Here is a 50,624-nt window from a genome sequence, read left to right on the forward strand (position 1 = left end):
ATAACTTATCCGCTTTTGAGCCTGCAAACATAATACTCTTTTAGCTTTACACAACACCTTTTTAAACCTTTTTTTTAACAATACAATATCCACCTCACTAACTGCCTATCTATGCGGTGGTTATACCTAAAAAAATCCCACAGGCTCATATAGCTCAACTAAAATTGAACCCTATTTGATACAACCCTTCATATTTAGAGTATCATATCCTTTGATTAAATGTTACATATATATATTATATATTGTATGTGTTTGGTTATACTCTTATCTTTGCTGCCAAATTTTAATTTCATTTAATGATAAACATAACTTTACCCGATGGAAGTGTAAAATCCTTTGATACAGGCGTTACACCAATGGATGTTGCAAAAAGCATTAGCGAAGGGCTTGCAAGAAATGTGATATCAGCAAGTTTTAACGGTACAAAAGTAGAAACGGTTACTCCATTGTCCGAAGACGGCGCATTGGTTCTGTTTACTTGGAGAGATGATGAAGGTAAACAGGCCTTTTGGCATTCCTCAGCTCACGTTATGGCGCAGGCCATTGAAGAATTGTATCCCGGGGTAAATCTCACGATTGGACCCGCCATTGAAAATGGGTTTTATTATGATGTGGATTTCGGTGATCATTCAATATCCGAAAAAGATTTCAAGACGCTTGAAATGAAAATGCTTGAGATTGCACGTGGTAAACACAATTTTAAAATGCATCCTGTACCCAAGGCCGAAGCTTTAGATTTCTATAAGGACAATCCTTTTAAAACGGAACTTATAGAAAATCTTGAAGATGGCACGATTACATTTTGCGATCACTCGACATTTACAGATTTGTGTCGTGGAGGCCATATTCCCAATACAGGCCTCATTAAAGCGGTTAAAATTTTAAGTGTTGCCGGTGCCTATTGGAGAGGAGACGAGAACAATCCTCAGCTCACACGTGTATATGGCATTTCGTTTCCTAAGCAAAAGGAACTTACTGCTTATCTGGAACTTCTTGAAGAAGCGAAAAAAAGGGATCACAGAAAATTAGGTAAAGAACTGGAACTTTTTACCTTTTCTCAAAAGGTTGGTCAGGGTCTGCCACTTTGGCTGCCCAAAGGTGCCGCCTTACGGGAACGCTTGGAAAACTTCCTAAAGGCTGCTCAGAAAAAAGCAGGGTACGAAATGGTGGTTACACCACATATTGGTCAGAAAGAATTGTATATCACATCCGGGCATTATGCAAAATATGGTGAAGACAGTTTTCAACCCATACATACGCCCAAAGAAGATGAAGCCTTTTTATTAAAACCCATGAACTGCCCGCACCACTGTGAAATTTATAAATCGTCACAATGGAGTTACAAGGATTTACCCAAACGCTTTGCCGAATTTGGCACCGTTTACAGATACGAACAGAGTGGTGAGTTACATGGTTTAACTCGTGTTAGAGGATTTACTCAAGATGACGCCCATTTGTTCTGTACTCCGGAACAATTGGACAAAGAATTTAAGGATGTCATTGATCTGGTCCTCTATGTCTTTGGTTCCTTAGGTTTCGATAACTTTACGGCACAGGTTTCTGTAAGGGATCCAGAGAATCCCGACAAATATATTGGTGATGTCGCTAATTGGGAAAAAGCGGAGCAAGCTATTATTAACGCTGCGAATGACAAAGGATTAGATTATGTCATCGAAACCGGAGAGGCGGCATTTTATGGCCCCAAACTGGACTTTATGGTCAAGGATGCCCTCGGAAGACGCTGGCAATTAGGAACCATACAGGTGGATTATAACCTTCCTGAACGATTCGATCTAACCTACAAGGGCAGTGATAATGAGTTGCACCGACCGGTCATGATTCATCGCGCCCCTTTTGGCAGCATGGAACGCTTTGTAGCCCTGCTCTTAGAGCATACCGGGGGGAATTTCCCAATTTGGCTGATGCCGACACAGGCTAAAATACTCTCACTGAGCGAGAAATATGAAAAATACTCTGAAAAAGTTTTAAATTTGTTAGAAAATCACGAAATTCGCGCCCTCGTAGATCACAGAAATGAAACTATAGGGAAGAAAATCCGTGAAGCGGAAATGCAGAAATATCCCTATATGCTCATTATTGGCGAACAGGAAGCGCATGAAAACAAGGTAACCGTCCGTAAACACGGTGGTGAGGATCTGGGAATGATGGGTCTTGAAGATTTTGCTGAGATCATAAAAGATGACATTACTAAAACGTTAAAATCGTTTTGATAACAGAAGTTTAATTAAAAATTATAAGCCATAGCAATTAGAAGAAGAAGACAACCCCAGAGGGTTTCACAAGAGGATAAGCATCGAATTAACTCTAAAATCACTGCACCCAAGGTGAGAGTCGTGGGTGATAATGTTGAAGTAGGTATCTACAGTATTAGAGAAGCACTGAGTATAGCCGATGACCAAGGCTTAGACTTAGTTGAGATTTCACCAAAGGCAGATCCTCCTGTATGTAAAGTTATGGATTATAAAAAGTTTCTTTATGAGCAAAAGAAACGAGAGAAGGCGCTCAAGGCAAAAGCGAGTAAAGTAGTTATCAAGGAAATTCGATTTGGACCTCAAACGGATGACCATGATTATGAATTTAAAAAGAAACATGCCGAAAAATTCCTCAAAGAAGGAGCCAAGCTTAAGGCGTTCGTATTTTTTAAAGGACGTTCAATTATATTTAAGGAACAAGGACAGATCTTGTTATTACGACTGGCACAGGATTTAGAGGAATATGGCAAGGTGGAGCAAATGCCTAAATTGGAGGGTAAGCGAATGACCATGTTTATAGCCCCCAAAAAATAAAGCTGCGGAGCACGATATTCCCAGACTGAAATATGGTTCTGGACCTGTTAGCGAAGCCATTGGATGTAAAAAATAACTATTTGATCCCGAAACAATTTGGGACCATAGTTTAAAAATAATTAAGCGAAGTAATTAAAAACTAGGAGAAGACAATGCCTAAAATGAAAACAAAATCTAGTGCCAAAAAACGTTTTAAGTTAACGGGTACTGGTAAGATTAAAAGGAAGCACGCTTTTAAGAGTCACATCTTAACCAAGAAGTCTAAAAAGCGTAAGCTCGCGTTGACTCATGCCACTACGGTTGATGAGGCCGACGAGAACAATGTTAAATTAATGTTGCGCTTAAAGTAACAGTATTTAACCGGTTAAATTAATTTATAAACCCTGGAGTTGGGCCAAAAAGTGTTATCAGATTAAAATAACCGCCCACTACAAAAAACAATTAAAATTATGCCAAGATCAGTAAATTCTGTAGCAAAGAGAGCCAGAAGAAAAAAGGTTCTCAAGCAAGCAAAAGGTTACTTTGGAAGACGTAAAAATGTTTGGACAGTAGCCAAAAATGCGGTTGAGAAGGCGATGCAATATTCGTACAGAGACCGCAGAAACAAAAAAAGAACATTTCGTGCCTTATGGATTCAGCGTATCAACGCAGGAGCCAGAGAGCACGGTTTATCTTATTCGCAATTCATGGGGAAATTAAAGGCGAACCATATCGAACTCAACCGTAAGGTTTTGGCCGATCTCGCCATGAATAACCCTGAGGCTTTCAAAGCCATTGTAGATAAGGTTAAATAAGGCGTATCGCCTCAATGTAAAAATATACTATTCGCTTAAGTAAAAATCCGATCTTCTTTGAGATCGGATTTTTTTATGTCTTAACTAAACACCAAAGGCAGTGATTACAAGATGTCTGCCTCGTGCATGGTCTCGGTGTTCACACAAATAAATACCCTGCCAGATCCCTAAATTTAATTGTCCGTTGGTAATTGGTATTTGGACGGAGGCGCCTAACAAGGAGGATTTAATATGAGCCGGCATATCGTCAGAACCCTCGTACGTATGCTCATAATGCGGTTCGTTCTCAGGGACCATGACATTAAAATGACTTTCAAAATCGGATCTCACGCTGTGGTCTGCATTTTCATTGATGGTTAAACTGGCTGAGGTATGATTAATAAATACTTGTAACTGCCCAATTTTTATCGTCTTGATCTCCGGGAGCGCCGCTCTAACACTATCTGTGATAATGTGAAATCCTCTTGGATAGGCCCTTAACTGTATTTTCTTCTGGAAAAAATGCATATTAAAAATCTAAATCCGGGACCTCATATTGCTCCTGTAATGGCTTTATGGCCCCTTTCATTTGCTTTATAATTTCAGCATTTAAAGAATCATTAATCGCATTTTTGAGTTCCTTAGGGTCTTTTTCCAAATCGTAAAACTCCCAGGTGGGTGGCGTATCTTCTTTAGAGGCACCATGCATATCTAAACCTTTTCCATAAAAATAGGCTAATTTATACCTGTGATTTCGTATTCCAAAATGCGCCGGCCTATTGGGATGATGCAACCAGTATTGATAATACATCTGTTGTCTCCAATCATCCGGTGTATTGCCCTTAAGGTTCTCCCTGAAACTTTCCCCCTGCATATACTGCGGTTTTTCAATTCCGGCAAAATCGGCCAACAGCGCGGGGAAATCAATATTTAAAATAATATCATCTATCCGCGTCCCCCCTTTTAGTTCTTTAGGATATCGGATCACGAAGGGCATTCTTAGGGATTCTTCATATATTAACCGCTTGTCAAAAAATCCATGCTCACCCAAAAAATAGCCCTGGTCTGCTGTATAGATAACAATTGTATTCTCTGCTATTCCAGATTCTTCCAGATAATCGAGCAACTTCCCGATATTATCATTGATCGCCGCACCACAACGCATAAAATCCTTAACAAATTTCTGATATATTTTTTTCCTCAAGGCAATACTGTCCAAGCCTTCCTTAATAAATGGCAACCCCGGGTAACTCGTCCAAAATTCATCCGGATGTAAATAGGCCTTCTCCCATCTTATCGCCATGTTTTCAAGTTTCTGCCCCAAAAAGGTACGTCCCCCATTTCCCAGTCCAAAATCAAGAAGAGATTCGGGTTCAGGAATGTCGACGCCTTCATACAAGGTCTTAAAGCGTTCGGGATACTCAAAGGGTTCATGCGTCGCTTTGAAGTTACACATCATGAAAAATGGTGCAGAGGTATCGCGTTGTTTTAAGTGCGCAATAGTCAAATCGGTGATGACATCTGTAGAGAAACCGTCATAAACCTTTCCCATTGTACCATCAGGCCCGTCTTGCCAGTTCGCTTTGTTTTTCAATATCGGATTCCAATACCGTCCCTGTCCTGGAAGCACATTAAAATACTGAAATCCTTCAGGTTGCTCAACCAAGTGCCATTTGCCAATAAGTGCGGTCTGATAGCCATGTTCTCCCAGGGTTTTAGCAATGTTTGGATGCCCCTTGGGTAAGGGTTCACTTAGGGTATAGACCTGATTTTTATGACTGTATTGTCCTGTTAACATACTGGCTCGACTGGGTGAGCAAATCGAATTGGTGCAAAACGCATTATTCAATACGACACCTTCGCCTGCCAATCGCTTTAAATTATCATTCTGGACGTATTCCTGTAATATTCCACCGTATATACCCCATGCCTGTGATGTGTGATCATCAGAGAGTATAAAAAGAATATTGGGTTTTTCGTCTGAATCCTTTCTGTTGTCATACTGCTTGCAGTTTAAGAGCAGTAAGATAAATAGGTAACATCCTAATCTTATCATTATATTTGCCATATGATTGTAGTAATTTCTAAATGTACAATTTTAGTCATACATTTTGTCATTGTTTTTGCAATTTAAAGCGCAACCATTTAACACATTTTTCATCCTAATAAAAAACACAGAATAAAATGAAGTATCATATTATTTATTTTTTATGTCTCGCCTTATGTCTGTCAAGTTGCTCATTGGATACTGATACGAATAACAATCAGCAATCCTATAAAAGCCTCTGGCACCTTGTAAATGTCGCCGGAGGGATTTCCGGTGTAGATGATGATTTCGATCTCGAAACCATAATTTGGTCATTCAACGACGAGGATGGCATCCTCACTGTAGAGAACAATAATACGGATATCACAAAAGCAGATGGACTGGACTCAGGAACCTACAGTTATTTGATCAGTGTGGTTGATTCTGAAAATTTTATTCGTATTGATGATGCAGAAATGGGACAATTATATTTCGAATCCCAGAATGTTCTTGTTATCGATGAAAATGAAACCTCTACAGGTCCCGCTGCCGATGGATTCATTTATACCTTCGAGCGTGAATTGGTAGCCGATTAAACCTTATCAGGTTTTTTGTTTTTTCTTTCGTGCCGCAGGAAATAACACATTATTTAATATGAGGCGATATCCCGGGGATGTAGGGTGTAAATCTAACTCTGTTTTGGAATCCCCTACTCTATGCTGATAATCTTCGGGATCGTGCCCGCCATAAAAAGTAAAGAAGCCTTTTCCTCTTATGCCATGTATATATTTGGCTTCTCCATTGGCCTTGTTTTCACCCAACACCAGAACATTTGGTTTTATTTCATCTCTTGTAAATGAAGTCGTTTGCCCCATAAATCCTTTTACCAATGCTGTATGGTTCTGACATAACATCGTTGGTATAGGATCCCATTTAGCCGAAAACTCCATCAGGGAAAAATAATCTGTGGCTTTTGGAATTAATCGCTTACGCGTCATATCTATGGAAGAGAATTCGTAGATTAACGGGTTTTGTTCCAAAATAAAATTGGTAAAAGCAAAGGATTTACTATAATCTATTTTGTTTTGATAGGCCGGATCGCTCCCATCACCATCAAACATAGGCTCACATATATCGACACCTTCCGCTGCCAGGGCAATGTCGAAACTGTCCGTGGCACTGCACATGGCAAACATAAAACCACCTCCAATGACGTAATCGCGAATTTTTTTTGCAACCTCTAATTTTTCATTAGAAACTTTACTAAAACCCAACTTTAAAGCCAAGGCCTCTGCAGTTCTTTTTTCTTCAATATACCATGAGTGTGCGCGGTAGGCTCCATAAAATTTTCCATACTGCCCCGTAAAGTCCTCGTGATGCAGATGTAACCAATCGAATACGAGTAGTCCATCATTAAGGACTTCTTCATCATAAATAGTTTCGTAGGGAATCTCGGCATAGGACAATACCATGGTCACAGCGTCATCCCAGGGTTGATTTGAGGGTGGTGAATACACAGCTATTTTAGGTGCTTTTTCCAGGACAACAGCTTCCATATTCTGACTGGGACTATCGATCTCCGTTAATATCTGTTCCGCCTGTGCATTGGATATCACCTCAAAGGATATGCCCCTAATCTGACATTCCTTCTGAATGACTTCAGTATCTGGTAATAGAAATGAACCTCCCCTGTAATTAAGGAGCCATTTTACCTTCAATTGTTTACTGAGTGTCCAATAGGTAATGCCATATGCCTTTAGATGATTTTTTTGACTTTCGGCATCCATAGGTATGAGAATATAGGACGCGAAGGACTTTATGGAAATACTCAAAACTAAAATGAAAACACCAATTGTTTTTAACATGGATACTCGTCTATACGGTATTTAATTCCCTGTTTTCAGGGATAAAAATGACACTTAATTCTTGTGGAAAGATACTCAAAAATTATTCCGAGTAGACCTATTTAAGAACATTTATTGCATTTTAGAATGGCACATCGTCCTCGTCGTCATTAGCCGAACTTCCAAATGCCTGATCCGGATTTGTTCGGAAATCGTCCGGTCTGAAGGTATCATCGTTCGCCGCCGCATTCATCTTACTGTGAAATTCGAATGGGGAGTCAAAAGTATCCAAATTATCGAACTTACCTAAATGACCAATGAATTTTAATCGGATGCTGTCCAAACCTCCGTTTCGGTGCTTGGCCACAATAAATTCGGCCTGTCCTTCTGTTGGCGATCGCTCTTCATCATCCCATTCATCAATTTTATAATATTCCGGCCGGTAAATAAAACTAACAATGTCGGCATCCTGCTCAATGGCCCCAGATTCACGTAAATCGGATAGTAAAGGTCGCTTACTTCCTCCACGCGTCTCAACAGCTCGGGACAATTGGGATAAGGCTATTACAGGAACATCCAGCTCTTTGGCCAGGGCCTTCAGGTTTCTTGAGATCATTGAAATTTCCTGCTCCCTGTTACCCGAGTTATTCCCACCAGCCGTCATTAATTGCAAATAGTCAATCATAATGAGTTTTACGCCATATTGTGAAGACAGTCGTCGTGCCTTGGCACGTAAATCGAAAATGGACAAGGAAGGCGTATCATCGATATACAAAGGCGCTTTTTCAAGTCCCTTTACCTTTACATTAAGTTGCTCCCACTCATGCTTTTCTAATTTACCTGTTCTCAATTTCTCCGATGACAAACCCGTTTCACTTGAAATTAAGCGGGTTATAAGCTGAACCGAAGCCATCTCCAGGGAAAAAAATGCTACGGGAATGTTTTGGTTAACTGCAATATTTCTGGCCATGGACAAGGTAAGGGCCGTTTTACCCATACCCGGACGTGCTGCAACAATAATTAAATCGGACGGCTGCCAACCGGAAGTCAATTTATCCACTTTCGTAAAGCCTGAAGGAATACCACTTAAGCCTTCTTTATTTGAAATCTCCTCAATTTTCTTTTTTGCCTGAATAACGAGGTCCAGGGCAGATTCACTTGATTTCTTTATATTCCCCTGAGTTACTTCATATAACCTGGCCTCAGCTTTATCTAACAGATCAAAAACATCCTTGGTTTCATCGTAAGCATCCTCAATAATTTCACTGGAAATCTTGATTAAGCTCCTTTGGATAAACTTTTGTAAAATGATTCGTGCATGAAACTCGATATGAGCTGAAGATGACACCTTTTGCGTAAGAGAAATCAGATAAAAATCACCACCACACAATTCCAATTTCGAATTTTTCTTTAACTGACTCGATACGGTTAATAAGTCAATAGGTTCACTGTTTTCGAATAATTGAAATATGGCCTCAAAAATATGCTGATGCGCTTCTTTATAAAATGCCTCAGGACTAAGAATATCGATAACTTCATCGACTCCTTTTTTATCGATCATCATAGCCCCTAACACAACTTCCTCTAAATCAAGGGCTTGAGGGGGTAATTTCCCCTTTTCTAAATTGATAAGTGTTCCCTTATCGACCTTATAGCCTTGAATTTGATTTGGTTGTTTCATAAATGCGAAAGTAATTAAAAAGAAAGAGTCCTGCCGATTTTCAACTTTTCTGTTGTTAACCACTAATTAACAATTGAACTGTTGACAATTCAAAATTATTGTGAATAAGCATAAAAAAAACTGAAGCTATAACTTCAGATTTTTTTTAAAGTATGATTTTAAATGGGTTATCCTTTAAAGACACCCATGTTAGAATATTTTTCCATACGCTGTGCAACCAATTCTTTTGGTGATAAGTTTTTAAACTCATCGTATGATTTGACAATGGCGTTGCTCACCAATTTAAAGGTCTTTTCTCGATCTCTATGAGCTCCTCCTAAAGGTTCTTTTATAATGTCATCCACTAACTTCAGTTTTTTCATATCAGATGCCGTGAGTTTGAGTGCTGCCGCCGCCTGTTCCTTATATTCCCAACTGCGCCATAAAATAGATGAGCATGACTCCGGTGATATTACGGAGTACCAGGTATTTTCCAACATCAGAACCTTATCTCCCACACCTATACCCAATGCCCCTCCGGAGGCTCCTTCTCCAATTATAACAGTGATAATTGGCACCTTCAATCGGGTCATCTCCAATATATTTCTCGCGATAGCCTCTCCTTGCCCACGCTCTTCAGCTTCCAGTCCGGGATAGGCCCCCGGTGTATCCAAAATGGTCACTACGGGAATACCAAATTTTTCAGCCGACTTCATTAAACGTAAGGCTTTACGATACCCTTCAGGATTGGCCATACCAAAGTTCCTGTATTGCCTTGTTTTGGTATTATACCCTTTTTGTTGTCCGATAAACATGAAACTCTGATCCCCAATTTTTCCTAAACCTCCAATCATGGCCTTGTCGTCCTTAAAACTTCTATCGCCATGCAACTCTAAAAAAGTACTTCCGCAAATGGCCCTTATGTAATCTAAAGTATATGGCCTATCCGGGTGACGTGACAATTGAACGCGTTGCCATGGGGTTAGTTTTTTATAAATATCTTTTCTTGCCTGCTGTAACTTTTTTTCTATTTGTTTGCAGGTTTCTGTAACATCCACTTCACTTTCTTCTCCAATGATCTTACATTTCTGCAGTTGCTCCTCTAGCTCTTTTATGGGAAGTTCAAACTCTAAATATTCCATGAAAATTTTAGTTTTAGTTAGCCTACAAATATAAAAACTTTAATTGTCTTAAATCGTCAAGTCGCTTTTCTTTTTAAGCGCTTTGAATTTTTAATAATACCATTTAACAGGACGGTGGCAATTATTATTGCTGCTCCAAAATAAAAGGAATTACTCATTTTTTCCTTTTCAGGAAACAGAATAACCGCCATTATTATTCCGTATACGGGTTCTAAATTATAGGTCAAAACTACGGTAAACGGACTAATAAGTTTCATCACATGAACAGCGGCAATAAAGGCATATGCCGTACATATTGACGCCAAAATAAACAAATACCAAAAATCCGAACTACTCAATGAAAAGAAACTTGAGGTAAATCCTCCCTTAAAGATCAGGATAAATACGCTAATAAATAATACCCCACTAACGAATTCATAAAACGAGATAACGGTGGCTGTGTGTTGTTGCAGAAACTTGCCATTTAAAACAGCGAATAATGAGGACAGAAACGCAGATATAATACCGAGAACAATGCCCGACAGATAGCGCATCTCACTTTGCGTAATGATGTATACCCCAATGACTACGGAAATGCCAAACAGGATTTCATACCATATGACCTTACGCTTGTATATGATGGGTTCTATGAATGATGCAAAGAAGGCCCCTGTTGAAAACATGGCTAAAGCAATAGACACATTGGCTACATCTATGGCACCAAAAAATGTAATCCAATGCAAGGCAATAATGATTCCGGCAATGGACAATCTCAACATGGCTTTTGGCCGTATTTTAAGTCGTATTCGTGCCAGCTTTACATAGGCCAATATCAAAATGGAAGCCATTACCATTCGATACCAAACCAATGGTATGGCAGTGATTGAAATTACCTCACCTAATATCGCTGTGAATCCGGCGACAAAAACTAAAAAATGAAGATGTAAATAATTTTTTAATTTATCGCTTGGCATTTTTTAAGAGATATAAGGCTAAAATACCAAAAATGACATTAGGAAACCATACTGCAATGACCGGAGGAAAATCTGATTGTTCGGCCATGACACCGAAGATCTTATCAAAAAATACAAATACCATGGCAATACAAATACCTACGGCCAAATTAACCCCCATACCTCCCCGACGCTTTATGGAAGATACCGCCACGGCAATTATAGTTAGAATAAATACCGAAACAGGAAGACTCCATTTTCTATATTTAACCAATTTATAACGTCCGATATTGGAAGAGCCTCTTAACTCTTCCTTTCTAATAAATTCATTCAGTTCAGGATAACTCAGGGTTTCCGCTATATAAATTACGGGAGTAAGATCATCGACATCGAAAGAAAAAACGGTATCCTTACGTCTCACATCCTCTATAATGTCTTCAACTTCACCCACTTTTCGTTTCACATAATTCGTGAGCCTGTAAACAGAGTCTTTTTCAAGGTATTTAATACTACTGGCATTAATCTTATAGACCAACTTGTTGTTTTCGAAGTGTTCGAATGTGAAATCGTAACCCTGTTTGTTCTTAACATCAAAACGGCTTACGTATATAATATCGTTGTCATTAATCTGTCTGAACACATTGGTATTAACGACCGCGCTTCTTCCCTTTTTTAAGTATTTATAACTAAAATCATTGAATCCCTCACTCGCCTTTGGTGCAAGGTATAATCCAAGAACAATGGCCAATATGGCCACGATAAAGGCTCCAATTAAATAGGGTCTTAGAAATCGGGTAAACGAAACCCCGGAGCTCAAAAAGGCAATAACCTCGGTGTTATTGGCTAATTTCGAGGTAAACCAAATGACTGATAGAAATAAAAATAACGGAAATAATAGATGTGCAAAATAAATGGTAAAATCCAAAAAGTAAAGCATGACCTCACCAAAAGGGACCTCATTTTCCAGTATTCGGCCAATCTTTTCCGCAAGATGCACTGTAATTCCAATTGGAATGAACAACAAGAGCATCATGAAAAATGTGAACAGATAGCGTTTTAATATGTACCAGTCGAGTATCTTCATACTAATCCTCCAGAGGAGAGAGGCAACTTTAGGTCTTCAAATTTCTTTAAAATATACTACAATATTAAGGCCTGCGGGTGGTGTTGCTACAATCGTTTATCCATTTGCTTCACCATTTTATCTTTCCACACCCTAAAATCTCCAGCTAATATATGTTTTCTAGCTTCTCTAACCAACCACAAATAAAAACCTAAATTATGAATTGTGGCAATTTGTTTTCCCAATAATTCATTTACCGAAAAGAGGTGTTTCAAATAAGCCTTGCTGTATTCGGTATCTACAAAGGTCATGCCCATATCGTCAATTAGGCTAAAATCTGACTCCCACTTTTTATTTTTTATATTGATCGTGCCATGTGCTGTGAATAACATCCCGTTCCTGCCATTTCTGGTCGGCATCACACAGTCAAACATATCGATACCCAAAGCAATATTCTCTAAAATATTAATTGGTGTACCTACACCCATGAGATATCGTGGCTTGTCTTCAGGTAAAATAGCGCATACCACATCGGTCATGGCATACATCTCTTCCGCAGGCTCACCAACCGATAATCCACCAATGGCATTACCAAAAGCATCTGTATTCGCAATGTACTCGGCGGATTGTTGCCTTAAATCACTATAGGTACTTCCCTGAACGATTGGAAAAAAGGCTTGATCATAATCGTACTTTAATGGGGTTTTCTCTAAATGGGCCAAACATCTGTCCAACCAACGATGCGTCATGAGCATGGACCCCTTCGCATACCGGTAATCGCAGGGATATGGCGTACATTCATCGAAAGCCATTATAATATCGGCTCCAATACTGCGCTGAATTTCCATAACATTTTCGGGCGTAAACACATGATAACTCCCGTCGATGTGAGACTTGAATTTTACACCTTCTTCCTTGATCTTTCGGTTAGCAGATAAAGAGTACACCTGATACCCTCCAGAATCGGTCAATATGCTCCTGTCCCAGTTCATGAATTTATGGAGTCCACCGGCCTTTTCTAAAATATCGATTTGGGGTCTTAAATAAAGATGGTAGGTATTGCCTAAAATAATATCCGGATTAATATCGTCTCTCAGCTCCCTTTGATGCACCCCTTTTACGGAACCTACGGTACCAACAGGCATAAAAATTGGTGTTTCAATTCTCCCGTGATCCGTTATAATCGTACCCGCTCTTGCCTTACTCTTAGGATCTGTAGTATGTAATTCAAATTTCATATGCACCGTTCTACCAGGTCGACAAACCTACATATTTTATCCCGAAAAAAATAAACATATTCGCACTACTTAAAACTTATGGTAAAATAGGGTATAATTACTTTGCAAAACATTGATAATACTCTATTTTTGTCCGGACAAAAAATTAAAACATGCCAAACACACAAGATTTAGAGAATATCTGTACACAGGTACGAAGGGATATTTTAAGAATGGTTCATAAGGTAAATTCCGGTCATCCCGGAGGATCCCTAGGATGCACGGAATTTTTAGTTGCTTTGTATTACACTATTATGGAGCGAAAAGACCAATTTGACATGGATGGCTTGGGTGAAGATATTTTCTTTTTATCCAATGGTCATATTTCACCATTATTCTATAGTGTATTGGCAAGAAACGGCTATTTCCCCATAGAAGAATTGAACACTTTTAGATTAATCGATTCCCGATTGCAAGGTCATCCAACAACCCATGAAGGTTTACCGGGTGTGCGAATTGCGTCAGGCTCGTTGGGTCAGGGCATGTCTGTCGCCATTGGAGCAGCTCAAGCGAAAAAATTGAATAATGATCCGCATTTAATCTACTCACTTCACGGTGATGGTGAATTACAAGAGGGGCAGAATTGGGAAGCCATGATGTATGCTGCCGCGAACCAGGTAGATAATTTAATTGCGACAGTAGATTTAAACGGGCAGCAAATTGATGGCGCCACAGATGACGTCTTACCTATGGGTAACCTTAAAGATAAATTTGAAGCCTTTGGATGGTCTGTTACAGTTATTGAAGAAGGAAATTCAATCGAAGCCATATTAGAAGGCATGGCCGAGGCCAAAAGTAAAACAGGCGAGGGCAAACCTGTGTGTGTCTTGTTGAAAACCGTTATGGGTCATGGTGTCGATTTCATGATGCATACCCATGCCTGGCATGGTAAGGCCCCCAACGATGAACAGTTGGCCATCGGATTGGCTCAGAACCCGGAAACTTTAGGCGATTACTAAACCAGCAATATTAGAGAACATGAAAACCTATACCTATACCGAGAAAAAAGATACAAGAAGCGGATTTGGAGCTGGTCTGGCTGAATTGGGACGAACACATCCCAATGTGGTAGCGCTTTGTGCGGATTTAGTAGGATCCTTAAAAATGAATACCTTCATTAATGAAAACCCAAAACGCTTTTTTCAAGTTGGCGTTGCAGAGGCTAATATGATGGGGATAGCAGCTGGTTTGACCATTGGGGGTAAAATTCCGTTTACAGGTACTTTTGCCAATTTCTCGACAGGGCGCGTTTACGATCAAATCCGTCAGTCCATTGCATATTCGGGTAAAAATGTGAAGATATGTGCTTCACATGCCGGGTTAACCTTAGGTGAAGATGGTGCGACACATCAGATTCTTGAAGATATTGGTCTTATGAAAATGCTACCGGGCATGGTCGTTATTAACCCATGCGATTATAATCAGACCAAAGCAGCCACCATTGCCATTGCCGATCATGTAGGACCTGTCTATTTGCGTTTTGGAAGACCCTCAGTTCCTATTTTCACACCTGCCGATCAGAAATTCGAAATTGGCAAGGCCATTCGGTTTACTGAAGGAAACGACGTGACCATCGTCGCGACGGGGCATTTGGTCTGGGAGGCTTTGGAAGCTTCAAAAGTATTACACGAAAAGGGTATTTCTGCCGAGGTTATAAATATTCATACCATTAAACCTCTGGATGAACAAGCCATTTTAGATTCTGTTCGCAAAACGGGTTGTATTGTGACATGTGAGGAACATAACATTTTGGGCGGATTGGGTGAAAGTGTTGCGAGGACACTGGCGCTTTCGCATCCTACGCCCCAAGAATTCGTCGCTACCAATGACACTTTTGGTGAATCAGGAACGCCTGCACAACTCATGAAAAAATATGGGTTAGATAGTGAGGCGATCATCTCAAAAGTGGAAACCGTCATAAAAAGAAAATAGCCCGAGCATTCAGAGGCTAACAATTTAATGGAAACGCTGTTAAAAGAAATAAATCATCTTTGGCAGCGTTTTTGATTGTATACAACCTCAATCTAAAAAACTTTTTATTATGAACAGATTATTTTTAATTCCTTTACTAACCATACTCTTTACGGTAGGACTAACTGCTCAAACTTCAACAGGTTTTGGATTTAAAGGGGGTTTGAACTATAATGCCAACGGCAAATATTTTGAATCCATCAGCACCAATGCAAAAAACCCGGACAGGAACATTGGCTACCATTTAGGCATATTCGGAAAAATAGGTAATAAGGTTTATTTTAAACCGGAGTTGATGTATACGAGCACCAAAAGTGATTATGACAACGACACCTTTAAAATGGAAAAGTTGGATGCCCCCCTATTGGTTGGTATTAAGGTACTGGGTCCAATTAGCGTCTTTGGAGGACCTGCATTTCAATATATATTAGATACGGAATACGACGGTATTTCCATTAAGGACATTGAAAACGATTTCACTTTGGGCCTTAATTTTGGTATCGGATTTAACATTAAGAGAGTTGGTATTGACCTGCGCTATGAAAGAGGGTTTAACAACAATGAAGCTCAATTTTTTATTGATGAACTTTCTACAGATCCGGGTCGTTTGGATACACGGCCAGACCAGCTGATATTGAGTCTATCTTTTATTCTTTAAAATCAAATACGTACGATTCCGTAATCGTTCATTTAAAAAAAGCCATGGCGTACCATGGCTTTTTAGATATTAAGTAAGTGCAAAGCATTAATGCCCTGTAGCTTTTCCAGCGCCGCTGGGTATTCTTATTTTTTCCACAATATTCTGTACGCGCCTGGGTGGTTTTGGCGTAAATTTCATTATGGCTACAGACACGACAAAATTAAGCACCATAGCCACCGTACCAAATCCTTCCGGAGAAATACCAAACCACCATTCACTTTTATCCGGTAGGGTCTCATCGAACCAACCCAACTTGTATTTGATCATATATAAAAGCATGGTAACGATACCTACCACCATACCCGCAATAGCGCCCTCTTTATTCATACGTTTATAAAAGATGCCTAAAATAATAGCGGGGAAAAAAGAAGCTGCGGCCAGGCCAAAAGCCAAGGCAACCACAGCAGCAACGAATCCGGGAGGATTAATGCCAAAATACCCTGCTACACAGACAGCACCTACGGCCGAGAGACGCGCCGCAATTAATTCGCCTTTTTCTGAAATTTTAGGATTGATTATTTTTTTAACAAGATCATGGGACACAGAGGCCGAGATAACTAATAATAACCCTGCCGCTGTCGATAAAGCTGCGGCTAAGCCTCCTGCGGCCACAAGGGCAATAACCCAGTTTGGTAGGTTTGCAATTTCGGGATTGGCCAAAACCATGATATCCCGATCTACGACCAGTTCATTGGCATCATTATTTGCTACGTATTGAATACGACCGTCGTTATTCTTGTCAGTAAAGGTTATTAATCCCGTTGTTTCCCATTTTTTAAACCAATCAGGAACAGAGGTAATGGGTTTATTGGATACCGTTTCAATCATATTGGTTCTGGCAAAAACAGCCACCGCAGGTGCTGTTGTATAGAGAATGACGATTAATAAGAGGGCAATCCCCGCCGATTTACGAGCATCCCGAACCCGTTTTACCGTAAAAAATCTCACGATCACATGCGGTAAACCTGCAGTACCCACCATTAGAGCCAAAGTAATGGCAAATACATCTATCATGGCTTTCGAGCCCTCGGTATACTCAGCAAAACCCAGTTCCGTACTTAAACCATCCAGCTTATCCAAAAGATAGGTTCCCGAACCATCCGCCAGCTCGCTTCCAAATCCAAATTGGGGTATCGGATTCCCGGTCATTTGAATAGATATAAAGATAGCAGGCACCATAAAGGCAAAAATTAAAACACAATATTGGGCGACCTGCGTATAGGTGATCCCCTTCATACCACCCAAAACAGCATAAAAAAGAACGATGAACATACCAATAATAACCCCAGTGTTGATATCTACCTCAAGAAATCTGGAAAATACGATCCCCACGCCTCGCATCTGTCCTGCAACGTAGGTAAAGGATACCAATAGGGCACAAAAAACAGCCACCAAGCGAGCCGTTTTGGAGTAATACCGATCGCCAATAAAATCCGGTACGGTAAATTTCCCGAACTTTCTTAAATAAGGTGCCAGCAAAAGTGCCAGAAGTACATAGCCACCGGTCCAGCCCATAAGATATACGGCACCATCATACCCCGCGAATGAAATAATCCCTGCCATGGAAATGAATGAGGCCGCACTCATCCAATCGGCTGCAGTAGCCATCCCGTTGGCCAAGGGCGAAACCCCGCCACCGGCAACATAAAAATCCTTTGTAGAGTTGGCCCTTGACCATATGGCAATGCCAATGTACAAGGCAAACGTCAGGCCTACCAAAATATAGGTCCATTGCTGAACATCAACACCTGCCAATACCATCATATTACTCATCATAGCCATACTTTTTATCCAATGCATTCATCAGACGAACATAAACAAAGATGAGTATGACAAAAACATACATGGAACCCTGTTGAGCAAACCAAAACCCAAGTTTAAAACCTGCTATTTTAAATTGATTGAGTTCATCCTTAAACAGGATACCTGCACCATAGGAAACAAGAAACCATATGGTTAACAATATGAGCACATACTTAATGTTTTCGTGCCAGTAGGCCTTTGCTTTAATTTTTTCTTTTTTATTCATTATTCTTGGTTTTCATTATCATCGGTTCATGTGATGTCGGTATAGCTCTAATAACAGGCTTTAAATACATTTTGGATGAGAAATTATCTCATCAAAACCATCAAATATAGAATTTTGTAAATAATTCAGTCTTAAAAGCGCGCTATTATTCCATAGTCTGTTTCTGATTTATTTTGTTTATATAAATTCTAATTTCCTTTACAACACGAGGGGCCAGAATTATAGTCGCTGTCATTGTTGGAATAGCCATTAATGCGAAAAAACCATCGATCAAGTTAATCATCATGGTCAGGGTTGTCGTTGCCCCTATGAGTATACTGACAATGTAAACATAGTTGTAGTAATGCTTATAGCGGTCTCCGAACAAAAAGGACATGCATTTGCTCCCATAATAAGAATAGGAGAACAAGGAGGATACACTAAAAACAAGAATACATAATAACAGGACATAATTCCCTATATCTGGCATGGCATTGGCAAATGCAGAAGCTGTCAGGGACACCCCGTTTGCATCGGTAGTCTGCCAAACACCGGTTACCAAAATAGCAAGAGCCGTTAGTGTGCACACGACAAGGGTATCTATAGCCGGACCTAACATAGCCACTAAACCTTCACGTATCGGTTCATTAGTTTTGGCAGCACCATGTGCCATTGGAGCTGTTCCAATTCCCGCTTCGTTGGAGAACGCTCCCCGACGAATACCTAATAAGATGAGCCCCCCTACAAGACCTCCCAAAAAAGCATCACCTGCAAAATTATTGGCTGTAAAAGCGTCCGTAAAAATCATTAAAACATACTTCGGGACCACATCTGCATTGAGGATTAATATCACCAGAACTGAAATGAAATAGAGCAACACCATTGACGGCACCAATTTTGACGCCGTTTTGCTGATTCTTTTTAAGCCACCCAGAATAACCACTGAGGTTATTACAACCAAAATCAAACCGATAATACTGTTGGACCAAAGCCCCACTTCAACGCCATTAGGGATTAATAAAATATCGTTAACCGCCTGCGTTAATTGATTTACATTAAAGACGGGCAGCGCCCCGACCAATCCACTAATACTGAACATAACGGCCAAGGGTTTCCATGATTTCCCAAGGCCTTCCGTAATAAAATACATTGGCCCTCCTTGTAAAACACCGATGCTATCTCTCCCGCGATACATAATGGCCAATGCCGATGTAAAAAACTTGGTAGACATTCCAATAATGGCACTTACCCACATCCAAAATATCGCACCCGGTCCGCCAATTGCTATGGCCACAGCCACGCCAGCAATGTTCCCCATACCCACAGTAGCAGACAATGCGGTGGTTAAAGCTTGAAAATGACTAATATGTCCACTATCGTTAGGATTGTCATATTTTCCACCCAAGACCTGAATAGCATGTCCTAAATATCGAAATGGCAAAAATCTGGATAAAATCAAAAGGTATAAGCCACCGCCAACTAAAAGAATTAACAACGGCAGACCCCATACGAAGGATGAAAAATCACTGAGGAATTGCTCCATAAAGCGTCATTGGTCCGAAAATATTTTATAAATATATCATTTTAGCGGAGCAAATGTTAAAATTATTCGAAGTATATTTAGCCTGACCAAACCTAATATTTTGCAAACCATTCGTTTGTATTTTATAGATACCGTTAGAGCATTTGCAATTTTAATGATGCTCCAGGGGCATTTTATCGACACACTTATCGACCCCATTTTTAGAGATCCTTCGAATACCATGTATTCCATTTGGGTGTATTTTAGGGGTATAACGGCCCCTACTTTCTTTACTATTTCCGGTTTGGTTTTTATGTATTTGTTATTAAGGGCCTACGCCAAAGGCGACGACGCACCCAGAATACGAAAAGGTCTTAACAGGGGGTTCTTACTGATTGCCATTGGTTACAGTTTGCGCATTAACCTTGTTGGATGGTTGACCGGGCATTTTAATTACAATTTTTTGGCAGTGGATGTATTGCAATGTATTGGTGTTTCACTCATTATGCTTGTTGGATTGCACATCCTTCTCAAAAAGTACAGTTATACACTTTCAACGGTGTTGGCCATTTTTGGCACGACCTGTTTCTTAACAGAACCCCTTTATAGAAACCTGGTATTGCCCTGGTTACCACTATTTCTTGAGAATTATCTCAGTAAGTCACATGGTTCAGTATTTACCCTTTTACCCTGGTTAGGATATACGGCCTACGGTGCCTGGTTGGCCACCGTGTTTTTCAGGCATGTGAATAAATCCAGATTTAAGCTTCTCACCATAATCACTTTCCTTAGTGTGGGACTTTTACTCATTTATTATTCCTCATGGTTTTTAATTAAATTGTATCATATAACCGGATTTGAACTTTTACAAGCCTCAGCGAACTACAATTATTTGTTTACCCGTTTTGGTAATGTGCTTATTCTGTTTGCCTGTTTTTACACCTTTGAACGCTTCTTGAAACAGTCTTTAATAACCAAAATAGGACAAAAGACCTTATCCATTTATGTCATTCACTTTATCCTAATTTATGGTAGCTATACAGGTTATGGTTTAAAACGTTATCTTAGTAAGTCATTGACCCCTACAGAGGCCATATTAGGTGCCCTTGGTTTTATTGTACTGGTGTGTTTCATTTCATTTCACTATGCCAAAACCAATGCATTTCTATACGGTTTTTTTGGAAGACTATTTGAAAAACTTAAGCATTTGTTCAAACTCATTCGCCACTAGATCTCATAATGAAAAACATAAACAATTAGGTATGGCATATGACGAATATCTGGCCGATCGTATTCGCCGGCATTTACATGACAGACATGTTAGCTTTAAGGAACTCAAAATGATGGGTGGTTTATGCTTTACGGTGGATGGAAAAATGTTATGTGGGATTCATATTGATAAATCCTATGGTGATAGCTTGCTTATGGCCCGCATTGGACAATCCATTTATGAAAGGGAACTGAATAAACCTGAATGCCTCCCTATGGATTTTACCGGTCGTCCCATGAGAGGTTATATTTTTGTAACGCCCCAGGGATTCGATACCGATACCGAATTAAGCTATTGGCTCAATCTGTGCCTGGATTTCAATCCATTGGCTAAAACCAGTAAACGAAAAAGCAAAACATAATATCATGACATTTTTAAGAAAAAACATTGTACTATTTTTTTTAGCAACAAGCCTTTTAATAGGTTGTCAATCCGACCCGGAAAAATCGTCTTTTACCATTATGGCCTATTATGTGCCATCTGATGAATATACTGTAGATGATATCCCATTTGAAAAATTAACCCATATTATTTATTCATTCACACGGGTCATTGATAATAAAATGCAATTTAGAAATGAGCGCCATGATGCTGCCCTCAAAAAACTTGTCGCCAATAAAAAAGAGCATCCTCATATAAAGGTTATGATAGCCTGTGGGGGTTGGGGCGGAAGCGGCGGTTTTTCAGATATGGCGAACGACCCGGATAGACGGCGTGAATTCGTCAGTAGTACGATGGACTTCGTAAACAAATATGATTTAGATGGAGTTGATATCGACTGGGAATATCCCGGCCTTAGAGGTGCGGGTAACGTTCATAGACCTGAAGACAAAGAAAATTTTACGGCTCTCATGAAAGAACTCAGGGAAGGGTTAGATAAATTAGACCGCCCGATGACCCTCACTTTTGCCTCAGCCGGATGGGAACGCTATTATGAGCATGTCGAAACCCTTGAAGTTATGAAGTACGCCAATTATATGAATATCATGACCTATGATTTTGCCGGTGGAAATTCACCAATTACCAACCATCATACCAATTTAGGTTCCTACGAATCGGTTCAACCCGAACGAAATCCAAGATCAGCTGAAGCCATTGTTGATTATTGCCTGTCCCTTGGTGTCCAACCTGAACAAATTGTAATAGGAGCCGCATTTTATGGTCGGGGTTGGGAAGGTGTGCCCCCTGAAAATAATGGTTTATTCCAACCGAATAAAGGGGTTTGGAAAGGTTGGGCTAATTTCCGAGGTCTACAGGCCAATCAGGAAAACAAAAATGGTTTTGTAAAATACTGGGATGCCAAGGCTAAGGCACCTTATCTTTACAATGCCAAGGACAGCATCTTCATTTCTTACGATGATACCACCTCAGTACGTTTAAAAACCAAATATGCCAGATCCAAGCAATTGGGTGGCATCATGTTTTGGCAATTGACATTAGACAGTACATCAGATGGCTTGTTGGATGCCATTTATGATGAGGTTAATATGAAATACTAATTTTCGGTTCGTCTATGCATTGAAGATTGGGTCAGTTTTAGAACAACTGATAGTTTAAAAAAAGTAGGAGCTCTATGCCATGCCTAAGTTGGAAACATTCAGTTTATCTTGCGTATTTATGAGCATAGTGCCCATTATGATAAAATTTTATTTTTACTAATCTGTACCCTAAGTCAAATTTAATATTAGAAAATCACTAAACATTATGAGACAAATACTTTTCCTGGTTGTTTTTAGCATGAGTGCTCTAAGCTATGGTCAACTGGATGATAAAATGACTACTATTGATTTTGTGCAAATACTGAATAACAACAAAGATGAAGCAGTATACTACTACAGCAACAACTGGAAAGTCCTAAGAGAAATGGCTCAGGAACGAAACTACATAGCCTCCTTTCAAATCTTGGATACCCCTTTCAGTGAAGTGTCTCCCTTTCATTTTATGCTCATTACGACTTATGCCAATTCCTATCAATATGAATCAAGAGAAGCGCACTTCGGGGAACTGATAAAAGAAAAAGGGGCCTTACGATTAATGAATGAAAAGCAACCTAATGAATTTAGGAAAACCCTATTCAGTAAAGAAGGGATCCGCCATTGGAAATGAAACTAAGCATTCATCCTTAATACGAGACCATCAGCTATGAAATTTACTGATAAGGTTGATCTTCCATAATTTTTAATTACCTTAGAAGCATTGGCATTCATGTCACCATGTCCTAAACCCTTTGCTTGACCCAAGTTAATACACTATCATATGGGACATCAACAAGCATGGTCCAGAAGGCGATTCAGTAAAGCAATTTTTTATGCTCAGTGCCTTATGGCCTCTGGCACATTAACCCTTCCCCTCGCGTGTACCACCACAAAAAAATCCAACAGCGATATCCTTTTAAATGATGCTCAACAGGAGACCTTAACATGGGCCATGGATGAACTTATTCCATCCAATGGCATCATGCCTTCAGCTTCCGAAATAGGTGGTGTAGCCTACATCCTGTCCATTATGAAAGCGCTTCCGGACCTCAGCCCTTTGTTCGAGGGCCTCATTGCTCATATAGATGAGCAGTGCCAATATCAATTTTCAAAAATCAAATCAGCGGAACGCATTGCCGTATTGAAGCACATCGAGAAACATCAACCACATTTTTTTAAGGTGCTGAAAGAGTTTACCTATGAAAGCTACTACACCAACGAAACCGTATTCCCATTAATTGGCTATGAGCCTTATCCAACAGGGTCTAAGGGTCCTGAAATGGAACCATTCGACGACACTTTATTGGATCGCGTGAGGGCACTAAAACCAACCTATATAAAAATTTAAGCTAATGAAGGATGAGGCTATTGATGTTTTGGTTATCGGAGCTGGCGCTGCCGGAGCATCCCTTTCGTGGCGCCTGACCGAAAAAGGCGCAAAAGTGGTGTGCCTGGAGCAAGGGGGCTGGATCGACCCGTCAACCTTTCCTTCGCTGAAAACCAATTATGAGACGCACCTCATGCGGGACCGCGATTTTAGTCTGAGTCCTAATATGAGGAAACTGCCGGAGGACTATCCCGTAACCAGCCATGGTGATAATCCCCCATTTATAATGATGTTTAATGCTGTTGGCGGATCGACCATTCACTGGCAGGGCATTTTCCCTAGATTCCATCCTTCCGATTTTAAAGTGAGAACCCTGGATGGCATTGCCGATGACTGGCCTATTTCTTACCAGGAATTGGAGCCCTACTATAATTTTAATGATGCCATGATCGGGGTTTCGGGACTATCGGGTGATCCCGCGAATCCACCGCGCCCACAACGGCAAACCCCACCCCTACCCATAGGGAAAATGGGACGTACCTTGGTTAAGGGTTTCGAAAAACTGAACTGGCATTGGTGGGTAAATGATCAGGGGATTATATCCAAAGCCTATAAGAACAGGTCTCCCTGTATGCTTCATGGAAAATGCATGTTTGGCTGCCCTATGGGAGCGAAAGCGACCACAGATAGAACCTACTGGCCATTGGCCATAGAAAAAGGGGCAGAAATCAGGACCTGGTCCCGTGTCAAGGAAATTACGATAAATAGAAAGGGAAGGGCCACAGGTGCCATTTATTTTGATAAAGAAGGACAGATTCATGAAATAAAAGCCAAAGTAGTGGTTATCTGTTGTAACGGTATTGGGAGTCCCCGACTGCTGTTGAATTCGAAATCCAATTTATTCCCGGATGGTTTAGGCAATTCCAATGGCTTGGTAGGAACACATTTTATGGTGCATCCTAACCTATTCGTTAATGGCATTTTCGAAGAAGACATGGATAGCCATATAGGCCCAATGGGTAGTCCATTATACAGTCATGAATTTTATGAAACTGACGAGCGACGTGGCTTTAAAAGGGGATATATGCTATACGGTGAACGCAGCTTCGGTCCACTGAGTCAGTCCTCTGATATACCCTGGGGTGCAGGGCATCACCAGGCATTTGGCGAACAATTTCCACATCAGGTAGGGCTCACCGTCCTGATTGATGATATACCGGAACCTACTAACACTGTTGAACTGGACGACAACATCGTCGATTCCAACGGTATTGCTGCAGCAAAAGTGACGTATTCGTTATCAGAGAATTCCAAACGCATGTTAGAACACGCTGCCGAAAGTGCAACACAATTACTTGAAGCTACCGAAGCAAAAAAGATAACTGTTCCCGATCCTTCAAACATGGCACATTTGATGGGCACTGTGAGAATGGGAACTTCGGAAGGCAATTCGGTGGTTAACAAAGACCATCAGGTGCATAGTGTGCCCAATTTGTTTGTAGTCGATGGCAGTTCCTTTACAACCGGAGCGGGGGTTAATCCAACTTCGACCATCATGGCCCTGGCATTACGCGCCGCAGATCGAATTTGGGAACGACGCCTCGAGTGGCATTAATTATTATTTCATCGAAATAAAACGGAGCAGCCGAAAACCGAACAGAGTAGGCATCATATAAACAACTACATCATGAAAAAAGGAAGTATTAAAGTGAGTCTGTTTTATCCTGCCAGTCAGGAAAAACCATTTGATATGGATTACTATCTTAATAAACATGTTCCAATGGTCGTTGGTCTCCTGGGCGATGCCATACTTGGTGCCACTATAGAAAAGGGTATTTCCGGTGCTGATTCCGGTTCTGCAGCACCTTATGAAGCAATGGGAAATATCTATTTTGAATCTCTGGATAGTTTCCAGAATTCATTTGGGGCAAACGCCAATACAATTTTGGCAGACATTCCTAATTACACAAGTGCTGAACCGGTAGTACAGATCAGTGAAGTCTTAGTTTAATCTTCTCCCTTACTACGATGTAAGAAACCCTACTCCATTTTTGTTAAGAACCACGGGGCAGCCGAAAACCGAACAGAGTAGGCGTTACATAAAACTCTATAACAATGAAAACACACGTCGATCTGAAAACCATAGTTCTACTGTTGGTCTTTTCTATCAGCTTCATTACGGGCTGTAAGAACCAAACGGAGGAAACCCCAGAAATCACTTCAGAACCTGCATTTGACTTAACCGTGGCAAAAGCAGAGATTGAAGCTGTAAATAAAATTTTTGAAGAACGTTTTATGGCAAAAGATTCTACAGGTGTATCCAATTTATACACCTCTGATGCAAAGTTCATGATGACTGGGAGCCCTGCCATAATTGGAAAAAAGAACATCGAATCAGTCATGTCCGGTTTTATTAAATCGGGTGTCACAGGTCTTGAACTAAAGACTATAGATGTTTGGGGTACGGAGAACTGGATTACCGAGGAAGGAGAATATACCTTATTCGCTAATGAAAATCAGATAGATCAAGGCAAATACCTGATACTCTGGAAAAATGTAGATGGACAATGGCTGTTTTTCAGGGATATTTTCAACTCAAGCGTGGCAGCACCCGCTGCGGAGTAATACGAAGTCTGTTTCTTGTTTAAGGGCACTTCAGGTTATCCCGGTCCTATATATGTTAGGATCGGGATTCATTTTTAATTATCCTTGTGATTCTAAAAAAGCGAGTACGTTGGCCTCAATGCGCTCCTGAATATTGGAAACATCCGCCTTAATGAAGGGTTCACCTGTAATGTTCTCGTAAAGCTCTATGTAACGCTCGCTAACTGTTTCAATATAGTCATCGCTCATAAATGGGACCTCCTGCCCTTCTAATCCCTGAAATCCGTTACGTATTAACCACTGACGCACAAATTCCTTACTTAGTTGCTTTTGGGGTTCCCCTTTGGATTGCCGTTCCTCATAACCATCCGCATAAAAATAACGCGATGAATCCGGGGTATGAATTTCATCAATTAATAAGATCTGACCGTTCTTGGTTTTTCCAAATTCGTATTTCGTATCTACCAAAATCAACCCTCGTTCCGCAGCTATTTCAGATCCTCGCTTGAAGAGCTTTCGCGTGTAGTCCTCGAGAATCAGATAATCGTCTTCGCTTACAATACCTCGTTTTAAAATATCCTCACGAGAAATATCCTCGTCATGATTCCCCTTTACGGCCTTTGTTGCCGGAGTTATTATCGGTTCTGGAAATGCATCATTTTCTTTCATTCCTTCCGGCATAGGCACACCACACAACATGCGTTTACCAGCTTTGTATTCGCGTGCCGCATGACCTGACATATATCCACGAATAACCATTTCTACTTTAAAGGGTTCGCACATATGTCCTACTGCTACATTCGGATCGGGTGTTGCGGTCAACCAATTCGGGACTAAATCTTGAGTGGCAGCCATCATTTTTGTCGCAATCTGGTTAAGTATCTGACCTTTATAGGGTATCCCTTTGGGCATAACTACATCGAAAGCCGAAAGTCGGTCGGTAGCAATCATGATCAATTGCTCATCATTTATATTGTAAACTTCACGCACTTTACCTTTGTAAATGCTTTTTTGCCCGGGAAAATTGAAGTTGGTATCTGTTATCGTATTCATTGCATTAGTCACAATACGTACTATTTAAGTTAAAATTCACTAACTACTATTTTTTAGCCCAGATTGCAGCGGCATCCTTTTATTTGATGATTATTTGGATATGATCTCAGGGTCTTAACATCAAATAAAAGATACAGCGTAAAGCTGGTTAAAGCTCCTAAACAAATCAAGACTCTCTATTTTCAATACTGTTATAGGCCTCGATTACCTTTTTCACAAGTTTGTGTCGTATGACATCCTTATCGTCTAAAAATACCATGCCCACACCTTCAACATTTTTTAAGATGAGTAAGGCTTCCTTAAGTCCTGAAATGGTTCGGCGAGGTAAATCGATCTGACCTGGATCTCCGGTTAACAGAAATTTGGCGTTTTTCCCCATACGCGTTAAAAACATTTTCATTTGAGCATGGGTTGTATTCTGACCCTCGTCTAAAATAACGAAGGCATTGTCTAATGTTCGACCACGCATAAATGCCAATGGCGCTATTTGAATGGTCCCATTTTCGAGATAATGTGCTAATTTTTCGGGAGCGATCATGTCCCTGAGGGCATCATATAGCGGTTGCATATAAGGATCTAACTTCTCTTTTAGATCGCCTGGTAAAAAACCAAGATTTTCGCCCGCTTCAACTGCGGGTCGTGTTAAAATGATACGCTTTACCGATTTGTTTTTTAAAGCCTGAACGGCCAATGCTATTCCCGTATAGGTCTTTCCTGTTCCGGCAGGCCCTATGGCAAAAACCATATCGTTTTTACGCATACTTTCAACCAGTTTTCTCTGATTGGTCGTCTGGGCCTTGATCACACGGCCACTCACACCGTGTACAATTGCTTCACCGCTGTTATTCGATGTTTTATAGTCGTCGCTATTCCTACTGGTAAGCACACGTTCGATGGTATTTTCATCCAATTTATTATAATTGGCAAAATGCTTCAACAACATGGTAATACGATGGTCGAATTCTTCTAATAATTCCTCATCGCCGTATGCTTTAATTTTATTTCCTCGGGCTACGATTTTTAGTTTTGGGAAGTAATTTTTTAAAAGTTCGATGTTTACGTTATGGTCTCCAAAAAATTCTTTGGGTGTGATTTGTTCAAGTTCGATAATAATTTCGTTCAAAGGCTCGTTTTTTGTTTATAACTTCATAAGGATATAAATGAATTACCGTATAAATCCTATTGAATGTTTTGTTAGTTTTTCAGGTATTTCTTATTTTACAACAAGGACCTTAAATCCTTACTTTTTGTTGTTAATACAAATCATGAAAACAAAAATTTATGTAGGTTTGTATTTAATTTGTAAAACTCAAAAATACATAAATTTGAGTGACCTAATTAGAAAAAAATATCAACAATTTTGCCAATGGCGATAATAACATTAACCACCGATTTTGGTGAAAAAGATCACTTTGCTGGCGCTACCAAAGGGGCAATATATAGTGAACTGCCCCATGTTAGAATTGTTGATATCTCCCACAGTGTTTCTCCATTTAACATTCCCGAAGCTGCCTATATTATCCAGAACGCTTACAATAGTTTTCCAAAAGGGACCATTCACATTATCGGCATTGATTCTGAAATCAATCCTGACAACAAACACATTGCTCTAAAACTGGACGATCATTTTTTTATATGTGCCAATAATGGTATCATGAGCATGATTTGTTCAGAAATAGCGCCCGAAAAAATTGTTGAAATTAACATTCATGATAAAATACAGACCAGCTTTCCTGTTCTTGACGTCTTTGTAAAGGTGGCTTGTCATATTGCCAGGGGAGGCACCTTAGAAGTGATAGGAAAACCTATTAGTGCCATTAAGCCCATTAAAAATGTGATGCCTTATGTTAATGATGACAAAACTCAAATTATTGGGAGTGTCATATATATTGACAATTATGGGAATGTGGTTACCAATATCAAGCGATCGTTTTTTGAAAATATTCAAAAAGGACGGGCATTTGAGATTTCTGCGCGAAATCATAAATTCAAAAAAGTCTATAATAAATATAGTGACATTGTAAATTTTGACATACCTGAGGACAAACGTCATGATGAAGGTCGGGGTCTTGTTGTATTTAATTCCGGACAGTTTTTAGAAATTGCTGTTTACAAGAGCAATCCCAATACTGTTGGTAGTGCCTCGACACTAATGGGATTGAAATTAATGGATACCGTTAGTGTGAATTTTATTAAAAAAAGTGTTGAGAATATTCCGGAACGTCCCCTAAAGGCCGAATTAAATGAGGATATATGATTGTTCGAATTGTAAAAATGGGCATTTGCCCGGAGCACATCGACACCTTTGTTAAACAGTTTATGACAAACAAAGCAGATATCAGGAATTTTAAGGGCTGTGATTTTCTTGAATTATATAAGGACATCAATGACCCAACGCTCTATTTTACGTATAGCTTTTGGAAGAGTGAATCGGCCTTGGAGCATTACAGAAAATCGGAATTATTCAAGACCATTTGGGCTAAAACAAAGCCTTTATTTAATAAAAAGCCTGAAGCTTGGAGCCTGAATAGAATTGAAACCATTTAGTAAAATAACCAACTGTTCCGGTAAACTGTAAAATGTTATATATTCGTGCATTGATTTTTTGTTCAGAGGTGATATCTAGGTTATTTATTGTAGTCTGTAAATCCAACCTAAAAACTAGTCCTAAAGTTAAACAACGCTAATGTTCGCCATACTTAAAAAAGAAATAAATTCGTTCTTTGGATCACCTATCGGTTATTTGGCCATTGCGATCTTTTTAGTTATCAATGGATTATTTTTATGGTTGTTCAAAGGTGATTTCAACATTTTAGATTATGGGTTTGCCGACCTCTCTGCTTTCTTTTTACTAGCACCCTGGATTTTAATTTTTTTAATTCCCGCAGTGACCATGCGCAGTTTTTCGGATGAGAAAAAACAGGGCACTTTAGAGTTGATACTAACAAAACCCATTTCACCTTTAAATATTGTTTTGGGTAAATATTTTGGAGCCTTTGTCTTAATTGGGATAGCACTTTTGCCCACATTACTTTATGTCTATTCGATCTATGAATTGGGTAATCCAAAAGGAAATTTGGATATAGGGAGCACCTTAGGCTCCTATTTCGGACTTCTGTTCGTAGTGTCTTCCTACACTGCCATTGGAATTTTTTCCTCCTCCTTAACGAATAATCAGATAGTGGCATTTATTACAGCGGTTTTTTTGTGTTTTATATTCTATATCGGTTTTGAAGGTATCGCCGATTTTATGTCCATTAACGGTATAGAGCAGTTGGGAATGAGTTACCATTTTAAAAGTATGAGCAGAGGGGTTATAGATACGCGAGATATTATCTATTTTATAAGTGTATCTGCTTTTTTTATTGTATTGACCAAAGGCATCCTATCAAAAATTAAATCATGATCCTTACAGCACCCTTTGTAATATTGATGATTTTGGTTTTTGTATTGATGTATCTTTTTGCGAAAACCATAGACCATCGAAAATGGGTCATCTTGGTAATTGCTCTGGTATTAACCCCCCTTATTTATTTTTACGTAGTGTATCCTCTTTTAAATATTTTCAGCAGCTACCACCATGAAAAATATTTCGATAAAATGGCCTGGAAGGAAAAACCTGCTGTGCGATATGAAATGAGTGGGGATATCATTGACAAAAAATTACTTAAGGACAGAAGTAAGACCGAGGTCGAGCATTTGTTGGGTACGTGCGACTGGTACAGCTGGGATGATTCTTTAAAATTCAATTCTCCGGACCACTGGAATTATAATCTTGGTGTGAAACCCGGGGCTTTTAATCGTGCCAATGAGTATTTGGAAATTAGTTTCGAAAACAACAGGGCCAAGCACATTAAACAATATCAAATAGAAAAAACATTTGAATAAATTCATAAAACATAGCGTGGTGATGCTTATTGCCATTTTGGTTGTTAATGTCATAAGCAATGGATATTATAAGCGTTTCGATTTAACAGAAGATTCTCGATATACTTTAAGTGATGCCACCTTAAGTATCCTGAATAATATAGCAACGCCTATGGAAATTGATATCTTTTTAAAAGGTGATGATTTCCCGTCAGAATTCAGACGTCTACAGAATGAAACGCGCCAGTTATTAGAAGAATTCACAGCCAAAAACAAGGCGATTACCTTCAAATTTATAGATCCTCTGGAAAATGAAAATCTCAAGGAGCAAAACATTCAATCGTTAAGCCAACGCGGTTTAGATCCGATGCAATTAAGTGTTCAGGAAAACGGTAAAGCCTCTCAAGCAGTGATATTCCCTTGGGCCTTGGCGAGTTACAATGAATTAACCGTGAGTATTCCTCTGATAAAAAACAAAATAGGGAGCACACAACAGGAGTTGGTAACCAATTCGGTTCAACATTTAGAATATGCCTTTGCAGATGGATTTAATAAATTGACGCACCCCAAGCGCAATAAGATAGCCATCCTGAAGGGTAATGGACAATTAAAGGATCTGTATATCGCTGACTTTTTAAAAAAATTGGGAGAGTACTATTATATTGCACCTTTTACCCTTGATAGCGTTACCACCAATCCTCAAAAAACACTTGATGATTTAGCACATTTTGACCTCCTTATCAATGCCAAACCCACTGAGGCATTTACGGAGGATGAAAAACTAGTATTGGACCAATATATCATGAACGGTGGTAAAAGTTTGTGGCTTATAGATGTAATTGCCATGGATAAGGACAGTTTAATGAATGATGCCGGTACCAATTTTGCCGTTCCGAAAACCTTAAATCTTACTGATTTTTTCTTTAAGTATGGTGCAAGGATAAATCCTTTATTGGTTGGCGACCTCTATTCAGCACCTATAATGCTGGCCACGGGAAGCGGCAATGACACCCGGTTTATGCGATTGCAGTGGCCTTATTCTCCATTGGCCTCTGGCAATGCCAACCACCCTATTAGTACCAATTTGAATTTGGTAAAGTTCGACTTCGCTAATCAGATAGACACACTGAAGAACGACATAAAAAAAACAATCCTGCTCCAAAGTTCTGAATTAACCAAACTGGAGGGGACGCCGAAGGAAATACAACTGGAAAAAGCTACCGAAAAGCCAGATCCATCGCTATACAATAAGGGCCGCCAAAATCTCGCTGTATTGTTGGAAGGCGAATTTACTTCGGTTTATAACAATCGAATTAAACCTTTCAAACTATCGGAAACGAAAAACAAAAGTCATCCTACGAAATTAATTATTGTAGCCGATGGCGATGTTATTAAGAATGAAGTAGACAGGAACCGTCCCCTGCCCTTGGATTTTGATCGTTCAAGTAACCAACCGGTTGGAAATAAAGAATTTTTACTAAATGCTGTGAATTATTTATTGGATGATGACGGACTTATAAACATTCGCAGCAAAGAAATTGCTCTAGCCTTCTTGAATCCTCAAAAAATAGCGGATGAAAAATCGAAATGGCAGTTTATAAATATTGGATTACCACTGGTCTTATTAACAATCTTTGGATTCACTTTCAATTACTTTAGAAGGAAAAAATACAGGTTGTAAATGTTAATAAGTTTGTTTCCAATATTAGACTGTATCGAATATATTTGTAGGATAGCTTTTATAAAATTGAAACGTCAAAATTATTGATATAATCATCGTGTTCCTGTGGGTATAGCATTACAAACGATACCTCTTTAAAATCGTGATGGTTTAGATCTACCTTAAAAAAATATAAAGATTAACTAATGAAATTTATAGTATCTAGCACTTATTTATTAAAACAATTACAAACTCTGGGTGGTGTTATCAACACATCAAACACCCTACCTATTTTAGATAATTTTCTTTTTGAATTAGAGCGGTCGAAACTTACTATTTCAGCGAGTGACTTGGAAACTACAATGTCATCAACCTTAAATGTGGAAAGTGAGAGTGAAGGCAATATTGCTATTCCTGCACGTTTGCTTTTAGATACTTTAAAAACTTTTCCGGAGCAACCCCTCACCTTTGTTGTTGAAGATAACAATACCATAGAAATTAGCTCGAATCACGGTAAATATGCCTTGGCATACGCCAATGCTGATGAATTTCCAAAGGCTGTTTCTTTGGAGGATCCGAGTCAAACGGTCGTTATGGGTGATGTTCTGGCAACAGCCATAAGTAAAACGATTTTTGCAGCGGGAAATGATGATTTAAGACCAGTAATGAGCGGTGTGTTCTTTCAGTTTTCTTCTCAGGGCCTAACGTTTGTTGCTACCGATGCTCATAAATTGGTAAAATATACACGTGAAGATATAAAGGCGAATCAGGTAGCCGAATTCATCATGCCAAAGAAGCCGCTAAACCTATTAAAAGGGATATTAGCCGGTAGTGAAGAGGAAGTGACGATTGAATACAACGATTCTAACGCAAAGTTTACATTTGACAATTCTGAACTTATTTGCCGTTTGATAGATGGAAAATACCCTAATTATGAAGCTGTTATTCCACGTGAAAACCCAAATAAACTCACCATTGGCAGAACTCAGTTTTTAAATTCTGTAAGACGGGTAAGTATATTTTCCAATAAAACAACGCATCAGATCCGTTTAAAAATTGCAGGGGCGGAACTCAATATATCCGCTGAAGATATTGATTACAGCAATAAAGCAGAAGAACGATTGACCTGCGACTATCAGGGTGATGACATGCAGATTGGATTTAACTCACGTTTTTTAACGGAGATGCTCAGTAATTTGGGCTCGGAGGATGTTCAGTTGGAAATGAGTCTGCCAAACCGAGCTGGAATTCTTACTCCGGTTGACGGCCTGGATGAGGGTGAACAGATTACCATGTTGGTCATGCCCGTCATGCTTAATTCCTAATGGAAGACCTGTTTTAAATTTTATTATCAAGTAAAAACGCTCACCACAAGGTGAGCGTTTTGCTTATCTCATTCTAACTATAACTAACTAATAAACTTAAGAGATAAAGGGTATTTAGGAATCTCTCCCTTACTTGCTTTGATGGCATTGATAATAGGAAAAATTATGGATACAATTCCGAGTATTAAAAATCCGAGTAAACCCAGACCAAAAAGTAAAATTAATGGAATACACAAAATGCAGTATATGATTAAACTTAATTGAAAGTTAAGAATGTTTTTTCCATGTGCATCCATTTGATATACCCTTTCCTTTTGGGTTAACCACAATATTAATGGTAACAAGAGGCTTCCAAAACCTAGAATGAGTATAATTAGCTGACTTAAATGGGTTACAACAAGTAATTGATTATCTTCTCTCATGATGTTATTCGAATTTTGATTGACGCTTATTTGACGCTGGGGAATTAAAAATGTTACATCTTGATCATTACGGATGAATGTAACAGGAAAATTGGTGGCTTTATGATTGATAAACCAAGAGGACATTCAAATACTGTTCATTATAAGTTAACAGATTAGATCCTAATAACAAAAGAACAACATCTAAGGTACTTTTTCCAATAAGGCCTTGAATCTTGGTTCATCTCTCAGTGAGGCAAATTTAATATCCTGGCCCAAACCCCAAAAGAAGAGCCCTTGCCCTCCAACTTCATAATCCTTTTCTAACCATTTCAAGGTATTCTCGACATCGCCCAAACCCATATAAATAGTAGCTATCATATAAGGTGGCACATAGACCAATTCATTTTTATTTAATTGGTATTCCAATATTTTTTTTGCCTTCTCACGCTCTCCCACCATGCCATAGCAATATCCTAACATCCAGTTGGTATGAGAGGCTACACTTCTTGATGTATATAATTTTATAGCTTCATCATATTTTCCAAGACCAGACAAATTTGAAGCTTTCATCCATAATAACATATTATCATCTGGGAACCGTTTTAAACCATCATCTATCAAATCTATAGCCTTTTGAAATTCTCTCATATAGTAGTAGGCCTGTCCCATATCGCCAATGTATTTAGTGGATAAAGGATCTAATTTTAATACCTTATTGAAATTCGCTTCCATTAACTCCAAATTACCTTCAAATGTATAGATCCATGCTAATTTATTGTAAGCACCAACATAACTCGGGTTAATTTCAATAGCCTTTTTAAGGTAAAGAATGGCGGTTTCCTTTTCGTATTTGTAATAGCTAATAGCACCCAGTGCTCCAAATGTTCCTCCATCGTTAGAATTAATGGCTAAGGCTTTCAATGCAGGTGTTGAAGCCTGTTCCAGCATTTTTTTGGGGGACTCCCTTCCCCAAAAAATATATTCAAGATACGTTTCGGCGACACCTACATAAGCGCGACAAAACTGAGGATCCAAATCTATTGCCCTTTGAAATAAGGCCTCGGCCTTTTTTAACTCCTCAACCTTTCCCCCACCTCTATGCAGGAACATTTGGGCTTCCTTAAACGCCGTGTACGCCTCTGGATTATTAGTTGGCTCGTTACTTAATCGTGACTCTTCAGTGTCACTCAATGTTATTTTCAGGGCATTTGCAATAGCCTTCGAGACATTGCTTTGTATTTTAAATATTTGAACCAAAGTATTATCATAAGTATCAGCCCATAAATTTTTATTACTGGCCGCATCAACCAAATTGGCATTTATGCGGACCTGATTCTTGTCCAGGCGAACACTTCCCTCCAAAATATAATTCACTCCTAACTCTTCTGCAATGTCTTTTATGGGTTTATCGGTTCCTTTATAATGCATGGCAGAGGCCCTGGAAATGACTTGAATATGCTGAATTTTTGAAAGATGGGTAATGATATCTTCAGTTATACCATCGGTAAAAATATTGGATTCACTACTGTTATTCATATCAGCAAAAGGAAGTACGGCCAATGTTGGTTCCTTCAATTCAAAATCCTCACTTGGTCTTTTCATGATGAAATACATAAGAACGAGGATAATCAATGATAGAAAGATGAGCGAGTAAATGCTCTTCTTACGATAACTTTTATAAACTTCGGAATCCTTGGGTTTTGTTTTCCCCTTTAAAGAATTTTTTTCAGGTATTACAAGGCTTTCGTTACTTACGGCAAAAATTGGAATCACCTTGTTCACATTTTTAAATTCAACTGAATCGATAAAACGTGTCGTTATATCCCTCTGATTTCTAATTTGGTCATTCACCTTATCCGAAATCAAGATACTCCCTGCAACTGCCAAAGACTCTATTCGGGAAGCAATATTAACGGCATCTCCAATGATATCTGAATCTGTTCTTATAATATCACCGACATGCACACCAATTCTAATAGGAACAGCGGGTTCTTCGTTGAAAGCCCTTTGCATTTCAATACCACATTTTATGGCTTCGACAGAACTTCTAAAAATACTTAAAGTACCATCACCAAAATATTGTATAAGTTCCCCATTATACTTACTTGTAACCGTATCAAAAATTTCTCGATGCTTGGCTCTAATAAGCATAGCTTGCTTTTCGTCGTCCTGCATTAAAGAGGTATACCCTTCAATATCCGTAAACATAATCGCAACAAGTTGTCTATGCTGTGCCATAATTATCTCAATGATTCTCAACTAATTTAAATAAATATCTTCAAAAAATGCTTCTTTTAAAATACCAATATTAAATACCTCTGTAATAATTTTTATCTTTAGCCTTACAATACACAGGATAATGTCCAATATGGTATCGATAGAACGCGCAGAATTTTTATCTAAAATCCCCTTTTTTTCAGAAGTATCAAAAGCCTCTTTAGTAAAACTAAGCGATCACATTTCTGAAGAGACCTATGTGAAAAATGAAACCGTTTTTAAAAAGGGGGATGAGGGACATGCCATGTATGTTATTGCAAACGGAGCTGTTAAAGTTCATGACAAGGAACATATTTATCATACTTTCGAATCCGGTCATTGTTTTGGTGAATATGCCTTAATAGATAATGACACACGCTCGGCATCCATAACAGCTTTAGAACATACAAGAGTACTGAAAATTGAGCGTGCTCATTTTATGGAATTAATGAAATCCGACAGTGGTTTTGCACAGGGTATTTTAGCAGTAATGATTAAGCGTCATCGCGAACTGGATGCCATTCAGGAACGATTGGCTTCTTCTAAACAAGCTGTTGAAATGGCAAATAGTCAATTAAATGGTCTTATAAATGGTGCTATGGATGCCATTATCATGTTTGATAGCCAGTATAAAATAGTCCTGACCAATGCATCTGCCAACAAACTCCTGGAAAATGAGGACACTAAGCATAGAAACCTACTCTTTTTTTTGGCTGAAGAAAGTGCGCGTATGTTGCAGGATATTGTGAGCTCGGAAACTTCGAAAGGATCAACCAACACCTATCTTCCCAATATTATTAAAGTCATTGGGTCAAATGAGACAGAAACCATTAATGAAGGCACCATCAGTACCTATGGCAATGATGATCATACCTATTATACACTCATTTTAAGAAATATTGAGGATCGGATTAATGCGGAGGAAACCATTACATTACTTACTAAAAAGACAGAATACTTAGAGGAAGAAATTCAAGAATTAACAAGTAGTTACGGTATTATTGCCGAGGATCAAAGTATGAAATCTGTTTTAAACCTGATCCATCAGGTTGCAAAAACAGATGCTACTGTATTGATTCAAGGTGAAACCGGAACCGGAAAGGAACTGGTTGCCAGAGCGATTCATAAGGAGAGTAAACGAAATGATAAACCACTGATTCGTATAAACTGTGGTGCCATACCCGCTAACCTTATTGAAAGTGAACTATTTGGACATGAGAAAGGTGCTTTCACCGGAGCCACCGCAAGTAGAAAAGGACGCTTTTTACTGGCTGACAAAGGCACCATATTTCTCGATGAAATTGGAGAATTGCCCCTAGATCTTCAGCCAAAATTATTGAGAATTATACAAGAGGGTGAATTCGACCCTGTAGGAAGTTCGGAAACTCTGAAAGTTGACGTTCGCATTATTGCAGCCACCCATAGAAATCTTTTGGAGTTTTCTAAAGCCGGGAAGTTTAGAGAAGATTTGTATTACCGTCTGAATGTGTTTCCTATTGAAGTCCCTCCTTTAAGACATAGAGGAAATGACATTCATTACATTGCAGAAGAAATGATAAATCAGTTTTCAAAAAAACTGAATAAACCACAGATTACCCTGAGTGATAACGATAAAACAATTTTAAAATCCTATCATTGGCCCGGTAATGTACGTGAGCTTCAGAATTTAATTGAACGCGCAGTGATCGTTTCTCAAAATGGAATAATTAACTGGCAGTCCATTATACCGAATGAGCGCTCTGAAACAAAGCTGTCCAGTGAAACTGCGACGGACCAAATTCTAAGCGCAAAGCAATTAATTGCACTGGAGAAAGAAAACATTTTAAAGGCCCTAAAACAAACGCGATGGAAAATTTCGGGAAAAAACGGTGCAGCCGAACTTTTACAAATCCCTCCTACAACATTGGCATCAAAAATAAAGGCATTACAGATTGAAAGGCCTGTATAAAATTTTTTATATCCATTTTAGCGTACCACCACGAAGAATCTCACGATATTTCGTGAATTACAAACGAAACTTCGTTAAATCATGATTTCTCGGAGGTAAACTTTATTCTTCTTTAGGATCTAAGCATCTGGTTTTTAATTATTTAAAATTAATGGCACGGCACATGCTAATATAATGTCAAACATTTAAAAATCATTTAACAGTTAAAAATTTAAACACATGATTCCAACAGCAAACGTAAAAAATGGAGTAAACGTAGATCAATTAGTTGATACTATTGGTGCCGTACAACAGGATCCAGAATTGGCCAAGTTTGAGTTTAGGGCAAAAAACAATTGGATAGACGGCGGTCACTGCGTATCCAGCATTAAAAGTTTTTATGGTGTGGGCGCAGAAGACAGTTCAAGAGAGGAGCCTTTCACTATGGAATGCAGTCATCCCCAGGTCCTGTTGGGAAATGATGAAGCAGCCACTCCTCCGGAAGTTGTGTTACATTCCCTGGCATCCTGTCTAACCGGTGCAATGGTATATCACGCAGCCGCGAATGGTATCACTATCGAAGGAGCAGAGTCCTCCATTAGTGGAGGGATGGACTTACAAGGGTTTTTAGGACTAAAACCAGAAATACGTAAAGGTTTTAACGGAATTAAATTTACCTTAAAAGTAAAGTCTGATGCCACAACAGAGCAACTTGATTATTTGGCCAGGTTTTCACCTGTATTCGATATGATCAGAAATCCCACTCCCGTTTCAATTGAAATTGAAAAGGTTTAGATAAGGTTTGATACACGGCAACTTACTTTTAAGAGCTTATTTTTATTGATCATTAAAATCTGTATATCAGGTATCAAATAGACTGAAATCGTGGGAAGCGAAAGAATTCGAATTACTCAAGAGAGGTAAAAGTAACATTGATACTTTAAAAATCATTTAGACAACATTGTATAGCCAGTCCATTTTTTTTGTAATTTAATGTTATACAAGTATCTTTAAGCATAGATTTTACCTGAATATTGAAATTCTAGCCTTCGGAATTGTAATCATACCCCAGATTTATAACAAACTAAACAAGCTGTTGTTTCCTCAAATCATTAAAGGATTCAATGTTATGCATGTATTTCATAGCGTATTATCAGATGGAACTATTTCATTCTTATAAAAAAATAATAAAACCGATACTCATCTATTTTGGAGCCTTAATGGTTCTGGCCATTGGTGTTGCCCTGTATTGCTACGGGGCCATACCGAGGGACCTGTTCAAAAGCAAATATGCCCCTTCCAAAATATATTACATGAATTATGATATCGCTGTTCTGAACGACACAAAAGATAATGATCTGTTAAAATACGGATATGAACTTTTTTCGAATACACCGCAGTATATTGGTCCGGACAATGGCAATGAAAACATGGTCTATCAAGGCAATCGCCTGGCCTGTAAAAATTGTCATTTAGGTTTGGGTACTAAACCTTATTCGGCTCCTCTAATTGGAATTATTCAACGTTTTCCGCAATATCGGGGCAGGGAAAACAAAATAGGTACTATTGAAGAGCGTGTAAACGGTTGTATGGAGCGGAGTATGAATGGCAAGATGCTACCCGAAGACAGTAAAGAAATGAGAGGTATCATTGCCTATCTCGAATGGCTTAGTCGCTATGCGCCGGATGACGGTAAAATAAAGGGAACCGGTTTCTTGAAAATTAAAATTCCTGAAAGAGCGGTAGATTTAAATCATGGAAGATCAGTTTTTGAAAAACATTGTATAGTTTGTCACGGAAAAGATGGACAAGGATTAATGCGTGAAGATGGATCTGCTTATGAATATCCCCCGCTATGGGGCGATAACTCATACAACAACGGTGCGGGGATGACAAGAGTTATAACTGCAGCTCAATTTATAAAAGGTAATATGCCTTTTGGAACAACTTATGATGCCCCTATATTAACAGATGAAGAGGCGTATGATGTGGCTGGATTTATTAATTCACAAAACCGTCCAAAAAAGGCCAATCCGGAAAAAGATTTCCCTGACTTAAAGAAGAAACCGGTTTCCACACCTTATCCTCCATTTGCGGATAACTTCCCTATTGAACAACACAAAATGGGGCCATTTCAACCCATTATGAATTATTATAAACAAAAATTTAAAATCACTAAAACCAAGTAATTATGAAAACAATGAAGAACAATTCAAGACGACAATTTTTAGGAGCTCTAGCACTTGGAGCAACTGCCAGCACCATTTCATTGCTGTCCAATCCGATGTATGCCGAGACCACCATCTTTAACGACTCCAAAATGAAGGAAGCGGAAGATTGGTTTGATAAAATTAAGGGCTCCCAAAGGGTTGTTTTTGACGGCTCTACACCACATATGGGACTTCCAATTCTTTGGAACTGGGCATTTTACCTTTCTAACAATGGGACAGATGTACCCGATAGCGATATGACCGCGATGTCGGTATTGCGTCATACAGGCTTATGTATCGCGTTTAAAGATGAGTTATGGGCAAAGTATAAGCTGGGGGAAGTTTTTGGTGTAAAAGATTACACAGGTGAATTTGCTGTACGGAATCCGTATTACGAACCAAAAGATGGCGATTACCCTATTAACGGTCCGGGAGGATTAAAAAGCCAGGCCGAAAGGGGTGCTATGTTCTGTGCCTGCGATTTGGCTACCAAAGTATATAGTAACAAAGTTGCTGAAAGCATGGGTCTAAATCCTGAGGAAGTATATGAAGAATGGGTGAATGGCGTCCTAGATGAAGTTAAACTGGTTCCGTCGGGTGTTTGGGCACTTGCCAGAGCTCAAGCAAAAGGATGTGGCTATATATTTGCCGGTGAATAATATAATTCTCAAAACGATGAAATTCATATCAAACATAGTGTGGGCTTTACTATTTTCTACAATTTGCCTAGCCCAGGAAAAGCCGGTTAAAATCGTTTTCGATGTGACCAGCTCAAATACTAAAGTTCATGAATCGACCATAAGGCACGTAAAAGCAATGTCCAATGCCTATCCGGATTCGAAATTCGAGGTGGTCATGTACAGTGGCGCCATGGATATGGTTTTAAAAGACAAATCGGTTGTCGCGGAGGACTTAGAGATGCTTGCCAATAAAGACAATATCGATTTTGTAATATGCCAGGGCACCATGAAACGACATGATGTCGATTCTGACGACTTAATATCGGGGGTTAGAAGTGTCCCTGATGGTATTCTTGAAATTATTGAAAAACAAAAAGAAGGCTGGGGTTATATAAAAGAAAGCCAGTAATAATTTCATGAACCGAATGTGACCTTGAGGTCATTTGTATGTCATATTGAGCGCAGTTCATATGTTCTGTAATGGGAATATATAAGATTTCACCTGCAACTGTTAGGTGGGCACTGCGTTCTAAATGACATAATTTAGTTTTGTGATATTTTTATCCTTGAATGTTATTTTTTATCCAAGGTATTAACCATATCCCAATCCACTGGTGTTCCTGAAATAGTATATTCAGCAGATTTTGTGATAAAGTATTTAGCAACCAGGTCTTTAGGATTTTTACTGAGGACTTTATCGAATGCAGCTGAAGCTTTCGGAAAAGCCTTATTAAAAAAATGATCTAATCCTTTTTGAAAATCCTTAATGGTCTTTTTTTTCAAATCGATACTTTCATCATCGTCACCATCAAAGCATTCGTAAACTCCTAGTGCTTCATGCTTTCCTTTTACCTTGACCTTACCTAAATAACGAAAATTAAAATCATCCTTATTATCAATCGTTGACATGCTGCTCTCGCTGATAACTATATTGGCGCCATAAAATTTCGAGGTCCCCTCAACACGTGAGGCTGTATTCACCGTATCCGCTATAATAGCAGTATCATTTCTATAACTATCGCCTATAATACCCATAACCAAGGATCCCGTATGCATTCCCATACCCACCGAAATTGGCTCATAACCCTCTTTTTCCCTTCTTATATTGTAATCTATAATTGTTTTCTGCATGGCAATTGCAGCCTGTAATGCATGACTTGCCTGCTCCGGAAAAAGGGCCATAATGCCATCTCCTAAATATTGATTTACAAAACCCTTATGCTGTTGGATCAAAGGTCCCATACGCCCAACATAGGCATTAACAAACTTAAAATTTTGCGTCGGTGTCATGGATTCCGACAATGTCGTGTAATCCCTGACATCCGTGAATAGGACAGTAACCTCTTTTTGAATATGATCGCCAAGAATAACATCGGTAATTGCTTCCCGTCCAACGGATTTTAAGAATTCAGATGGCACAAACCTGCTTGTCGCCCTGTGGATACCATATAAATTTAAATGGGTTTTTATTCTGCTCAACAATTCATTTTTAGAAAATGGCTTTGTCAAATAATCATTTGCTCCAACATTAAACCCTGTAACCAAATCACTTACCCTGTTTTTAGCCGTAAGTAAAACTATGGGAAGTTCACTACTAGAATACGTTTTTCGAATGGTCTCACACACTTCGTAACCCGACATATGCGGCATCATGATATCCAAAAGAATTAAATCGAAATCATGACCATTTTGAATACGTTCTAATGCCTCTTTTCCACTTCCAACTTCAACTACATTATAACCGGCCACTGTTAAATGGTTTTCAAGTACCCTCCGATTAATCGGTTCGTCATCAACAATTAAAATCGTTAATTCGGAGGTTTTAACATCCAAGGCTAAAATATCTTCATTTTTACTTTCGACTGCATCCGTTCTAACACCTTGTACTACATCCTCCTCTTTTTGTTCCAAAGAATCACGTGACTCCTGACTCAAAGGTAGTGTGAAACTAAATTCTGAACCCTGTCCCAAAGTAGATTCCACGTTAATTTCACCACCGTGAAGCTCCACCAATTGCTTCGTCACGGTTAATCCCAGGCCTGTACCTCCATAGGTTCTGGAAATGGATCCATCCCCTTGCTCAAAAGATTTAAAAATGGAATGAAACTGTTCTTTTGGAATTCCAATACCAGTATCAGAAACAGTAATTCTTAAATAGGCACCTTTCTTTACCGCATTAATCTCGACCGTACCCTTTTCCGTAAATTTAATGGCGTTGCCGACTAAATTATACAGGATCTGCTGGAGCCTATTCTCATCAGCAAGCACCAATGGAATCGTTTTACTAATAGCATTGATTAATTTAAGATTCTTATCTTTTGCCAGACCGCTCGAAACCTTCAGAACCAGCTCAGCAATAGGGAAAATATCTATGGACTGAATATTAAGAGATAAATCTTCATTCTTTAACTTAGAAAAGTCAAGAATATCGTTAACCAAATTAGAAAGGCGTTTTCCACTATTCGTGATCATATCCAGATTCTCTATGGCCTTTGGAGACATTTTACCCGCTACACCATCCATTAATGATTCAGATAGACCAATAATACCATTTAATGGTGTTTTTAATTCGTGAGAGGTGTTTGCTAAAAACTGATCCTTAAGACGATCAACTTGTTTTAATCGGCCGATGATTTCGCGTTCCTGCCTTAATTTAATACTCTTCTGTCTAGACCGCCAATACAAACCTCCAACGAGTAATAATCCTATCGTCCCGAATATCAAAAGGTTAACCTTATTACGTTGTTGACTAATATCTTTTGCGTAGCGTAATTCCTGTTCCGCCTTTTCTTTGTTAAACGCAATACTATCGGCAAGCTGTTGTTTCTCGAACTGATACTGCATTTCCTGACGTGTAATTTCTTGGGTTTTATCCTTATTGAACAGGGAGTCTTTTGCCTGTACGGATTGTTTAAAGTACTTTAAAGATTTGTTATAGTTCCCTAATTTTTCCCATACGATACTTAAACACTCACAAGCTTCTTTTTGAGCTATAAGTACACCCGATTCTTGAGCTAGTGCTAAACTCTTCTCACAGTCTTTTTTTGCTAGTTCATATTTGCCGAGCATTAAATAAGTCCCCCCTCCTCTATATAAATACGCTGAGATCAGTCCTTCCTTATCCCCAATCTCATTCTTAATGATTATGCCTTTATTCAAATAGTCCAGTGCCTTATCGTACATGCCTTGCTTATTGTATATTTCACCAATATTGTTATAGGCACGGGTAATTCCTCTTTTATCACCTACCTCTTCAGCCAATGCTGCCGACTTCAATAAATTTTCGAGGGCCGCATCAAACTCATTCATATCGGAATGAACAAGAGCAACATTGTTGTATGCATGCACCAAAGTGCGCTTATTGCCAATCTCCTGCTTCAATTTTAAGCTGTAACTGAGGTACTCCAATGCTTTAGTCTGGTTTTTCTGTCTTATATAGACATTACCGAGATTGTTAGTAAGTCTTGCTAAATTTTCCTTGTCATTTATCTCCTCTGAAATCTTTAATCCTTGAAGCAAATAATCCAGGGCCTTCGTAAAATTGCCCAATTCATAATAAACCGTTCCAATGTTGTTAAAAGTGGTTGCCAATGCTTTGGTATCCGATAACTGTGCATGTAATTCATGGCTTTTTAGAAAATAATCTAAAGCTTCATTAAATTGTCCCTGAACCGCATATGTATTTCCAATAAATCGGAAAACCGTTGCTTTCCATTTTCTATTGTTCTTTTCTTCCGAAAACTTGAGCACACGATGACCAAATACGCGCGCGGAGTCGAGGTTTTGCCTAAACAAGAGCATAAAGGCATCTAATCCGGCTTCAAATCTCAAAGAATCTATTTTCTTCTGGTCCTCAAATGCAATTTTAAGGCTGTCTAAAGTTGACGATTGTCCGAACGAAACACTTATTAAACCAATACATAGAAGTAATGAAAGTTTGTATTTCATTTATATTTTTATTGCCGTATTGTTATGAATTGCTAAAGTTAAGTGTTAATACTTAATTTTTAAAGTATGATAAACAAAAAAGGAGTAGCTGCGTTAGGAAGAAAATCTGTATTCGCTTTTTATATTCTTAAACGCATTTAACTACTGTAATGAAGGAGCATAAAACTAAGCCTGATTGCAAGGCAGCACAAAGAAAGGAATGTCAATTTTGAATGCCAGGGTTTCCAAACCACTTTGAGCAAACAAACGTTTTATAAAGGAATGTTTTTTATTCTTTATAACGAGCATCTTAATCTTATTAACATGAATATAGTCGTAGATTTCTTTCAGCATATCTTTATTTGAAGTATCGATATAATCATGTTTAAGATCCTTAAAATTAGTATTAAAAAACTCATGGTTATCGTAAGATTCATAGGCTAAATGGTTCTGATCCGCAATATGTAAAATGGCCAATTCCGAATTAAAATTATACACCCACTCTTTTAAAAGTTCCACATCATCATTATCGAATGGCTCAAGATTAGTAGTTGCTAAAACTACTTTCGACAAATTTGAAAATTTGAAGTCATTTGGTATCACTAAAACAGGCGTTGTACATCTTTGAATGACATGAATAGTATTACTTCCAAAGAATACCTTCTCCAAACCTGAAGCACCCTTAGTCCCCATTAAGATCAAATCGATTTGTTGTGTTTCACAAACTTGATTAATGGCATCAGTAAAGTTATCATAATCCACAATAGAATGAAATTCATGTTTATCGTTTCGATACCGCTTCTTGATTCCAGTGATAATATTATTAATGGATTTCTTGGCAGCATCAACAATGGTATTGTATATAGTGGCGGAGGAGGACACTACCAACATATCATCGGAAATAAATGATGATGCTTTTTGTACATTCATCAGATAAAATCTACATTCTTCATCCTTGAAAAATTTCATACCAAAATCAATAGCATTCAATGAATTCTTCGAAAAGTCCGTGGGTAAGAGTATAAATTTCATGGTGCTTGATATTAGTTTTTAAATATAGTAAGTGAGGTGATTTAAAAATATGATAAATATCAGTCGTTACCATCTCTATATTGCAGACAAAAATTAGTTTAATAAATTTATCCATTGTACTTTCGGCACAATAAATGAGACCTGTTACGTTATAATTCAAATAAAAATAACTTAATGCGAATTTCCCTAATTCTTATTGTTCTGGCTAACATGATTGTCCATGCACAAAATTCGGCTATCGGAATTTCAGAAAAGCTCACCTACACAGCTTCATATAATATGTCAGGCATTTTAAACGATATTGCAGAGGTAACCCTGGAAACTAGCCCTGTTAAAACGTCTAAAGCTACGTTGATGAGGTTAAAGTGCACCGCCGTAACCTTCAGTAAATGGGATAACTTTTTTAAAATAAGAGATCTTTATGAAAGTTATGTGAATCCGCAAACCCTCACTCCATATTTATATAATCGCGACATCAACGAGGGAACCTACTATAAGGCAATGAAATATACCTATAGTCATAAAACAAATACGGTGAAGACCGTTCAAACGAAAAAAAACAATAATATTGAAAACAAAACCGTGTCCATTGGCAAGGGCACAAGGGATATTGTTTCGACATTGTACACAATGCGACTCTTCGATTATGATACCATGAACAAAGGAGAACGTAAAACACTTACCCTTATTTTTGATCGAAAAGAAATTAAAGCACAGATCACCTATTTAGGTAAAGAAGAGATCAGCACGGCCATAGGCAAAAAGGAATGTTATAAATTAGCCATAGGTTCATCTACAGAAATATTAAAAGGAAATAACAATAATCTATTATGGCTTACAGCAGATAAAAATAAAATCATTGTTTACGGAAAATTTAAAATTCCAGTTGGTAATGGTGAACTAAAAATTAAATCAGCTTCGGGTCTGAAGCAATAAACTATGAAGACATTATTCATCATTTTAGCGGTTATTACTTCTATTCTTTCAGCCATTTTTGCAGTTTTACCAATTTCAAATTTGGCCGTGATTCCGGCCATATTAGCATTTGCCTTTGCCTTTGCCGCTCATTATATGTCCAAAAAAGAAGGTGAGGTAAGGAAAATTATTCCATTCACCTTTTTTCTAACAACAATTGCTCTGATGCTTTCACTGTATAAGGCTGTATTTATCGCTTCAGAAGTCACTCAAACAGAATCTTTAGAGGCCAAGGAAATCCAACTTGAAGAAGAAGCAATTGACGAATTGGAAGAACTTGATCTTGAGATCGAAGAAATTGAAGATATCACCATTGATGAGTGAGTAATTACCTCTATTATATGTATATTAGCATTATCAAAATAATTAAATTAAACATAGGATTATAATCTTAATTCAAAGACTATAATAAATGTAATTTGCTTGGGATAAACCCTATTAATATGCTTGTTAAAACCTTTGTCTCTCTCTCTCTACTGACATTATTAGGTACTTGTGCAACCGAAAAGTACAGCACTAAAATCAAAAACATTAAAAATAGTATTAAGTTGGTTGATAGCTCTCTTGTAGTGAAGTATGCCAACACCATAACACCAGAAGAATTGAGCACCCATTTATATGCCTTTGCATCGGACGAATTCAGAGGACGTAAGGTTGGTGAAGAAGGCCAAAAATTGGCTGCGAAATTCTTAAAAGATTATTACAATTCAAATGGTATTCCTTCTCCGTTAGGTAAAAATAATTATTATCAAACGATCCCGGCCTCATTTTTTCCTAAGGACACTAAATCATCCGAGAATGTCATGGCCTATATTGAGGGATCAGAGAAACCCGAAGAAGTCATCATCATTTCCGCACATTTAGATCATCTGGGAATTAATGAAAACGGAGCTATTTACTATGGTGCCGACGATGATGGTTCCGGAACTGTTGCGATAATGGAAATTGCTGAAGCATTTCTTTTGGCCAAAAATGCTGGTCATGGTCCAAAACGGAGTATTTTATTTCTCCATTTAACTGCAGAAGAAATTGGCAAACGCGGATCTGAATATTATACGACTTACCCAACTTACCCTATCACCAGTTCCATTGCGAACCTTAATATAGATATGATAGGAAGGGTAGATGGTTTTCATAAGGACAATAACAACTATGTTTATTTAATAGGTTCGAACAGATTAAGTAAAGAATTGCACTATATCTCAGAAAAAGTAAACCGTGCTTATTGTAATCTTGATTTGGATTACAGGTACAATGCAGAAAATGATCGTAATAAATATTATATGAGATCAGATCATTACAATTTTGCCAAACACGGTGTACCGGTCATATTTTACTTCAACGGGGAGCATGAAGATTATCATAAGCCCAGTGATACACCGGATAAAATACAATATAATCTATTAAAAAAAAGAGCACAACTTATTTTTGCTACGGCCTGGCAATTAGCTAACCAACCGCATCGATTGGCTTTGGACACCAACCATGAACTGTTAAATTAGATGCGGATTGACCAAAGCTTAGTTTAGAATTTCGTATTATAGCGGTTTTAATTCTCACATAAGAATGTTTATACTAGTTTAAAGGATTCGTCCTTATTCCATTCATAGATTAATTTAAAATTATGATTTGTAAAAACGTATTTCCCCTATTAATTACCACCTGTTTCATGGTGGCCTTTGGCACCTCACAGACACATACCTTAGAATCAGTAAAAAATACATTAGTTACCACATATGCTGAAACGATAACTTCAGGTGAACTAAAAGAGATGCTTTACACCTATGCTTCCGATGATTTTGAAGGAAGACAAACAGGCGAACCTGGACAAAAAAAAGCTGTAAACTTTTTAAAAGACTACTATACAGCCATCGAAGTGCCTTCTCCATTGAAAGATAACACTTACTTTCAAAAGATTCCATCGTCGTTTTTCAATAACATGGCTCAGGATTCTGAAAATGTGATAGCGTATATCAGAGGTTCAGAAAAACCGGAAGAAGTCATTGTTATTTCTGCACATTTAGATCATATCGGCACAACCAAAAATGGTGATATCAATAATGGCGCGGATGATGATGGTTCCGGAACGGTGGCGATTCTAGAGATAGCTGAAGCCTTTAAAACTGCTGAAAAAGCAGGTCAGGCTCCCAAACGGTCAGTTTTATTTTTACATGTTACGGGTGAAGAAATTGGGTTATATGGTTCAAGATATTATACCGATGTGGACCCCGTATTCCCTATAGAACAAACAGTAGCAAATTTAAATATTGATATGATCGGTCGTATTGACCCAAAGCATGAAGGAAGAAGTAATTACTTGTACCTTATTGGGTCCGATAAACTAAGTGCAGAATTACACGAGCTTTCCGAAACCATAAACAACACTTACTTTAAATTAGAATTTGATTACACTTACAATGATGATGATGATCCGAACCGATTTTATTATCGTTCAGACCATTATAATTTTGCAAAACATAATGTACCGGTTATCTTCTACTTCAATGGCACACACGCCGATTACCATAAACCTAGCGATACACCGGATAAAATTTCATATCCCTATTTAGAGACTCGTGCCCGTTTAATATTCCATATGGCCTGGGAATTGGCAAACCGTGAGCACCGTATTACGTTGGATTAACGCTCTATAAATTGAATTTTATTATAAAATCGTTCTCGTAACAATGACTTTAATCAGGCGGAAAGATCGGTCTCACTTCGACGACCTCACTTAAGTGAGGTGCTCAGCATAAACTTCTCGACCGATTACTTTATAAAAAAAAGTCCCTTGACAAGCAAGAGACTTTGTAAGGGGTGGAAGATCGGTCTCACTTCGACTACCTCACTTAAGTGAGGTGCTCAGCATAAACTTCTCGACCGATTACTTTATAATGAAAAAAGTCC

Annotated in this window: 48 protein-coding genes; 31 read left to right on the forward strand and 17 right to left on the reverse strand. The window is 38.6% G+C overall.

Going from position 1 to position 50,624, the window contains the following annotated elements:
• The first annotated feature begins 296 nt into the window (after positions 1–296).
• The 4 genes from thrS (at position 297) to rplT (ending at position 3,601) form a co-directional block, all read left to right on the forward strand.
• Positions 297–2,231: a threonine--tRNA ligase gene (thrS, locus tag MR041_RS14610; RefSeq protein WP_242094993.1), complete on the forward strand. Its 1,935-nt coding sequence runs from the start codon at positions 297–299 to the stop codon at positions 2,229–2,231.
• A 30-nt stretch (positions 2,232–2,261) separates the two neighbouring features.
• Complete coding sequence (infC, locus tag MR041_RS14615) at positions 2,262–2,807, forward strand: translation initiation factor IF-3 (protein ID WP_317221592.1); 546 nt, start codon at positions 2,262–2,264, stop codon at positions 2,805–2,807.
• Positions 2,808–2,959: 152 nt separating this feature from the next.
• Entirely contained in the window at positions 2,960–3,157 is a 198-nt protein-coding gene (gene rpmI, locus MR041_RS14620) for a 50S ribosomal protein L35 (RefSeq protein ID WP_242094994.1), read from the forward strand.
• 99 nt (positions 3,158–3,256) lie between these two features.
• Positions 3,257–3,601, forward strand: coding sequence for a 50S ribosomal protein L20 (rplT, locus tag MR041_RS14625; RefSeq protein WP_242094995.1), 345 nt, complete (start codon positions 3,257–3,259; stop codon positions 3,599–3,601).
• 84 nt (positions 3,602–3,685) lie between these two features.
• On the opposite strand, the gene MR041_RS14630 is transcribed toward rplT, so the two are convergent.
• Positions 3,686–4,108 carry a secondary thiamine-phosphate synthase enzyme YjbQ gene (locus tag MR041_RS14630; RefSeq protein ID WP_242094996.1) on the reverse strand — a complete coding sequence of 141 codons (423 nt, stop codon included), beginning with the start codon at positions 4,106–4,108 and terminating at the stop codon, positions 3,686–3,688.
• 1 nt (position 4,109) lies between these two features.
• Positions 4,110–5,648 (reverse strand): sulfatase family protein, encoded by a 1,539-nt coding sequence (locus tag MR041_RS14635; protein ID WP_242094997.1) that lies wholly within the window; start codon positions 5,646–5,648, stop codon positions 4,110–4,112.
• Positions 5,649–5,764: 116 nt separating this feature from the next.
• On the opposite strand from MR041_RS14635, the gene MR041_RS14640 reads away from it, so the two are divergent.
• Positions 5,765–6,202, forward strand: coding sequence for a hypothetical protein (locus tag MR041_RS14640; RefSeq protein ID WP_242094998.1), 438 nt, complete (start codon positions 5,765–5,767; stop codon positions 6,200–6,202).
• 6 nt (positions 6,203–6,208) lie between these two features.
• On the opposite strand, the gene MR041_RS14645 is transcribed toward MR041_RS14640, so the two are convergent.
• From MR041_RS14645 to tgt, 6 genes are all read right to left on the reverse strand, one after another.
• The gene (locus MR041_RS14645; RefSeq protein WP_242095038.1) at positions 6,209–7,393 is read right to left on the reverse strand and encodes an asparagine synthetase B; all 1,185 of its coding nucleotides are present in this window, start codon (positions 7,391–7,393) and stop codon (positions 6,209–6,211) included.
• Between the two features lie 199 nt (positions 7,394–7,592).
• The gene (gene dnaB, locus MR041_RS14650; RefSeq protein WP_242094999.1) at positions 7,593–9,131 is read right to left on the reverse strand and encodes a replicative DNA helicase; all 1,539 of its coding nucleotides are present in this window, start codon (positions 9,129–9,131) and stop codon (positions 7,593–7,595) included.
• A 167-nt stretch (positions 9,132–9,298) separates the two neighbouring features.
• Entirely contained in the window at positions 9,299–10,252 is a 954-nt protein-coding gene (locus MR041_RS14655; protein ID WP_242095000.1) for an acetyl-CoA carboxylase carboxyltransferase subunit alpha, read from the reverse strand.
• Positions 10,253–10,308: 56 nt separating this feature from the next.
• Positions 10,309–11,205, reverse strand: coding sequence for a DMT family transporter (locus MR041_RS14660; RefSeq protein ID WP_242095001.1), 897 nt, complete (start codon positions 11,203–11,205; stop codon positions 10,309–10,311).
• Positions 11,192–12,268 carry an LptF/LptG family permease gene (locus tag MR041_RS14665; protein ID WP_242095002.1) on the reverse strand — a complete coding sequence of 359 codons (1,077 nt, stop codon included), beginning with the start codon at positions 12,266–12,268 and terminating at the stop codon, positions 11,192–11,194. Before MR041_RS14665 ends, MR041_RS14660 begins: the two co-directional genes overlap by 14 nt.
• A gap of 86 nt (positions 12,269–12,354) precedes the next feature.
• On the reverse strand, positions 12,355–13,485 hold the full coding sequence (gene tgt / locus MR041_RS14670; RefSeq protein ID WP_242095003.1) for a tRNA guanosine(34) transglycosylase Tgt: 1,131 nt from the start codon (positions 13,483–13,485) through the stop codon (positions 12,355–12,357).
• 152 nt (positions 13,486–13,637) lie between these two features.
• Here tgt and MR041_RS14675 point away from each other — a divergent pair, with 152 nt between their 5' ends.
• From MR041_RS14675 to MR041_RS14685, 3 genes are all read left to right on the forward strand, one after another.
• Entirely contained in the window at positions 13,638–14,483 is an 846-nt protein-coding gene (locus MR041_RS14675) for a transketolase (RefSeq protein WP_242095004.1), read from the forward strand.
• 19 nt (positions 14,484–14,502) lie between these two features.
• Complete coding sequence (locus tag MR041_RS14680) at positions 14,503–15,456, forward strand: transketolase family protein (RefSeq protein ID WP_242095005.1); 954 nt, start codon at positions 14,503–14,505, stop codon at positions 15,454–15,456.
• A 109-nt stretch (positions 15,457–15,565) separates the two neighbouring features.
• Positions 15,566–16,153, forward strand: coding sequence for an outer membrane beta-barrel protein (locus MR041_RS14685; RefSeq protein ID WP_242095006.1), 588 nt, complete (start codon positions 15,566–15,568; stop codon positions 16,151–16,153).
• An 87-nt stretch (positions 16,154–16,240) separates the two neighbouring features.
• Here MR041_RS14685 and MR041_RS14690 read toward each other — a convergent pair whose 3' ends face one another.
• The 3 genes from MR041_RS14690 to MR041_RS14700 all read right to left on the reverse strand — a co-directional run bounded on the left by MR041_RS14690 (position 16,241) and on the right by MR041_RS14700 (position 19,746).
• The gene (locus tag MR041_RS14690; RefSeq protein WP_422613579.1) at positions 16,241–17,968 is read right to left on the reverse strand and encodes a sodium:solute symporter family protein; all 1,728 of its coding nucleotides are present in this window, start codon (positions 17,966–17,968) and stop codon (positions 16,241–16,243) included.
• Positions 17,961–18,224, reverse strand: a complete 264-nt coding sequence (locus MR041_RS14695; RefSeq protein ID WP_242095008.1) for a DUF4212 domain-containing protein — start codon at positions 18,222–18,224, stop codon at positions 17,961–17,963. The genes MR041_RS14690 and MR041_RS14695 overlap by 8 nt, the downstream gene beginning before the upstream one ends.
• Positions 18,225–18,369: 145 nt before the next feature.
• Positions 18,370–19,746 carry an alanine/glycine:cation symporter family protein gene (locus MR041_RS14700; protein ID WP_242095009.1) on the reverse strand — a complete coding sequence of 459 codons (1,377 nt, stop codon included), beginning with the start codon at positions 19,744–19,746 and terminating at the stop codon, positions 18,370–18,372.
• Between the two features lie 100 nt (positions 19,747–19,846).
• Between MR041_RS14700 and MR041_RS14705 the strand changes: the two genes are divergently transcribed.
• From MR041_RS14705 to MR041_RS14740, 8 genes are all read left to right on the forward strand, one after another.
• The gene (locus tag MR041_RS14705) at positions 19,847–20,956 is read left to right on the forward strand and encodes a heparan-alpha-glucosaminide N-acetyltransferase domain-containing protein (RefSeq protein ID WP_242095010.1); all 1,110 of its coding nucleotides are present in this window, start codon (positions 19,847–19,849) and stop codon (positions 20,954–20,956) included.
• A gap of 31 nt (positions 20,957–20,987) precedes the next feature.
• On the forward strand, positions 20,988–21,356 hold the full coding sequence (locus MR041_RS14710) for a TfoX/Sxy family protein (protein WP_242095011.1): 369 nt from the start codon (positions 20,988–20,990) through the stop codon (positions 21,354–21,356).
• Between the two features lie 4 nt (positions 21,357–21,360).
• A complete protein-coding gene (locus MR041_RS14715; protein WP_242095012.1) occupies positions 21,361–22,494 on the forward strand; it encodes a glycoside hydrolase family 18 protein in 1,134 nt (377 codons plus the stop codon).
• Positions 22,495–22,699: 205 nt separating this feature from the next.
• On the forward strand, positions 22,700–23,101 hold the full coding sequence (locus MR041_RS14720) for a hypothetical protein (protein WP_242095013.1): 402 nt from the start codon (positions 22,700–22,702) through the stop codon (positions 23,099–23,101).
• Between the two features lie 150 nt (positions 23,102–23,251).
• Entirely contained in the window at positions 23,252–23,818 is a 567-nt protein-coding gene (locus tag MR041_RS14725; RefSeq protein ID WP_242095014.1) for a gluconate 2-dehydrogenase subunit 3 family protein, read from the forward strand.
• Positions 23,819–23,822: 4 nt separating this feature from the next.
• A complete protein-coding gene (locus MR041_RS14730) occupies positions 23,823–25,412 on the forward strand; it encodes a GMC family oxidoreductase (RefSeq protein WP_242095015.1) in 1,590 nt (529 codons plus the stop codon).
• Between the two features lie 72 nt (positions 25,413–25,484).
• Positions 25,485–25,808 carry an EthD family reductase gene (locus tag MR041_RS14735; protein ID WP_242095016.1) on the forward strand — a complete coding sequence of 108 codons (324 nt, stop codon included), beginning with the start codon at positions 25,485–25,487 and terminating at the stop codon, positions 25,806–25,808.
• A gap of 104 nt (positions 25,809–25,912) precedes the next feature.
• Entirely contained in the window at positions 25,913–26,422 is a 510-nt protein-coding gene (locus tag MR041_RS14740) for a YybH family protein (protein ID WP_242095017.1), read from the forward strand.
• A gap of 78 nt (positions 26,423–26,500) precedes the next feature.
• Here the strand turns inward: MR041_RS14740 and MR041_RS14745 are convergent, their stop codons facing one another.
• The gene (locus MR041_RS14745) at positions 26,501–27,454 is read right to left on the reverse strand and encodes a phosphoribosylaminoimidazolesuccinocarboxamide synthase (RefSeq protein ID WP_242095039.1); all 954 of its coding nucleotides are present in this window, start codon (positions 27,452–27,454) and stop codon (positions 26,501–26,503) included.
• Positions 27,455–27,620: 166 nt separating this feature from the next.
• A complete protein-coding gene (locus MR041_RS14750) occupies positions 27,621–28,577 on the reverse strand; it encodes a PhoH family protein (RefSeq protein WP_242095018.1) in 957 nt (318 codons plus the stop codon).
• Between the two features lie 243 nt (positions 28,578–28,820).
• Here MR041_RS14750 and MR041_RS14755 point away from each other — a divergent pair, with 243 nt between their 5' ends.
• The 6 genes from MR041_RS14755 to dnaN all read left to right on the forward strand — a co-directional run bounded on the left by MR041_RS14755 (position 28,821) and on the right by dnaN (position 34,306).
• Positions 28,821–29,711: an SAM hydrolase/SAM-dependent halogenase family protein gene (locus MR041_RS14755; RefSeq protein ID WP_242095019.1), complete on the forward strand. Its 891-nt coding sequence runs from the start codon at positions 28,821–28,823 to the stop codon at positions 29,709–29,711.
• The gene (locus tag MR041_RS14760) at positions 29,708–30,001 is read left to right on the forward strand and encodes a putative quinol monooxygenase (RefSeq protein WP_242095020.1); all 294 of its coding nucleotides are present in this window, start codon (positions 29,708–29,710) and stop codon (positions 29,999–30,001) included. Before MR041_RS14755 ends, MR041_RS14760 begins: the two co-directional genes overlap by 4 nt.
• A gap of 139 nt (positions 30,002–30,140) precedes the next feature.
• A complete protein-coding gene (gene gldF, locus MR041_RS14765; RefSeq protein WP_242095021.1) occupies positions 30,141–30,860 on the forward strand; it encodes a gliding motility-associated ABC transporter permease subunit GldF in 720 nt (239 codons plus the stop codon).
• The gene (locus MR041_RS14770) at positions 30,857–31,342 is read left to right on the forward strand and encodes a hypothetical protein (RefSeq protein ID WP_242095022.1); all 486 of its coding nucleotides are present in this window, start codon (positions 30,857–30,859) and stop codon (positions 31,340–31,342) included. The genes gldF and MR041_RS14770 overlap by 4 nt, the downstream gene beginning before the upstream one ends.
• Positions 31,335–33,002 carry a gliding motility-associated ABC transporter substrate-binding protein GldG gene (gene gldG / locus MR041_RS14775; protein ID WP_242095023.1) on the forward strand — a complete coding sequence of 556 codons (1,668 nt, stop codon included), beginning with the start codon at positions 31,335–31,337 and terminating at the stop codon, positions 33,000–33,002. Before MR041_RS14770 ends, gldG begins: the two co-directional genes overlap by 8 nt.
• Before the next feature lie 185 nt (positions 33,003–33,187).
• A complete protein-coding gene (gene dnaN / locus MR041_RS14780) occupies positions 33,188–34,306 on the forward strand; it encodes a DNA polymerase III subunit beta (protein WP_242095024.1) in 1,119 nt (372 codons plus the stop codon).
• An 83-nt stretch (positions 34,307–34,389) separates the two neighbouring features.
• On the opposite strand, the gene MR041_RS14785 is transcribed toward dnaN, so the two are convergent.
• A complete protein-coding gene (locus MR041_RS14785; protein ID WP_339328758.1) occupies positions 34,390–34,854 on the reverse strand; it encodes a DUF4870 domain-containing protein in 465 nt (154 codons plus the stop codon).
• Positions 34,855–34,911: 57 nt separating this feature from the next.
• A complete protein-coding gene (locus tag MR041_RS14790) occupies positions 34,912–36,948 on the reverse strand; it encodes an adenylate/guanylate cyclase domain-containing protein (protein ID WP_242095025.1) in 2,037 nt (678 codons plus the stop codon).
• A 121-nt stretch (positions 36,949–37,069) separates the two neighbouring features.
• On the opposite strand from MR041_RS14790, the gene MR041_RS14795 reads away from it, so the two are divergent.
• From MR041_RS14795 to MR041_RS14815, 5 genes are all read left to right on the forward strand, one after another.
• Positions 37,070–38,914 (forward strand): sigma 54-interacting transcriptional regulator, encoded by a 1,845-nt coding sequence (locus tag MR041_RS14795; RefSeq protein ID WP_242095026.1) that lies wholly within the window; start codon positions 37,070–37,072, stop codon positions 38,912–38,914.
• Positions 38,915–39,133: 219 nt separating this feature from the next.
• On the forward strand, positions 39,134–39,688 hold the full coding sequence (locus tag MR041_RS14800; protein ID WP_242095027.1) for an OsmC family protein: 555 nt from the start codon (positions 39,134–39,136) through the stop codon (positions 39,686–39,688).
• Positions 39,689–40,050: 362 nt separating this feature from the next.
• Positions 40,051–41,082, forward strand: a complete 1,032-nt coding sequence (locus MR041_RS14805) for a c-type cytochrome (RefSeq protein ID WP_242095028.1) — start codon at positions 40,051–40,053, stop codon at positions 41,080–41,082.
• A 2-nt stretch (positions 41,083–41,084) separates the two neighbouring features.
• Positions 41,085–41,762 carry a twin-arginine translocation signal domain-containing protein gene (locus MR041_RS14810; RefSeq protein ID WP_242095029.1) on the forward strand — a complete coding sequence of 226 codons (678 nt, stop codon included), beginning with the start codon at positions 41,085–41,087 and terminating at the stop codon, positions 41,760–41,762.
• A 16-nt stretch (positions 41,763–41,778) separates the two neighbouring features.
• Positions 41,779–42,192, forward strand: coding sequence for a DsrE family protein (locus MR041_RS14815; protein WP_242095030.1), 414 nt, complete (start codon positions 41,779–41,781; stop codon positions 42,190–42,192).
• A 164-nt stretch (positions 42,193–42,356) separates the two neighbouring features.
• On the opposite strand, the gene MR041_RS14820 is transcribed toward MR041_RS14815, so the two are convergent.
• Both MR041_RS14820 and MR041_RS14825 read right to left on the reverse strand, forming a co-directional pair.
• The gene (locus MR041_RS14820; RefSeq protein WP_242095031.1) at positions 42,357–45,731 is read right to left on the reverse strand and encodes a tetratricopeptide repeat protein; all 3,375 of its coding nucleotides are present in this window, start codon (positions 45,729–45,731) and stop codon (positions 42,357–42,359) included.
• Positions 45,732–45,896: 165 nt separating this feature from the next.
• Positions 45,897–46,742 (reverse strand): universal stress protein, encoded by an 846-nt coding sequence (locus tag MR041_RS14825; protein ID WP_242095032.1) that lies wholly within the window; start codon positions 46,740–46,742, stop codon positions 45,897–45,899.
• 174 nt (positions 46,743–46,916) lie between these two features.
• On the opposite strand from MR041_RS14825, the gene MR041_RS14830 reads away from it, so the two are divergent.
• The 4 genes from MR041_RS14830 (at position 46,917) to MR041_RS14845 (ending at position 50,361) form a co-directional block, all read left to right on the forward strand.
• Positions 46,917–47,678: a DUF3108 domain-containing protein gene (locus MR041_RS14830; protein WP_242095033.1), complete on the forward strand. Its 762-nt coding sequence runs from the start codon at positions 46,917–46,919 to the stop codon at positions 47,676–47,678.
• A 3-nt stretch (positions 47,679–47,681) separates the two neighbouring features.
• The gene (locus tag MR041_RS14835; protein ID WP_242095034.1) at positions 47,682–48,041 is read left to right on the forward strand and encodes an FUSC family protein; all 360 of its coding nucleotides are present in this window, start codon (positions 47,682–47,684) and stop codon (positions 48,039–48,041) included.
• A gap of 119 nt (positions 48,042–48,160) precedes the next feature.
• Positions 48,161–49,219: a M28 family peptidase gene (locus tag MR041_RS14840; protein ID WP_242095035.1), complete on the forward strand. Its 1,059-nt coding sequence runs from the start codon at positions 48,161–48,163 to the stop codon at positions 49,217–49,219.
• Between the two features lie 122 nt (positions 49,220–49,341).
• Positions 49,342–50,361, forward strand: coding sequence for a M28 family metallopeptidase (locus MR041_RS14845; RefSeq protein WP_242095036.1), 1,020 nt, complete (start codon positions 49,342–49,344; stop codon positions 50,359–50,361).
• Positions 50,362–50,624 lie beyond the last annotated feature (263 nt).

The organism is Aestuariivivens sediminicola (assembly GCF_022662015.1).
GTDB lineage: Bacteria > Bacteroidota > Bacteroidia > Flavobacteriales > Flavobacteriaceae > Aestuariivivens > Aestuariivivens sediminicola.

Excerpts from the sequence above, each read along its gene's own strand:
- MR041_RS14810 (WP_242095029.1), top strand. The coding sequence starts at position 41,085 with ATGAAAACAATGAAGAACAATTCAAGACGACAATTTTTAGGAGCTCTA.
- MR041_RS14785 (WP_339328758.1), bottom strand. The coding sequence starts at position 34,854 with ATGTCCTCTTGGTTTATCAATCATAAAGCCACCAATTTTCCTGTTACA.
- MR041_RS14630 (WP_242094996.1), bottom strand. The coding sequence starts at position 4,108 with ATGCATTTTTTCCAGAAGAAAATACAGTTAAGGGCCTATCCAAGAGGA.
- MR041_RS14700 (WP_242095009.1), bottom strand. The coding sequence starts at position 19,746 with ATGGAGCAATTCCTCAGTGATTTTTCATCCTTCGTATGGGGTCTGCCG.
- MR041_RS14660 (WP_242095001.1), bottom strand. The coding sequence starts at position 11,205 with ATGCCAAGCGATAAATTAAAAAATTATTTACATCTTCATTTTTTAGTT.
- MR041_RS14745 (WP_242095039.1), bottom strand. The coding sequence starts at position 27,454 with ATGAATACGATAACAGATACCAACTTCAATTTTCCCGGGCAAAAAAGC.
- gldF (WP_242095021.1), top strand. The coding sequence starts at position 30,141 with ATGTTCGCCATACTTAAAAAAGAAATAAATTCGTTCTTTGGATCACCT.
- MR041_RS14815 (WP_242095030.1), top strand. The coding sequence starts at position 41,779 with ATGAAATTCATATCAAACATAGTGTGGGCTTTACTATTTTCTACAATT.
- rpmI (WP_242094994.1), top strand. The coding sequence starts at position 2,960 with ATGCCTAAAATGAAAACAAAATCTAGTGCCAAAAAACGTTTTAAGTTA.
- tgt (WP_242095003.1), bottom strand. The coding sequence starts at position 13,485 with ATGAAATTTGAATTACATACTACAGATCCTAAGAGTAAGGCAAGAGCG.
- MR041_RS14645 (WP_242095038.1), bottom strand. The coding sequence starts at position 7,393 with ATGGATGCCGAAAGTCAAAAAAATCATCTAAAGGCATATGGCATTACC.
- MR041_RS14790 (WP_242095025.1), bottom strand. The coding sequence starts at position 36,948 with ATGGCACAGCATAGACAACTTGTTGCGATTATGTTTACGGATATTGAA.
- MR041_RS14760 (WP_242095020.1), top strand. The coding sequence starts at position 29,708 with ATGATTGTTCGAATTGTAAAAATGGGCATTTGCCCGGAGCACATCGAC.
- rplT (WP_242094995.1), top strand. The coding sequence starts at position 3,257 with ATGCCAAGATCAGTAAATTCTGTAGCAAAGAGAGCCAGAAGAAAAAAG.
- MR041_RS14770 (WP_242095022.1), top strand. The coding sequence starts at position 30,857 with ATGATCCTTACAGCACCCTTTGTAATATTGATGATTTTGGTTTTTGTA.
- MR041_RS14640 (WP_242094998.1), top strand. The coding sequence starts at position 5,765 with ATGAAGTATCATATTATTTATTTTTTATGTCTCGCCTTATGTCTGTCA.
- MR041_RS14845 (WP_242095036.1), top strand. The coding sequence starts at position 49,342 with ATGATTTGTAAAAACGTATTTCCCCTATTAATTACCACCTGTTTCATG.
- MR041_RS14675 (WP_242095004.1), top strand. The coding sequence starts at position 13,638 with ATGCCAAACACACAAGATTTAGAGAATATCTGTACACAGGTACGAAGG.
- MR041_RS14740 (WP_242095017.1), top strand. The coding sequence starts at position 25,913 with ATGAAAACACACGTCGATCTGAAAACCATAGTTCTACTGTTGGTCTTT.
- MR041_RS14655 (WP_242095000.1), bottom strand. The coding sequence starts at position 10,252 with ATGGAATATTTAGAGTTTGAACTTCCCATAAAAGAGCTAGAGGAGCAA.
- MR041_RS14690 (WP_422613579.1), bottom strand. The coding sequence starts at position 17,968 with ATGAGTAATATGATGGTATTGGCAGGTGTTGATGTTCAGCAATGGACC.
- MR041_RS14735 (WP_242095016.1), top strand. The coding sequence starts at position 25,485 with ATGAAAAAAGGAAGTATTAAAGTGAGTCTGTTTTATCCTGCCAGTCAG.
- MR041_RS14825 (WP_242095032.1), bottom strand. The coding sequence starts at position 46,742 with ATGAAATTTATACTCTTACCCACGGACTTTTCGAAGAATTCATTGAAT.
- MR041_RS14715 (WP_242095012.1), top strand. The coding sequence starts at position 21,361 with ATGACATTTTTAAGAAAAAACATTGTACTATTTTTTTTAGCAACAAGC.
- MR041_RS14840 (WP_242095035.1), top strand. The coding sequence starts at position 48,161 with ATGCTTGTTAAAACCTTTGTCTCTCTCTCTCTACTGACATTATTAGGT.
- MR041_RS14725 (WP_242095014.1), top strand. The coding sequence starts at position 23,252 with ATGGGACATCAACAAGCATGGTCCAGAAGGCGATTCAGTAAAGCAATT.
- MR041_RS14695 (WP_242095008.1), bottom strand. The coding sequence starts at position 18,224 with ATGAATAAAAAAGAAAAAATTAAAGCAAAGGCCTACTGGCACGAAAAC.
- MR041_RS14665 (WP_242095002.1), bottom strand. The coding sequence starts at position 12,268 with ATGAAGATACTCGACTGGTACATATTAAAACGCTATCTGTTCACATTT.
- MR041_RS14680 (WP_242095005.1), top strand. The coding sequence starts at position 14,503 with ATGAAAACCTATACCTATACCGAGAAAAAAGATACAAGAAGCGGATTT.
- thrS (WP_242094993.1), top strand. The coding sequence starts at position 297 with ATGATAAACATAACTTTACCCGATGGAAGTGTAAAATCCTTTGATACA.
- MR041_RS14720 (WP_242095013.1), top strand. The coding sequence starts at position 22,700 with ATGAGACAAATACTTTTCCTGGTTGTTTTTAGCATGAGTGCTCTAAGC.
- MR041_RS14730 (WP_242095015.1), top strand. The coding sequence starts at position 23,823 with ATGAAGGATGAGGCTATTGATGTTTTGGTTATCGGAGCTGGCGCTGCC.
- MR041_RS14835 (WP_242095034.1), top strand. The coding sequence starts at position 47,682 with ATGAAGACATTATTCATCATTTTAGCGGTTATTACTTCTATTCTTTCA.
- MR041_RS14830 (WP_242095033.1), top strand. The coding sequence starts at position 46,917 with ATGCGAATTTCCCTAATTCTTATTGTTCTGGCTAACATGATTGTCCAT.
- dnaB (WP_242094999.1), bottom strand. The coding sequence starts at position 9,131 with ATGAAACAACCAAATCAAATTCAAGGCTATAAGGTCGATAAGGGAACA.
- MR041_RS14710 (WP_242095011.1), top strand. The coding sequence starts at position 20,988 with ATGGCATATGACGAATATCTGGCCGATCGTATTCGCCGGCATTTACAT.
- MR041_RS14635 (WP_242094997.1), bottom strand. The coding sequence starts at position 5,648 with ATGGCAAATATAATGATAAGATTAGGATGTTACCTATTTATCTTACTG.
- MR041_RS14820 (WP_242095031.1), bottom strand. The coding sequence starts at position 45,731 with ATGAAATACAAACTTTCATTACTTCTATGTATTGGTTTAATAAGTGTT.
- MR041_RS14805 (WP_242095028.1), top strand. The coding sequence starts at position 40,051 with ATGGAACTATTTCATTCTTATAAAAAAATAATAAAACCGATACTCATC.
- MR041_RS14795 (WP_242095026.1), top strand. The coding sequence starts at position 37,070 with ATGTCCAATATGGTATCGATAGAACGCGCAGAATTTTTATCTAAAATC.
- MR041_RS14755 (WP_242095019.1), top strand. The coding sequence starts at position 28,821 with ATGGCGATAATAACATTAACCACCGATTTTGGTGAAAAAGATCACTTT.
- dnaN (WP_242095024.1), top strand. The coding sequence starts at position 33,188 with ATGAAATTTATAGTATCTAGCACTTATTTATTAAAACAATTACAAACT.
- MR041_RS14800 (WP_242095027.1), top strand. The coding sequence starts at position 39,134 with ATGATTCCAACAGCAAACGTAAAAAATGGAGTAAACGTAGATCAATTA.
- MR041_RS14685 (WP_242095006.1), top strand. The coding sequence starts at position 15,566 with ATGAACAGATTATTTTTAATTCCTTTACTAACCATACTCTTTACGGTA.